The following is a 45,314-nucleotide window of genomic DNA, read 5'->3' on the forward strand; positions in this document are numbered from 1 at the left end:
CGACATCCGCGCATGGATCGAGACCTGGAACAACGAACCACGGCCCTACGTCTGGACCAAGACCGCCGACCAGATCCTTGACTCCATCGCACGCTACTGCACGCGAATTAATAACTCAGGACACTAGGGAGGAACCGAAGGTGCCGGAGCCCCGCCAGGAGCGCAGCCGGACCACCCGCCGCAAGCTCATCGAGGCAGCCGTGGACTGCATCGGCGAGGTCGGGTGGGCCGGCACCACGGTCGCGCTGATCGCGCAGCGCGCCGGGGTCTCGCGCGGGGCCGCCCAGCACCACTTCCCGACGCGGGAGGACCTGGTCACGGCCGCGGTCGAGTACGTCGGCGAGGTGCAGATCGCGGAGATGCGCCGCGGCGCCGAGGGGCTGCCGTCCGGGCGGTCCCGCATCGAACCGGTGGTCGACATGCTGCTCAACCTCTACACCGGCCCCATGTTCCGCGCCGCGCTGCACCTGTGGGTGGCGGCCTCCAGCGACGAGTCGTTGCGCACCGTGCTGGTGCCGCTGCAGGCGAAGGTCGGGCGGGAGGCGCACCGGCTGGCGGTCGACCTGCTCGGGGTGGACGAGACGCGGCCCGGGGTGCGGGAGCTGGTCCAGTCGACCCTCGACCTCGCGCGCGGGCTCGGCCTGGCGAACCTGCTGGCCGACGACACCACCCGGCGGCGCCGGATCATCCGCCAGTGGGCCCGGGTGCTGGGCCCCGCGCTGCCCGAGCCCGAGGTCACCTCGGTGGGTGGCTGACGGCGTGTCGGGGGACCGGTCGTTAACACTAATGGACCAGTGTGCGATAACAGAGGCAACAGCAGGTGACGAGGCAAGGGGGTAGATCCCGGTGTCCGGTACAGGTGAAGAGCTGTCCCATCGTGCGATGGCGATGTTGCGAGCGGTGGCCCAGGGCCGCGCCGTGATGTCGTCGAGCGTCGAGCCGGACCTTTTCATCGACGGAGTCGCCTGCTGCGACCAGATGGCCGCGCACGCCCTCGCGCACGGCGGCTACATCCGCCCGGCGCGCACCGGGGAGCGCCTGGTGCCCGCGGTCCTGACCGAGGCCGGGCAGGCCGTGCTGGCGCCCGCGGTCGGCCACGTGGCCTGACGCACCGCCGGCTCACCTCGGCCCGGCGCCGGTGCCGGGCCCGATGCCTGGGCCACACGACGGCCCTGCCTGGCTGCGGGCCCGTGGCGGAAGGTCCGCGCTCACGCGGGATTCTCGGCGTGCTCGAGCAGGCCCGGATCTCACGGGCCGACCGTTGTCCGGCCCGGCTTGCCCGGGCTGATCGGTCCCGTGATCAATCTGCCGACGAAATCCTGTCCACCACCCGCGCCGTGCGCAAGCGCCTCGACGTCACCCGGTCCGTCCCGCGGCGCCTCATCGAGGAGTGCGCCGACCTCGCCACCCAGGTCCCGACCGGTCGCAACCGCGGCCTCGGCACGGTCTGGACCACCGCGCACGCGCCGCTGGAGAAGGAACTCGCCGCCACCCTCGGCGTGCCGCACGACGAGATCATGCTGGCCGCGCTGATCCCGCTCGCCTTCACGCTCGGCACCGACTTCCGCCCCGCGCCCCGCATCGGCCGCGGCGAGGTCCTGCACTGGGACCGCTGGTGAGCCTCAGCCACGCACCCAGCGGCGGCCCAGCACCGCGTAGAGCCCGGCCGCCAAGCCGAAGCCGGCGAAACACGTCACGTCGCCCACCGCCGGCACCGCCCGCGGCACCGGCCCCGCGTACAGCGTCTGGTTCGCGAACAACACGATCGACACCACCGCCGCGACCAGGAACGCCACCAGCCCCGGCCACCCCCACCGCCCGGTGTCGGACAGCAGGCGGTCCAGCCCCGCCTGCCCGCGCCGCATCAGCTGGTCGGCGAACACCACGCCCAGCCACGGGCTCACCCAGTACGCGATCACCAGCAGGAAGTGCTCGTACGCCGTCCCCGCGTCGGCGAGCCCCAGCCACGCCAGCACGAACCCGACGACGCCGAACGCGAGCGCCACCAGCGCCCGCCGCCACGCCAGCGGCAGCTGCACGCCCAGCGTGAGGAACGCCAGCGCTCCCGAGTAGACGTTGAGCGCGTTCGCGGCCACCGCCCCGAGCGCGATCGCCAGCAGCGTCAGCGCGGCCAGCCAGCCCGGCATGTGCCCGGTGAACGCCGCGGTCGGACTGCCCTCCCCACCGCCCAGGGTCGCCGACGCCGCGCCCGTCGCCATCAGCACCGTCGTCGCCACGAACAGGCCACCGCCCGCGGCCCAGCCGACCGCCCGGCCGCTCACCGACTCCGGCAGGTATCGCGTGTAATCCGCGGCGTAAGGGTTCCAGCCCGCCGTGTACCCGAACGCCGCGCCGACGGTCAGCAGGAACCCGCCCACTCCACCGGTTCCGGCGACCGCACCCGGCGACGCCCGCGCGAACGTGACCACCGCCCCGGCCGCGAACACCACCGCCAGCACCCCGAAGATCCAGCGCTCGTAAGCCTGCACCAGGTTGTGCCCGAAGAACGCGATCCCGATCTGCAGCACCACCACGATCACCAGGCACAGCAGCACCGGCATCCCGGTCAGCGTGCCGAGCGCGAACGCCCCGCTGACGCTGTTGACCGCGAACCAGCCGATCCCCGCCGTCACCGACATCAGCGCCGCCGGCACCGTGTTGCCGCGGTAGCCGAACGCCAGGCGGCTCAACACCATCTGCGGCACCCCGAACCGCGGCGCGCGCGCGGACAGCACGCCGTGCGACACCGCGCCCAGCCCGTTGCCGATCGCCACCGCGATCACGGCCTGCGCGAAACTCAGCCCGAACGCCGACACCGCCAGCACCCCGACGAAGATCGTGGCGAACTCCAGGTTCGGCGAGGCCCACGTCCAGAACAGCTGACGCGGCCTGCCGTGCCGGTCGGCCGCCGCCACCGGCTCGATACCGCCCGGTTCGACCGCGACGACCTGTTCGCCGTATCCGCCCGTTTTCCGCCCCGCCGTGGTCGCCATGGCAGCACCGTAGGCACCCGATGTTGCGTCCGTGTTGCACCATCGGGTGAACCGCGGAACTTTCCCGCACCGCCCCGCGACCCGGACTGCGAACCCCATCCGAGGAAAGGGACGCCATGGAGAAACCGGGCAACTGCAACTGTGGCAACTGCTGTGACTGCGGCGGGGAGTACGGCCGCAACTGACGCCGTCGCGCCCCCTGGTCCCAGTGGGGTCAGGGGGCCACGGTGATCGCGTCGAGTTTCCCGCGCAGGTACTCCGACGCCACGACCTCCGGGTACGCCCTGCGGCCCAGCGGCGGCGCCAGCGAGGTGATCCGCGCGTCGTGGTCGGTTTCGTAGAAGAAGATGAGCGACACCAGGTCCTCCTCCGGCGCGTCGGCCGAGGGCGGCAGCACCCGGTGCCGCGTCGAGCGCCAGCGGTCGCCCGTCCAGCGTGCCATCAGATCCCCGATGTTGACCGTGAACGCCGCCGGGTCGTACGGCGCGTCCACCCACTCGCCGTCACTGGTGCAGACCTGCAGCCCGCCCACCCCGGCCTGCCGGTCCAGCACCGTCACCGTGCCGAAGTCGGTGTGCGGCCCGATCCGGAACTGCCCCGGCGCCGGCGCGCCGACCCGGTTCAGCGCCGGGTACCAGTTGATGTTGAACGTGTACGTCGGGTGCCCGGTGTGCCGGGTGAAGTGGTCGGACGGCAGGCCGAGCGCGGCCGCGAACACCGTCAGCAGCTCGTCCGACAGCTCCCGCATCCGCCGCAGGTACTCGCGCGACGCGGTGGCGAACTCCGGGACCTCCGCCGGCCACACGTTGGGCTGGAACCAGAACTCGTCGACCTCGGCGATCCCGGTCGCGGTGTCCGCGCCTGCCGAGTAGGACTCCTTGAGGTCCGGCGGGGTTTCGGTGCCCTCGGCGTAGCCGTTGGCCTCCACACCCGGCGGCAGCCACCCGCGCCCGCCGACCGTCACCGCGTACCGCCGCTTGACCTCGGCCGGCAGGGCGAAGAACTCCCGCGCCCGCGACCGCACCCGCGCGCGCAGCTCGTCCGGCACGCCGTGCCCGGTGATCAGCAGGAAACCGGACTCGCGCAGCGCGCGGTCCACCTCGGCGGCCACCCGGCCGCGGCCGGAACCGTCGAACCAGGACGTCAGGTCGATCAGCGGAACGGACGGCGGCATGGCTGCTCCTTCAGGAAGTCTCGACCCCGATGTCCTCGAACCACAGGTCCGGGCGCTCTTCGATGAACTCCGTCATCAGCGTGACGCACGCGGGGTCGTCCAGGATCGTGATGCCGACCCCCAGCCCGGCCAGCCAGTCGTGGCCACCGGAGAAGGTGCGGGCCTCGCCGATCACCACGTGGGAGATCTGAAATTGTCGGATCAAACCGCTGCAATACCAACAGGGTGACAGTGTGGTGACCATCACCGTGTCGCGGTAGTGCGGCCGCCTGCCCGCGTTGCGGAAGGCCGCGGTCTCGGCGTGCATCGACGGGTCGCCGTCCTGCACGCGCCGGTTGTGACCCCGGCCCAGCAGCTCACCGTCCACAGTGAACAGCGCCGCGCCGATGGGCACGCCGCCCTCGGACTTGCCGAGCAGGGCCTCTTCGCGGGCGACGGCGAGCAGCCGGCCGGGATCGGGTTTGAGCATGCGCCCCACTCTAGAGCGAACCGAAGAACTCCAGAACGTCTTCGGCGAACAGATCCGGTTCCTCCATCGCGGCGAAGTGCCCGCCCCGGTCGAATTCCGACCAGTGCACGATGTTGTTGTCGCGCTCGGCCAGGCGGCGCACCGGCAGCACGATGTCGTGCGGGAACACCGCCACCCCCATCGGCACGTCCAGCCCGGGCTGCTTGCCCCGGCTGCGGGCCGATTCGTAGTACAGCCGCGCCGAGGAGCCCGCGGTGCCGGTCAGCCAGTAGATCATCACGTTGGTGAGCATCAGGTCCCGGTCGACCGCGTCCTCCGGGGTCTCGCCCGAATCGGTCCACTCCTGGAACTTCTCCACGATCCAGGCGAGCTGGCCGACGGGGGAGTCGTGCAGGGCGTAGGCCAGGGTCTGCGGGCGCGTCGACTGCTGTTTCATGTAGCCGGACAGCTCGCGCTGGTAGCGCTCGAGCCGGCCGAGCCGCTCCTTGTCGGCCAGGGACAGCTCGTCCAGCTCGGCGGGGTTCCCGGACGGGACGGTGCCGAGCATGTTGACGTGCACCCCGGCGACGTGCTCGGCGTCGTCGATCCCCAGCCGGCGGGAGATCGCCGAGCCCCAGTCGCCGCCCTGCGCGCCGTAGCGGTCGTAGCCCAGGCGGCGCATCAGCTCGGCGAACGCGCGGGCGACGCGTGCCACGTCCCAGCCGGCGCCGGTGGTCGGGCCGGAGAAGCCGTAGCCGGGGATGGCCGGGATGACCAGGTGGTGCCGCGCCGACAGCGCCTCGATCACCGGCAGGAACTCCACCACCGAACCGGGCCAGCCGTGGGTGAGGATCAGCGGCAGGGCGTCCTCGTCGGCGGCCCGGACGTGCAGGAAGTAGATGCGTTGCCCGTCGATCTCGGTGGTGAACTGGCCCAGCTCGTTGAGCCGCCGCTCGTGCGCGCGCCAGTCGTAGGACGTGCGCCAGTACCGGGTCAGCTCCTGAACGTAGCCGAGCGGGATGCCGTAGCTCCAGCCCACGCCCGGCAGCTCGTCCGGCCAGCGGGTCAGGTCGATGCGGGCGTGCAGGTCGTCGAGCTGGGACTGCGGGACGGCGAGGTGGAACGGGCGGATTTCGCTCATGCCGTGACGGTAGCGAGGAACCGCACCCACCGTCCGGTTCGTCGCCGGCGGCCGCACGTGCGCGGCCGGCGCCGGTAGCGCCGCGCGGTACCGCCGTTTCCCGGCCCGCGCGGACCTCCCACTGCCTCTGTGCCGACGAGGCGGCAACCCTCACCGACGCGGCTCGGCCCTTCTCGGTGGCCTTCCCGCTCTTCGTCCGGCTCGTCGAACCGCACGCGTCGGTCGAGGTCACGGCGGCCCATCCGGTCCACCACGCGCTGCCGGCGCACCCTCGCCGCCGACGCCGAGCACGCCTCGCGGGCCGGGCGTGCTGAGACGTGCCGAAGGTGGGGACGGAGGTTACCAACCGCTTAGTATGTGAGGTACGGTGAGCGTCGTGGCACCGTCGCTGTCAGGGTTGCGCGCCGAGCATGCGCAACGCGAGATCCCCGTACTCGCGGCCGAGCGCCTTGGGCGTCTTCCCGGTGCGTTCGGTGTACCAGCGCGCCACGTCGACGCCGAGCGACAGGACCGCTCGCGCGGCGGTCTTGACATCGGCCACCACGAACTGGCCCTGCGCCACGCCCTCCTCGATGACGCCGCGCACCAGGTGCTCGATGCGGCGCCGCAGGTCGGCCACCACCTGGTACTCCTGCTCCGGCAGCGCCTGCAGCTCGTACTGCACGACGCGCGCCACGGTGTGCCGCCGGGCGTGCCAGGCGACGAAGTCGGCGACGATCCGGCGCATCCGCTCCTTCGGGTCGTCGGCGCGCTTCGCGACGTCCTCGACCAGGTCGAGCGTCTGCTGGTGCCCGCTCTTGCTGATGGCGAACAGCAGCGCGGCCTTGGACGGGAAGTGCACATACAGCGCCGCGGGGCTCATCCCGGCCGCGCCGGCGATGTCGCGCGTCGTGGTCGCGTGGTAGCCGCGGCGGGCGAAGGACTCGACTCCGGCCAGCATCAGCCGCCGCGCCGCGTCCGGCTGCACGTCCGGCCAGAGTTCGGCGGACAGCGAGATGGTCATGGCGGAATCCTCCCAGTCGGGAACCGCCTGGCGGGAGACTTGACACGGCGGTCCGGCCGTTCTCATTGTAAGCGAGCGCTTAGTCAAGGTGGACAGGAGACAGGAGCCCGATGGTGAACTCGTTCAAGGACCGCGTCGCGATCGTCACCGGGGCGAGCCGGGGCATCGGCTTCGGCATCGCCCGTGAGCTGGTGCAGCGCGGCGCGCGGGTGTGCATCACCGCCCGCAAGCCCGAGCCGCTGGCCGACGCGGTGAACGAGCTGGGCGGGCCCGGGGTGGCGATCGCGGTGCCCGGCAAGGCCGACGACCCGGCGCACCAGGAGGAGGCCGTCGCCAGGACCGTGGAGACCTTCGGGCGGCTGGACATGCTGGTCAACAACACCGGCATCAACCCGGTGTACGGCCCGATGCTCGACATCGACCGCGACGCCGCGGCGAAGATCCTCGCCGTCAACGTGCTCGCGCCGCTGGCCTGGCTGCGTCAGGCGCGCGACGCGTGGATGGGGGAGCACGGCGGCTCGGTCGTCAACGTCGCCTCGATCGCCGGCCTGCGTGCCTCGCCCGGGATCGGCATGTACGGCGTGAGCAAGGCGGCGGTGATCCGGATGACGCAGGAGCTGGCGGTCGAGCTGGGCCCGAAGATCCGGGTCAACGCGGTCGCGCCGGCCGTGGTGAAGACCAAGTTCGCCACCGCGCTGTACGAAGGCCGCGAGGAGGAGGTGTCCGCGGCGTACCCGATGAAGCGGCTCGGCGTGCCGGAGGACATCGCCGGGGCGGTCGCGTTCCTGCTCTCCGACGAGGCCGGGTGGATCACCGGGCAGACCGTGGTGCTGGACGGCGGCGTGACGCTGGGAGGCGGGCTGTGAGCTTCGAGCTGAGGGGCGCCGGGGTCGTCGTCACCGGCGGCACCGGCGGGATCGGGGCGGCGCTGGCGCGGCGGTTCGCGGCCGAGGGCGCGCGGATCGTGGTGGCCGACCTCGACGGCCCGGCCGCGGAGGCGGTGGCCGCGGAGGTGGGCGGGGTCGCGGTCGCCGGTGACGCGGCCGGGGTGGACGGGGTCGCGTCGCTGATCCAGCGGGCGTCGGACGAGCTGGGCGCGATCGACCTGTTCTGCGCCAACGCGGGCATCGCCCCGCACGGCGGGCCGGAGGCGCCCGAGGAGGTGTGGGCGCGGGCGTGGGACGTCAACGTGATGGCCCACGTGCGGGCGGCTCACCTGCTGTTGCCCGCCTGGCTGGAGCGCGGGCGGGGCCGGTTCCTCGCGACGGTCTCCGCGGCCGGGCTGCTGACCAGCCTCGGGTCGGCGCCGTACTCGGTGACCAAGCACGGGGCGCTGGCGTTCGCGGAGTGGCTCTCGGCGACGTACCGGCACCGGGGCATCACGGTCCAGGCGATCTGCCCGCAGGGCGTCCGGACGAACATGCTCGCCGCGACGGGCGTCGGCGGACAGCTGATCATGGGCGCGTCGGCGATCGAACCGGCCCAGGTGGCGGACGCGGTGATGGAGTCCTTCTCCGACGACCGGTTCTTGATCCTGCCGCACCCGGAGGTCGCCGAGTACTACACCACCCGCGCGACGCAGACGGACCGCTGGCTGGGCGGGATGAACAAGCTGCAGCGCAAGGTGGAGGCCGCGCAGGGCGAGTGACGTGCTCCGGTCGCACATCGCCGGAAGGTGTGCGACCGGGGGCGCGGTTATGCTGTGCCGGTCGAGGAAGGACGTTGCGGATGACCGAGGAGCCGGTGCCGGCGAGGCTGCTGTCGGCGGCGACGCGGTTGTTCGCCGAGCGCGGGTTCGACCGGACGTCGGTGCAGGAGATCGTGGCCGCGGCCGGGGTCACCAAGGGCGCGATGTACCACTACTTCGGCTCGAAGGACGACCTGCTGCACGAGATCTACGGCCGCGTGCTGCGGTTGCAGACCGAGCAGCTGGAGAAGGTGGTGGCCAGCGGCGAGCCGGTGGCCGCGCGCCTCCACGCGGCCGCTTCCGACGTCGTGGTGAGCAGCATCGACAACCTCGACGACACGACGATCTTCTTCCAGTCCATGCACCAGCTCAGCCCGGAAAACCGCAAGGCGGTGCGCGCCGAGCGGCGCCGGTACCACGTGCTGTTCCGGTCGCTGATCGAGGAGGGGCAGCGGGAGGGCGTGTTCCGCACCGACAAGCCCGCGGACATCGTGGTGGACTTCTTCTTCGGCTCGGTGCACCACCTGGCGGTCTGGTACCGCAGCGACGGGCGGCTGAGCGCGCCGGAGGTTGGTGCGCACTACGCCGATCTGCTGGTGGGCTCGCTGCGGCCCTGAGGTTGTTGCGCTGCCTTTCTGGTGGCGGGGCGCGGTTGGTCCAGTGGTGCCGGCACGAGGTGACGCATTCGTGTGGGTACCAGGCGACCATTCGTGTGGGTACGAGATGGCCATTTGTGTGGGTGGCTACGAGATGCCCTCTCGCGGGGCCGTGAGGCGGCCACTCGTGGGGCTACGAGGTGCCCGCTCGTGGGCGTGCGAGATGCCCTCTCGTGCGAGGTGACCGTTCGTGCGGCCACACGAGGTGTCCACTCGTGCCCGCGCGAGATGTCCGCTCGTGGGCGTGCGAGATGCCCGCTCGTGGGCGTGCGAGATGCCCGCTCGTGGGCGTGCGAGATGCCCTCTCGTGCGAGGTGACCGTTCGTGCGAGGTGACCGTTCGTGCGGCGGCGAGGTGACTGTTCGTGCGGCGGCGAGGTGACTGTTCGTGCGGCGGCGAGGTGACCATTCGTGCGGTCGCATGAGGGGGCCACTCGTGCGAGTGCGAAGTGTCCGCTCATGGGGCGTTGGGTGTCCACCCGCGGGGGTGCGAGATGTCCTCTCGTGGGGGTGCGAGGTGCCCTCTCGTGGGGGTGCGAGATGTCCTCTCGTGGGGGTGCGAGGTGCCCTCTCGTGCGGGTGCGAGATGTCCTCTCGTGCGGGTGCGAGATGCCTGCTCGTGCGGGTGCGAGGTGCCCGCTCGTGCGGGGGCGACATGCCCGCCCGTGCGGGTGCGACGCGACCACCTGCCTCGCCTGGTGTGGCTGGTCCCTTCGTACACCTACGACTGGGGACACGACCACTGGGTGCTTTCGTGCGCCGAAGTCCGTGGCTGGGCCTTCGTGCGCCTGCGAAGTGTCCACTCACGCGGGAGCCACGCGCCGACGACACAAGACAAGGGAGGCCGGCGCCACAGCACCGGCCTCCCGAAAAACCACGCTCCAGCAATCCGCCTCAGGCCGGCGGCAGGTTCACCAACCCCGCCAGCGCCGCACGGTGCCGCCCCGGCGTGCCGAGCGCCAGCTCGTCGCTCTTGGCGCGCTTCAGGTACAGGTGCGCCGGGTGCTCCCACGTCATCCCGATCCCGCCGTGCAACTGCACCGCCTCCTCCGCGGCGTGCAGCGCCACCGCCGAGCACGTCGACTGCGCCACCGCCACCGCGACGGGCACATCCGAGTCACCGGTAGCGAGCGTGTCCGCCGCATAGCGGGCCGTCGCGCGGGCGGACACGATCTCCAGGTACAGATCCGCCAGCCGGTGCTTCAGCGCCTGGAACGAACCCACCGGCCGCCCGAACTGGTAGCGCTGCTTCAGATACGCCACCGTCTCATCGAGACACCACTGCGCGACCCCGACCTGCGGCGACGCCAGCAACCCGGCGCCCACCAGCAACGCCTGCCGCAGCGCCGCCTCCGCCCCGGGACCCGACACCAGCAACCGCGACGACGCGTTGTCCAACGACACGTCCGCCAGCCGGCGCGTCAGATCGAGCGACACCACCTCGGTCACCGTCGCCGCGGTCTTCTCCACCGCGTACAGCCCCGGGCCGTCCGGGCCCACCGCCGGCACGGTCAGCACGTCCGCCACCGACGCATCGGCCACCGTCCGCACCGCGCCGCTCAGCGCGCCCTCCGTGTTCGCCGACACGCCACCCGGGAAACCCGCGTCCGGCGCCGACGTCAGCGGCACCGCCAGCGCGCCGACGACCTCACCGGCGGCCAAGCGCGGCAGCAACTCCGTGTCACCCGCGGCCTGCAAAGCCGCCGTCGCCAGCACCGCGCTGCCCAGGAACGGCACCGGCGCCACCGACCGGCCCAGCTCCTCCAGCACGACCGCCACCTCGCGGTACGACGCGCCCTGCCCGCCCAGCGATTCCGGCACCGCGAGCCCGGCCAGGCCCAGATCGGTCGCCAGCGTCCGCCACAGCTTCAGGTCGTACGGCTCGGCGCTCTCCGTCCGTGCCAGCACGGCCGAAAACCCGGCCTGGTCGCCGAGCAGGTCCCGGACACTGGCGCGCAGGTCCTCCTCGACCTCGGAGTACAGCAGATCGCTCACCGCGGCAGGTCCTTCCACGCGACGTCCTTGTCCACCCGTGGCTCGGACGGCAGCCCGAGCACGCGTTCGGAGATGATGTTGCGCAGCACCTCGGAGGTGCCGCCCTCGATCGAATTGCCCTTCGCCCGCAGGTAGCGGTACCCGGGCCCGCGGCCGAGCATGTCGACCTTCTCCGGCCGGCGCAACGTCCAGTCGTCGTAACGCAGACCGTCCTCACCGGACAGTTCGATCTCCAGCCCGGTCAGCGCTTGCTGCAGCTTCGCGAACGCCAGCTTCATCGCCGAACCCTCCGGCCCCGGCGCCCCGACCGCCAGCTGCTGGCGCAACCGCGTCCCGGCCAGGCGCGCCGCTTCCGCCTCGACCCAGAGGCGGAGCAACCGGTCGTGCAGCTCCGGCGTGCGCAGCTCCGGCCGGTCCCGCCAGGTCCGCGACACCATCCCGATCAGGCCGCCCTCGCGCGGGATCGCGTTGCCGCCGATCGCCACCCGCTCGTTCATCAGCGTGGTCTGCGCGACCTTCCAGCCCTCGCCGACCGCGCCGAGCCGGTTCGCGTCCGGGATCCGCACCCCGGACAGGAACACCTCGTTGAACTCGGCCTCGCCGGTCAGCTGCCGCAGCGGCCGCACCTCGACACCGGGATCGGTCATGTCGCAGATGAAGTACGTCATGCCCTGGTGCTTGGGCACGTCCGGATCCGTGCGGGTGACCAGGATCGCGAACCGGGCGATGTGCGCGACCGACGTCCACACCTTCTGCCCGTCGACCACCCACGTGTCACCGTCGCGCACCGCGCGGGTGCCCAGCGCGGCGAGGTCCGATCCGGCGCCCGGCTCGCTGAACAGCTGGCACCACACCTCCTCGCCGGTCCACAGTGGACGCAGATAGCGCTTCTTCTGCTCCTCCGTGCCGAACCGCAGGATGGTCGGCGCCGCCATGCCCAGCCCGATGCCGATCCGGCGCGGGTTGTTGTCCGGCGCGCCGGCCTTCGCCAGCTCGGCTTCGACGACGTTCTGCAGCTCGCGCGGCGCGCCCAGCCCGCCCAGGCCCTCCGGGTAGTGCACCCAGGCCAGGCCGGAGTCGAACCGGGCTCGCAGGAACTCCAGCCGCTCCGTGCTCGCCGGCGGGTGGGCGGCGAGCAGGTCGCCCACCCGCGCGCGCAGGTCGTCGGCGGTCAGCGTGCTCATCGGGCCTCCGATCGGTACTTCTTCAGCTCGCGGTGGGCCAGCGAGCGCTTGTGAACCTCGTCCGGTCCGTCGGCGAACCGCAGCGTGCGGATCCCCGCCCACATCTCCGCCAGCGGGAAGTCCTGGGACAGCCCGCCCGCGCCGTGCGCCTGGATCGCCTTGTCCAGGATCCACTCGACGGTCTTCGGGGTGGCGATCTTGATCGCCTGGATCTCGGTGTGCGCGCCGCGGTTGCCGACGGTGTCCATCAGCCACGCGGTCTTGAGCACCAGCAGCCGCAGCTGCTCGACCTTCACCCGCGCCTCGGCGATCCAGTCCTGCACCACGCCCTGCTCGGCGATCGGCTTGCCGAAGGTCGAGCGGCTCAGCGTGCGGCGGCACATCATCTCGATGGCGCGCTCGGCGATGCCGATCGAGCGCATGCAGTGGTGGATCCGGCCCGGCCCCAGCCGCGCCTGGGCGATGGCGAACCCGTCGCCCTCCTCGCCGATCAGGTTGTCCGCGGGCACCCGCGCCTCGTCGAAGACCACCTCGGCGTGCCCGCCGTGCGAGCCGTCGGTGTAGCCGAAGACGTGCATCCCGCGCGTGACGTGCACGCCGGGCGTGTCCCGCGGCACCAGGATCTGGCTCTGCTGGCGGTGCGGTTCGGCGTCCGGGTCGGTCTTGCCCATGACGATGAAGATCTTGCAGTTCGGGTTCATCGCGCCGGTGATGTACCACTTGCGCCCGGTGATCACGTACGAGTCGCCGTCGCGGCGGATGCTGGTGGCGATGTTGCGGGCGTCGGAGGAGGCCACGTCCGGCTCGGTCATCGCGAACGCCGAGCGGATCTCGCCGTCCAGCAGCGGCTGCAGCCACTGCTTGCGCTGCTGCTCGGTGCCGAACATCGCGAGCACCTCCATGTTCCCGGTGTCCGGCGCCGAGCAGTTCAGCGCGACCGGGGCCAGGTGCGGGCTGCGGCCGGTGATCTCGGCCAGCGGCGCGTACTGCAGGTTCGTCAACCCGGCGCCGTGCTCACCGGGGAGGAAGAAGTTCCACAGGCCGCGTTTGCGTGCCTCGGCCTTGAGGTCCTCCACGACCGGCGGGAAGGTCCACTCGTTGTCCCGCTGCGCCAGCTGCTCCTCGTAGACCGGCTCGGCGGGGTAGATGTGGGAGTCCATGAACTCCAGGAGCCGCTCCCGCAGCTCCTCGGTCTTGGCGTCGAACGCGAAATCCATGATCAGTCCTTGAGGGTGTCGAGTCCGAGGGTGACGAGCGGGACCACCGCGGCGCCGATCTGGTCGAAGCCGGCGCCGACGGTCTGGCCCTGGCTGAACCGGTAGTAGATGCCTTCCAGGATCACCGCGAGCTTGAAGAACGCGAACCCGACGTACCAGTCCAGCGCCGAGACGTCCCGGCCGGACCGCGCCGCGTACCGCGCGATCATCTCGTCCGTGCCCGGGTAACCGGGCGCGGTGCTGACGTTGGAGACGATCTCCAGGTCGACCTTGCCGCGCTCGGCGTAGGCGATGAGCAGGGCCAGGTCGGTCAGCGGGTCGCCGAGGGTGGACATCTCCCAGTCCAGCACCGCGGTGATGCGGTCGGTCTCGTCGACCAGGACGTTGTCCAGCCGGTAGTCGCCGTGCACGACGGCCGCCGGGCCGGACGCCGGGATGGCGCGGGCCAGCTGGTCGTGCAGGTCGTCGACGCCGGGCAGGTCCCGGCTGCGGGAGGCGTCCAGCTGCTTCTTCCAGCGGCGCACCTGCCGTTCCAGGAACCCCTCCGGGCGGCCGAAATCGGCGAGCCCGACCGCGTCCGGGTCGACGGTGTGCAGGTCGACGAGGGTGTCCATCAGCGACTCGGCGATCGCCCGCGTGCGCTCCTCACCGAGCGCCGCCAGCTCGCTCGCCGCGCGGTAGGGGGTGCCCGGCACGAACTCCATCACGTAGAACGGCGCGCCGAGCACCTCGGTGTCCTGGCACAGCGTGATCGTCCGCGGCACCGGCACGGGCGTGTCCGCGAGCGCGCTGATGACGCGGTGCTCGCGGGCCATGTCGTGCGCGGTGGGCAGGACGTGCCCGAGCGGGGGCCGGCGCACCACCCAGCGGCCGGCGCCGTCGCCCACGATGTAGGTCAGGTTCGACCGGCCGCCCTGCACCACCTCACCGGTGAGCGGGCCCTGGACGAGCCCGGGGGAGTGCTCGTCCAGGTAGTCCCGCAGCCGTGCGAGGTCGAGTCCGGGCAGGTCCTGCTGCGTCACTGGGCCTCCTTGTCCAGATAGCTATACCGACCAGTCGGTATGTCCCACCGTAGCGGAAGCCCGCCCGGAGGCGGGCTCACGTCTCAGGCGATCAGGCGCGTCACCCACTCGGCGACGCACGCCGGCTTGGCCTCGCCGTCGATCTCGATCGTCCACCGCGTCACCACCTGCTTGCCGCCCGGCACGTCGGTGACCTCGGCCAGCTCGGCGACCCCGCGGATCTTCGAGCCGACCTTGACCGGCTGCGGGAACCGGACCTTGTTCAGGCCGTAGTTGATCCCCATCTTCAGCCCGTCGACGCGGTAGGTGCCCGCCGACAGCAGCGGCAGCACCGACAGGGTCAGGAAACCGTGCGCGATCGGGGCGCCGAACGGGCCCTGCTTGGCCTTCTCGACGTCCACGTGGATCCACTGGTGGTCGCCGGTGGCGTCGGCGAAGGTGTTGACCTGCTCCTGCGTGACGGTGTGCCAGTCGCTGGTGCCCAGCTGCTCGCCGACCGCGGCGGTGAACTCGTCCAGTCCGTTGAAGACGCGCATGATCTCAGTCCTTCGGTCCGCCGGCGACGTAGACGACCTGGCCGGAGACGAACCCGGCGCCCTCGCTGACCAGGAACGACACGGTGTTGGCGATGTCCTCGGGCTTGCCGACGCGCTGCACCGGGATCTCCTTGGCCGCGAACGCCTTGAAGTCCTCGAACGGCACGCCCAGGCGCTCCGCGGTGGCGGCGGTCATGTCGGTCTCGATGAAGCCCGGCGCGATCGCGTTCGCGGTGACGCCGAACTTGCCCAGCTCGATCGCCAGCGTCTTGGTGAAGCCCTGCAGGCCGGCCTTGGCCGCGGAGTAGTTGACCTGGCCGCGGTTGCCCAGCGCGGAGGTGCTGGACAGGTTCACGATCCGGCCCCAGCGCTGCTCGGTCATGTGCTTCTGGACCGCGCGGGTCATCAGGAACGAGCCCTTGAGGTGCACGTTCATGACCGAGTCCCAGTCCTCGTCGGTCATCTTGAAGAGCAGGTTGTCCCGGGTGATGCCGGCGTTGTTGACCAGCACGGTCGGCGGGCCCAGCTCCTCGGCGACCCGGCCACCGGCGGCCTCGACCTGCTCGGTGTTGCTGACGTCGAGCGCGACCCCGATGGCCTTGCCGCCGGCCGCGGCGATGTCCTCGGCGCCCTGCTTCACGGACTCCTCGTTGAGGTCCAGCAGGGCGACGGCGAAACCGTCCGAGGCCAGCTTGCGCGCGACAGCGGCGCCGATGCCTCGGCCGGCGCCGGTCACGATGGCGACCCGGGAGTGGGACTCGGTCACGGGAACTCCTCCTCGTCGTTGAGCGCGTCGGTAAGCGAGCGCTTAGAAAGCTACTCGCCTCCGGCCCGGAGCGCCTAAGTGACCTGGGTCACCCCGGTTCGGTTCGATCGTAGTAACGGGACGGCCAGCGTGGCGAGCGCGAGCAGTTCGGTGGCCGCGAGCAGGCGCTCCACCAGGCCCAGCGGGATCGTGCGCCACCACGGCCCGCCCCCGGCGAGCATGTAGCCGACCGCACCGAGGATGAGCCCGAACCAGGCGAGCGAGACGATCGCCAGCGCGCGGGCCGCCCAGCGCCAGCCCGGCGAGTCCGGGAAGATGCGGCGCGCGGCGAACAGCAGGCCGACCGGCAGGCACACGAACCCGACGACGCTCGCGTACCGGTGCACCACCCCGCCCAGGCTCGGCCCGACGGACCAGTCGGTCTTGGGGAACGCGACCACCACCAGCAGGCTGACCGTCCACAGTGCACCGAGCACGACCGCGGCCGAGCGGACCGGCAGGGCCCGCATCAGCACGTGCGCGGCGAACAGCACCGCCGAGCCGAGGGCGATCAGCAGGACCGCGATGTCGAAGATCCACTTGTTGGCGCTCAGGGCGTACTCGCTGATCGTGCGGCGCACCGGGCTGATCTGGTCGGTGGGCGGGAGGAACTGCAGCAGGAGCACGAGCGCGGCGCCCCCGGCGATCGCGGTGAGGCAGCCCAGGGCGAGGAGCCGCGGCGCGCGGGTGGGGGCCGGAGTGGTGGTCACCCGGCCCAGTTTATGCGCGCACGTGTGGGGGTTTTGTGATCTCGTGGGCGGTTTCGGCGCGTGCCCGGGATTGTCGGTGGGGGCCCTTAGGATCGTCGGCATGGAGCAACGGGTTCTCGGCCGGACCGGCCGTGCGGTGTCGGTGGTCGGGCTCGGCACGTGGCAGCTGGGCGCGGACTGGGGCGAGGTGGGCGAGGCCGAGGCGTTCGCGGTGCTGGAGGCCGCGGTGTCGGCCGGTGTCACGTTCTTCGACACCGCCGACGTCTACGGTGACGGCCGCAGCGAGCAGATCATCGGGCGGTTTCTGCGCGACCACCCGGACGTGTTCGTGGCGACCAAGATGGGCCGTCGCGCGCCGCTGGACCCGGGTGAGTACACGCTGGAGAACTTCCGGGCGTGGACCGACCGGTCGCGGGCCAACCTCGGGGTCGAGGTGCTGGACCTGGTGCAGCTGCACTGCCCGCCGGCGGCGGTGTACTCCAGTGACGCCGTGTTCGACGCGCTGGACACGCTGGTGGCGGAGGAGCGGATCGCCGCGTACGGGGTGAGCGTCGAGACGTGCGCGGAGGCGCTGACCGCGGCCGGCCGCCCGGGCACGGCGAGCGTGCAGATCATCCTGAACCCGTTCCGGCTCAAGCCACTCGACCGGGTGCTGCCGGCCGCCGCCGAGGCGGGGGTGGGGATCATCGCGCGGGTGCCGCTGGCGTCCGGCCTGCTGTCCGGCCGCTACACGAAGGAGACGGTGTTCGCCACGGACGACCACCGGACGTTCAACCGGCACGGCGAGGCGTTCGACCAGGGGGAGACGTTCAGCGGGGTGGACTTCGCGACGGGCGTCGAGGCGGCCGCGGAGTTCAGTTCGCTGGCCCCGGCCGGCGTGACGCCCGCCCAGACGGCGTTGCGGTGGATCATCCAGCAGCCGGGCGTCACGTCGGTGATCCCGGGGGCGCGATCGGCGGAGCAGGCGCGAGCGAACGCGGCGGCGGCTGGGGCCGAGGCACTGCCGGAGCCGACGCTGGAGGCGGTGCGGGAGCTGTACGACCGGCGGATCCGGGCGCAGGTGCACGAGCGCTGGTAGGGCTCGTGCGTTCCGGCCGGGTGACCGCGCCAATGGCCGGCGCCCGACCTGGCCGCGCTGCCCGGAGCCGGCCAGGCGTCATCACCGGCCCCGGCAGGGGTGCGCGTCCGCCGTGGCGGGAATACCGCGGGCGGCGGCCGCCTTGTGGCAGGCGTGAGTGATCACTTCGAAGGCGAGTACGCGCCGAGCCCGACGGACTGGGTCCGCGAAGCGGTGGAGCAGTTCGAGTCGTCCGGCGGGGAGGTCAGCCTCAACGAGCCCGGCGGGGCCCCGATCGTCGTGCTCACCACGGTCGGCGCCAAGACCGGCAAGATCCGCAAGTCGCCGATCATGCGGATCGAGAAGGACGGCAAGTACCTCGCGGTGGCGTCCAACGGCGGCCGCCGCGAGAACCCGGGCTGGGTCGCCAACCTCCGTGCCCACCCGACGGTGGAGCTGCAGGACGGCCCGGTCAGGAAGACCTACGTCGCCCGCCGGCTCGACGGCGAGGAGCGTCGCCAGTGGTGGGAGTACGCTGTCGCGCTCTGGCCGACGTACACCGAGTGGCAGGAGAAGACGGACCGCCAGATCCCGCTCTTCCTGCTGGAGGAATGAGGCGGCACCCGGATCGACCGGCCGCGCACCGCGGCGGCCAGCGGGTTCCGCGGTCAGCCGGTCGCGCTGAACGCTGGCGGCGGGGTGGTCCGGCCGCGCGCCGTCGCGGCGAGCGGGTTCCGCGGTCAGCCGGTCGCGCCGAGGGTGCGGATGATGAGCTCCCGCGTGCCGGCCGGGTCGATCACGTCGTCGATCTCGAAGACCGTCGCCGTGTTCAGGGCCTTGCCGCGCTCGTAGTACTCGGCCACCAGCTCGGCGTAGCGGGCGTGCCGGGCCTCCGGGTCGGCGATCGCCTCCAGGTCCGCGCGGAACCCCAGCCGCACCGCGCCCTCCAGCCCCATGCCGCCGAACTCGCCCGTCGGCCACGCCACCGTCAGCGCGGGCGCGTGCAGCGAGCCGCCGGTCATCGCCATCGCGCCCAGGCCGTAGGCCTTGCGCAGCACCACCGCGACCAGCGGCGAGGTCAGCCGCGCCCCGGCGACGAACAGGTCACCGAACCGCCGCACCGTCGCGGTCTTCTCCGCCTCCGGGCCCACCATGAACCCCGGAGTGTCCACGAAGGACACCACCGGCAGGCCGTGCGCGCGGCACAGGTCCAGGAAACGTGCCGCCTTGTCGGCGGCGTCGCCGTCGATCGCGCCGCCGAGGCGGGCCGGGCTGTTCGCCAGCACCCCCACGGGGATCCCGCCGATCCGGGCCAGCGCGGTGATCACCCCGATCCCGAACCCGGCGCGCAGTTCGAGCAGGCTGCCGGGATCGGCCACTGTGGACAGCACCGGCCGCACGTCGTAGACGCGGACCCGGTTCTCCGGCACCAGGTGCCGCAACCGGCGCTGGTCGTGCGGCTCTCCGGCCTCGGCCGGGCCGGCGAAGTAGGACAGGTAACGCTTGGCCACGTCGACCGCCTCGGCCTCGTCGGCGACCAGCACGTCCACGACCCCGTTGGTGTACTGCACCGGCGTCGGCCCGACGTCGTCGGGCGCGACGACACCGAGCCCGCCGCCTTCGATCATCGCCGGCCCGCCCATGCCCAGTGAACTGCCCTCGGTCGCGATGACCACGTCGCACACCCCGGCCAGCGCCGCGTTGCCGGCGAAGCAGTAGCCGGACACGATCGCGACCGTCGGCACCTCGCCGGCCAGCTGGGCGGCCATGCGGAACGTCGGCACGTCCAGCTGGGCGACCGCGGAGGTGTCGGTGTCGCCCGGCCGCCCGCCGCCGCGCCCGGCGAACAGCACCACCGGCAGGCCGCGGTCCCGGGCCAGCCGCAGCATCCGGTCGGTCTTGCGGTGGTTGTGCACGCCCTGCGTCCCGGCCAGCACGGTGTAGTCGTAGGCCAGCACGACGACCGGCCGCCCGCCGACGGTCGCGGTGCCGGTGACCAGGCCGTCGGCGGGGGTGCGGCGGATCAGGTCGCCGAGGTCCCGGCGGCGGCGCTGCGCGGCGATCGCGAGGGCGCCGTACTCGGTGAAGCTGCCGGGATCGCACAGGTCCTCGACGTTCTCCCGCGCGGTCCGCTGCCCGGCGGAGTGCCGCTTGCGCACCGCGTCCGGGCGCGCGGCGTCCAGGCCGATCTCGTGCCGCGCCACGGTTTCCGCGAGGTCCGGCCGGATGTGGTCGAGGTCGGCTTCGGTCGCTTGGGCGGCTCCGGTCGCCTCGCCGTTCTCCCGCAGGGTGACCAGGACCGCCCCGGCCGTGACGGTGTCACCGGGCTTGACCGCGACCCCGAGCACCGCGCCGCCCCGCTCGGCGGTGATCACGTGTTCCATCTTCATCGCCTCGATCACGACGAGTTCCGCGCCCGCCGGCACCGTCTCGCCCTCGGCCACGCACACCTGCGCCACCACGCCCTGCTGTGGCGCGGTGACCGTGCCCGGCGCGGCCGCGGGCTCGATGATCTCGTCCACCAGGTCCGGCAGGCGGCGGTCCACGAACGTGGTGTCGGCCGTGCCGAGCGGCTCGGCCAGCAGCGCCCGGAGCAGGGCGAGGTTCGTCGGCGGCCCGGTGATGGCGAATTCGCCCAGCGCGCGACACAACCGGGCGGCGGCCGAGGCGAGGTCGTGTCCGGTGACGATCACCTTGGCCAGCAGCGAGTCGTAACGCGGGTTGCCGGGATAGCCCGGGTAGCCGTGGGTGTCCACGCGGACGCCGCGGCCGGTGGGCGGCTGGAACGTGGTGAGCGTGCCGCCGCCGGGCAGCACGGTGCCGTCCGGCCGGACCGTTTCGGTGTTGACCCTGGCCTGGATCGCCACGCCCCGCGGCTGCGGGACGGTGCGGTCCAGTGGTTCGCCCGCGGCCAGCCGGAGCCCGATCTCGACCAGGTCGAGCCCGGTGACCTCCTCGGTCACGGTGTGCTCGACCTGCAACCGCGGATTCACCTCCAGGAACACGAATTCGCCGCCGTCGACCAGGAATTCCACAGTGGCCAGACCAAGGTACACAGTGGACCCGACCAACCGCGTGGCGCACTCGTGCAAGCGCTTTCGGAGCTCCGCCGGGAGGGTCGCGGGCGCGATCTCGATGAGCTTCTGGCGGCGGCGCTGCAGGCTGCAGTCCCGGTCGCCGAGCGCGAGCGTCGTCTCGCCGTCGGCGGCGATCTGCACCTCGATGTGGCGGGCGTGGGGGAGGAGCCGTTCCAGGTAGACCGAGCCGTCGCCGAACGCGGCCCGGGCTTCGGAGGCGCAGCGGCGCAGTGCGGCGGGCAGGCCGGCCGCGTCGGTCACCGGTCGCATGCCGCGTCCGCCGCCCCCGGCCAGCGCCTTGACCATCACCGCGCCGTGCTCGGCGAAGAACGCCTCGGCGGTGGCCGGATCGGTCGGGCCGTCGGTGCCCGCGAGGACCGGAATGCCCAGCTCCCGGGCTCGTGCCCGGGCGCGGGTCTTGTCGCCGAACAGTTCCAGGGCGTCCGGGGACGGTCCGGCGAAGCGAATCCCGGCGTCCGCGCAGCGGCGGGCGAGGTCCGCGCTCTCGGACAGGAACCCGTAACCGGGGTGCAGGAACTCGCATCCGGTGCGCTGCGCGGCGGCGACGATCGCGGCGGCGTCGAGGTAGGTGCCGTCGAGGCGTTCGGCGTGGTCGGCGCGGGTGACGTGGGCGCAGTCGGCGTCGTCCCCGGGATACACGGCGACCGTGCGGAAGCCCAGCGCGGCGGCGGTGCCGAGGATCCGGACGGCGATCTCGCCCCGGTTCGCGACGAGCAGGGACGGCACCGTCTCACCTCACCGTGTCGATCACGTCCTCGGTCTCCCCGGACGCTACCGGGCGGGCGGTGCCGCTACCAGGGCCGCCGGTGTCGCCAGATCGGGACGGGCGAAACCGGCGGCCGAGTTGTTCAACGATCCGCGGGGATGGCGAATTCCCGGCCACGATCACCAGGGCGGCCACCGAGACCAGCACGTAGGAGGACCCGAGCAGGTGCTGCCACCAGGTCCAGTGCATCTCCAGGTCGTGGGTCTGCGGCAGCCACGAGTGCGGCCCGACGGCGAAGACGAGCAGCACCGGGCTCCAGCGCGGGGCGCGGACCAGCACCACCACCGCGGCGGGCAGCACCCAGACCCAGTGGTGCGACCAGCTCACCGGCGAGGCGAGCAACCCGCCGGCGGCGATGGCGAGCAGGGCGGTGACGTCGTCGCGGGCCCGGCGGGCGGCGACCGCGGCCAGGGCCATGACCGCGGCCGCGAGCACGGCCCAGAGCAGGGTGTTCTCCGGGAACAGCCGGACCAGGATCGCCTGGACGTTCTGGTTGAACGCGTAGGCGAGGCCGCCGATGCGCCCCGGGTCGAACAGGGTGTGCAGCCAGTACTGCGCGGAGTCGGCCGGCGCCAGCAGCAGGGCGGCGAGCCCGCAGGCGGCGAACGAGGCGACCGCGGCGGCGGCGGCGCGGTATTGGCGGCGGAGGAGGAACAGCAGCACGAAGACGGCCGGGGTGAGCTTGATCGCCGCGGCCACGCCGACCAGCAGGCCGCGGGGCCAGCGGGTGCGGGGGAGCAGGCAGTCCGCGGTGACCAGGGCCATCAGGATCAGGTTGATCTGGCCGAACCCGATGGTCTGCCGGGCGGGCTCGAACAGCGCCCACAGGGCGGCGACGCTCATGCCGAGGGCGTTCGCCGCGGCGCGGTTGGCGAGGACGCGGCGGGCGGTGAGCGTGGTGGTGAGCGCGAGGGCGGCCGCGGAGGCGAGGCTGACCGCGAACTTCGCCACGTGCCAGGGCAGGAGCTCGACGGGCGCGAACAGGATCGCGGCGAACGGGGGATAGGTGAAGGGCAGCGGCATGCCCGGCACCATGGCCGCGAAGGCCGGCGTGTACAGCCCGGCGCCGGTCCGCCAGGCGAGGCCGCCGGTGCGGTAGACGTGCAGGTCGAGAAACCCCTGGAAGAGCAGCACCCAGCCGACGACGGTGAGGAGGAGCAGCGCGGCCGCGCTGCTCCTCCTCACCGTCGTCGGCTGGGTGCTGCTCTTCCAGGGGTTTCTCGACCTGCACGTCTACCGCACCGGCGGCCTCGCCTGGCGGACCGGCGCCGGGCTGTACACGCCGGCCTTCGCGGCCATGGTGCCGGGCATGCCGCTGCCCTTCACCTATCCCCCGTTCGCCGCGATCCTGTTCGCGCCCGTCGAGCTCCTGCCCTGGCACGTGGCGAAGTTCGCGGTCAGCCTCGCCTCCGCGGCCGCCCTCGCGCTCACCACCACGCTCACCGCCCGCCGCGTCCTCGCCAACCGCGCCGCGGCGAACGCCCTCGGCATGAGCGTCGCCGCCCTGTGGGCGCTGTTCGAGCCCGCCCGGCAGACCATCGGGTTCGGCCAGATCAACCTGATCCTGATGGCCCTGGTCACCGCGGACTGCCTGCTCCCCCGCACCCGCTGGCCCCGCGGCCTGCTGGTCGGCGTGGCCGCGGCGATCAAGCTCACCCCGGCCGTCTTCGTGCTGCTGTTCCTCCTCCGCCGCCAATACCGCGCCGCCGCCGCCGCGGTCGCCTCGTTCGCCGCCTGCGGGCTCGCCGCCCTGCTGCTGGCGCCGGCCGACTCCGCGCAGTACTGGCTGCACACCCTGTTCGACCCGGGGCGCATCGGCGGCCTCGCCTACGCGTTCAACCAGAACGTCCAGGCGATCCTGGTCCGGCTGTTCCCGGAGAACACCCTGCTCTGGGCCGTGCTCGCGGCCGCGGTCATGGCCCTGGCCGCGGTCGCCGCCCGCCGGGCCCGCGACGACGTCACCGCCCTGCTCGCCATCGCCGCCGGCGGGTTGCTCGCCTCGCCGGTGAGCTGGTCGCACCACTGGGTCTGGGTGCTGCCCGCCGCGGTGGTGGTGCTGGTCCGCGCCCCGCGCTGGAGCCCGGTGCTGCTCGTCTTCGCCGTCGGGCCGCACTCGTGGCTGCCGCAGACCCACGACCTGGAGATGCACTGGACCTGGTGGCAGCACCTGCTCGGGTCCTCCTACGTGCTGGTCTCGGTGGCCGCCCTGGTGATCGTGGCCGGGAATTCGCCATCCCCGCGGATCGTTGAACAACTCGGCCGCCGGTTTCGCCCGTCCCGATCTGGCGACACCGGCGGCCCTGGTAGCGGCACCGCCCGCCCGGTAGCGTCCGGGGAGACCGAGGACGTGATCGACACGGTGAGGTGAGACGGTGCCGTCCCTGCTCGTCGCGAACCGGGGCGAGATCGCCGTCCGGATCCTCGGCACCGCCGCCGCGCTGGGCTTCCGCACGGTCGCCGTGTATCCCGGGGACGACGCCGACTGCGCCCACGTCACCCGCGCCGACCACGCCGAACGCCTCGACGGCACCTACCTCGACGCCGCCGCGATCGTCGCCGCCGCGCAGCGCACCGGATGCGAGTTCCTGCACCCCGGTTACGGGTTCCTGTCCGAGAGCGCGGACCTCGCCCGCCGCTGCGCGGACGCCGGGATTCGCTTCGCCGGACCGTCCCCGGACGCCCTGGAACTGTTCGGCGACAAGACCCGCGCCCGGGCACGAGCCCGGGAGCTGGGCATTCCGGTCCTCGCGGGCACCGACGGCCCGACCGATCCGGCCACCGCCGAGGCGTTCTTCGCCGAGCACGGCGCGGTGATGGTCAAGGCGCTGGCCGGGGGCGGCGGACGCGGCATGCGACCGGTGACCGACGCGGCCGGCCTGCCCGCCGCACTGCGCCGCTGCGCCTCCGAAGCCCGGGCCGCGTTCGGCGACGGCTCGGTCTACCTGGAACGGCTCCTCCCCCACGCCCGCCACATCGAGGTGCAGATCGCCGCCGACGGCGAGACGACGCTCGCGCTCGGCGACCGGGACTGCAGCCTGCAGCGCCGCCGCCAGAAGCTCATCGAGATCGCGCCCGCGACCCTCCCGGCGGAGCTCCGAAAGCGCTTGCACGAGTGCGCCACGCGGTTGGTCGGGTCCACTGTGTACCTTGGTCTGGCCACTGTGGAATTCCTGGTCGACGGCGGCGAATTCGTGTTCCTGGAGGTGAATCCGCGGTTGCAGGTCGAGCACACCGTGACCGAGGAGGTCACCGGGCTCGACCTGGTCGAGATCGGGCTCCGGCTGGCCGCGGGCGAACCACTGGACCGCACCGTCCCGCAGCCGCGGGGCGTGGCGATCCAGGCCAGGGTCAACACCGAAACGGTCCGGCCGGACGGCACCGTGCTGCCCGGCGGCGGCACGCTCACCACGTTCCAGCCGCCCACCGGCCGCGGCGTCCGCGTGGACACCCACGGCTACCCGGGCTATCCCGGCAACCCGCGTTACGACTCGCTGCTGGCCAAGGTGATCGTCACCGGACACGACCTCGCCTCGGCCGCCGCCCGGTTGTGTCGCGCGCTGGGCGAATTCGCCATCACCGGGCCGCCGACGAACCTCGCCCTGCTCCGGGCGCTGCTGGCCGAGCCGCTCGGCACGGCCGACACCACGTTCGTGGACCGCCGCCTGCCGGACCTGGTGGACGAGATCATCGAGCCCGCGGCCGCGCCGGGCACGGTCACCGCGCCACAGCAGGGCGTGGTGGCGCAGGTGTGCGTGGCCGAGGGCGAGACGGTGCCGGCGGGCGCGGAACTCGTCGTGATCGAGGCGATGAAGATGGAACACGTGATCACCGCCGAGCGGGGCGGCGCGGTGCTCGGGGTCGCGGTCAAGCCCGGTGACACCGTCACGGCCGGGGCGGTCCTGGTCACCCTGCGGGAGAACGGCGAGGCGACCGGAGCCGCCCAAGCGACCGAAGCCGACCTCGACCACATCCGGCCGGACCTCGCGGAAACCGTGGCGCGGCACGAGATCGGCCTGGACGCCGCGCGCCCGGACGCGGTGCGCAAGCGGCACTCCGCCGGGCAGCGGACCGCGCGGGAGAACGTCGAGGACCTGTGCGATCCCGGCAGCTTCACCGAGTACGGCGCCCTCGCGATCGCCGCGCAGCGCCGCCGCCGGGACCTCGGCGACCTGATCCGCCGCACCCCCGCCGACGGCCTGGTCACCGGCACCGCGACCGTCGGCGGGCGGCCGGTCGTCGTGCTGGCCTACGACTACACCGTGCTGGCCGGGACGCAGGGCGTGCACAACCACCGCAAGACCGACCGGATGCTGCGGCTGGCCCGGGACCGCGGCCTGCCGGTGGTGCTGTTCGCCGGGCGCGGCGGCGGGCGGCCGGGCGACACCGACACCTCCGCGGTCGCCCAGCTGGACGTGCCGACGTTCCGCATGGCCGCCCAGCTGGCCGGCGAGGTGCCGACGGTCGCGATCGTGTCCGGCTACTGCTTCGCCGGCAACGCGGCGCTGGCCGGGGTGTGCGACGTGGTCATCGCGACCGAGGGCAGTTCACTGGGCATGGGCGGGCCGGCGATGATCGAAGGCGGCGGGCTCGGTGTCGTCGCGCCCGACGACGTCGGGCCGACGCCGGTGCAGTACACCAACGGGGTCGTGGACGTGCTGGTCGCCGACGAGGCCGAGGCGGTCGACGTGGCCAAGCGTTACCTGTCCTACTTCGCCGGCCCGGCCGAGGCCGGAGAGCCGCACGACCAGCGCCGGTTGCGGCACCTGGTGCCGGAGAACCGGGTCCGCGTCTACGACGTGCGGCCGGTGCTGTCCACAGTGGCCGATCCCGGCAGCCTGCTCGAACTGCGCGCCGGGTTCGGGATCGGGGTGATCACCGCGCTGGCCCGGATCGGCGGGATCCCCGTGGGGGTGCTGGCGAACAGCCCGGCCCGCCTCGGCGGCGCGATCGACGGCGACGCCGCCGACAAGGCGGCACGTTTCCTGGACCTGTGCCGCGCGCACGGCCTGCCGGTGGTGTCCTTCGTGGACACTCCGGGGTTCATGGTGGGCCCGGAGGCGGAGAAGACCGCGACGGTGCGGCGGTTCGGTGACCTGTTCGTCGCCGGGGCGCGGCTGACCTCGCCGCTGGTCGCGGTGGTGCTGCGCAAGGCCTACGGCCTGGGCGCGATGGCGATGACCGGCGGCTCGCTGCACGCGCCCGCGCTGACGGTGGCGTGGCCGACGGGCGAGTTCGGCGGCATGGGGCTGGAGGGCGCGGTGCGGCTGGGGTTCCGCGCGGACCTGGAGGCGATCGCCGACCCGGAGGCCCGGCACGCCCGCTACGCCGAGCTGGTGGCCGAGTACTACGAGCGCGGCAAGGCCCTGAACACGGCGACGGTCTTCGAGATCGACGACGTGATCGACCCGGCCGGCACGCGGGAGCTCATCATCCGCACCCTCGGCGCGACCGGCTGACCGCGGAACCCGCTCGCCGCGACGGCGCGCGGCCGGACCACCCCGCCGCCAGCGTTCAGCGCGACCGGCTGACCGCGGAACCCGCTGGCCGCCGCGGTGCGCGGCCGGTCGATCCGGGTGCCGCCTCATTCCTCCAGCAGGAAGAGCGGGATCTGGCGGTCCGTCTTCTCCTGCCACTCGGTGTACGTCGGCCAGAGCGCGACAGCGTACTCCCACCACTGGCGACGCTCCTCGCCGTCGAGCCGGCGGGCGACGTAGGTCTTCCTGACCGGGCCGTCCTGCAGCTCCACCGTCGGGTGGGCACGGAGGTTGGCGACCCAGCCCGGGTTCTCGCGGCGGCCGCCGTTGGACGCCACCGCGAGGTACTTGCCGTCCTTCTCGATCCGCATGATCGGCGACTTGCGGATCTTGCCGGTCTTGGCGCCGACCGTGGTGAGCACGACGATCGGGGCCCCGCCGGGCTCGTTGAGGCTGACCTCCCCGCCGGACGACTCGAACTGCTCCACCGCTTCGCGGACCCAGTCCGTCGGGCTCGGCGCGTACTCGCCTTCGAAGTGATCACTCACGCCTGCCACAAGGCGGCCGCCGCCCGCGGTATTCCCGCCACGGCGGACGCGCACCCCTGCCGGGGCCGGTGATGACGCCTGGCCGGCTCCGGGCAGCGCGGCCAGGTCGGGCGCCGGCCATTGGCGCGGTCACCCGGCCGGAACGCACGAGCCCTACCAGCGCTCGTGCACCTGCGCCCGGATCCGCCGGTCGTACAGCTCCCGCACCGCCTCCAGCGTCGGCTCCGGCAGTGCCTCGGCCCCAGCCGCCGCCGCGTTCGCTCGCGCCTGCTCCGCCGATCGCGCCCCCGGGATCACCGACGTGACGCCCGGCTGCTGGATGATCCACCGCAACGCCGTCTGGGCGGGCGTCACGCCGGCCGGGGCCAGCGAACTGAACTCCGCGGCCGCCTCGACGCCCGTCGCGAAGTCCACCCCGCTGAACGTCTCCCCCTGGTCGAACGCCTCGCCGTGCCGGTTGAACGTCCGGTGGTCGTCCGTGGCGAACACCGTCTCCTTCGTGTAGCGGCCGGACAGCAGGCCGGACGCCAGCGGCACCCGCGCGATGATCCCCACCCCCGCCTCGGCGGCGGCCGGCAGCACCCGGTCGAGTGGCTTGAGCCGGAACGGGTTCAGGATGATCTGCACGCTCGCCGTGCCCGGGCGGCCGGCCGCGGTCAGCGCCTCCGCGCACGTCTCGACGCTCACCCCGTACGCGGCGATCCGCTCCTCCGCCACCAGCGTGTCCAGCGCGTCGAACACGGCGTCACTGGAGTACACCGCCGCCGGCGGGCAGTGCAGCTGCACCAGGTCCAGCACCTCGACCCCGAGGTTGGCCCGCGACCGGTCGGTCCACGCCCGGAAGTTCTCCAGCGTGTACTCACCCGGGTCCAGCGGCGCGCGACGGCCCATCTTGGTCGCCACGAACACGTCCGGGTGGTCGCGCAGAAACCGCCCGATGATCTGCTCGCTGCGGCCGTCACCGTAGACGTCGGCGGTGTCGAAGAACGTGACACCGGCCGACACCGCGGCCTCCAGCACCGCGAACGCCTCGGCCTCGCCCACCTCGCCCCAGTCCGCGCCCAGCTGCCACGTGCCGAGCCCGACCACCGACACCGCACGGCCGGTCCGGCCGAGAACCCGTTGCTCCATGCCGACGATCCTAAGGGCCCCCACCGACAATCCCGGGCACGCGCCGAAACCGCCCACGAGATCACAAAACCCCCACACGTGCGCGCATAAACTGGGCCGGGTGACCACCACTCCGGCCCCCACCCGCGCGCCGCGGCTCCTCGCCCTGGGCTGCCTCACCGCGATCGCCGGGGGCGCCGCGCTCGTGCTCCTGCTGCAGTTCCTCCCGCCCACCGACCAGATCAGCCCGGTGCGCCGCACGATCAGCGAGTACGCCCTGAGCGCCAACAAGTGGATCTTCGACATCGCGGTCCTGCTGATCGCCCTCGGCTCGGCGGTGCTGTTCGCCGCGCACGTGCTGATGCGGGCCCTGCCGGTCCGCTCGGCCGCGGTCGTGCTCGGTGCACTGTGGACGGTCAGCCTGCTGGTGGTGGTCGCGTTCCCCAAGACCGACTGGTCCGTCGGGCCGAGCCTGGGCGGGGTGGTGCACCGGTACGCGAGCGTCGTCGGGTTCGTGTGCCTGCCGGTCGGCCTGCTGTTCGCCGCGCGCCGCATCTTCCCGGACTCGCCGGGCTGGCGCTGGGCGGCCCGCGCGCTGGCGATCGTCTCGCTCGCCTGGTTCGGGCTCATCCTCGGTGCGGTCGGCTACATGCTCGCCGGGGGCGGGCCGTGGTGGCGCACGATCCCGCTGGGCCTGGTGGAGCGCCTGCTCGCGGCCACCGAACTGCTCGCGCTCGCCACGCTGGCCGTCCCGTTACTACGATCGAACCGAACCGGGGTGACCCAGGTCACTTAGGCGCTCCGGGCCGGAGGCGAGTAGCTTTCTAAGCGCTCGCTTACCGACGCGCTCAACGACGAGGAGGAGTTCCCGTGACCGAGTCCCACTCCCGGGTCGCCATCGTGACCGGCGCCGGCCGAGGCATCGGCGCCGCTGTCGCGCGCAAGCTGGCCTCGGACGGTTTCGCCGTCGCCCTGCTGGACCTCAACGAGGAGTCCGTGAAGCAGGGCGCCGAGGACATCGCCGCGGCCGGCGGCAAGGCCATCGGGGTCGCGCTCGACGTCAGCAACACCGAGCAGGTCGAGGCCGCCGGTGGCCGGGTCGCCGAGGAGCTGGGCCCGCCGACCGTGCTGGTCAACAACGCCGGCATCACCCGGGACAACCTGCTCTTCAAGATGACCGACGAGGACTGGGACTCGGTCATGAACGTGCACCTCAAGGGCTCGTTCCTGATGACCCGCGCGGTCCAGAAGCACATGACCGAGCAGCGCTGGGGCCGGATCGTGAACCTGTCCAGCACCTCCGCGCTGGGCAACCGCGGCCAGGTCAACTACTCCGCGGCCAAGGCCGGCCTGCAGGGCTTCACCAAGACGCTGGCGATCGAGCTGGGCAAGTTCGGCGTCACCGCGAACGCGATCGCGCCGGGCTTCATCGAGACCGACATGACCGCCGCCACCGCGGAGCGCCTGGGCGTGCCGTTCGAGGACTTCAAGGCGTTCGCGGCCAAGGAGATCCCGGTGCAGCGCGTCGGCAAGCCCGAGGACATCGCCAACACCGTGTCGTTCCTGGTCAGCGAGGGCGCCGGGTTCGTCTCCGGCCAGGTCGTCTACGTCGCCGGCGGACCGAAGGACTGAGATCATGCGCGTCTTCAACGGACTGGACGAGTTCACCGCCGCGGTCGGCGAGCAGCTGGGCACCAGCGACTGGCACACCGTCACGCAGGAGCAGGTCAACACCTTCGCCGACGCCACCGGCGACCACCAGTGGATCCACGTGGACGTCGAGAAGGCCAAGCAGGGCCCGTTCGGCGCCCCGATCGCGCACGGTTTCCTGACCCTGTCGGTGCTGCCGCTGCTGTCGGCGGGCACCTACCGCGTCGACGGGCTGAAGATGGGGATCAACTACGGCCTGAACAAGGTCCGGTTCCCGCAGCCGGTCAAGGTCGGCTCGAAGATCCGCGGGGTCGCCGAGCTGGCCGAGGTCACCGACGTGCCGGGCGGCAAGCAGGTGGTGACGCGGTGGACGATCGAGATCGACGGCGAGGCCAAGCCGGCGTGCGTCGCCGAGTGGGTGACGCGCCTGATCGCCTGAGACGTGAGCCCGCCTCCGGGCGGGCTTCCGCTACGGTGGGACATACCGACTGGTCGGTATAGCTATCTGGACAAGGAGGCCCAGTGACGCAGCAGGACCTGCCCGGACTCGACCTCGCACGGCTGCGGGACTACCTGGACGAGCACTCCCCCGGGCTCGTCCAGGGCCCGCTCACCGGTGAGGTGGTGCAGGGCGGCCGGTCGAACCTGACCTACATCGTGGGCGACGGCGCCGGCCGCTGGGTGGTGCGCCGGCCCCCGCTCGGGCACGTCCTGCCCACCGCGCACGACATGGCCCGCGAGCACCGCGTCATCAGCGCGCTCGCGGACACGCCCGTGCCGGTGCCGCGGACGATCACGCTGTGCCAGGACACCGAGGTGCTCGGCGCGCCGTTCTACGTGATGGAGTTCGTGCCGGGCACCCCCTACCGCGCGGCGAGCGAGCTGGCGGCGCTCGGTGAGGAGCGCACGCGGGCGATCGCCGAGTCGCTGATGGACACCCTCGTCGACCTGCACACCGTCGACCCGGACGCGGTCGGGCTCGCCGATTTCGGCCGCCCGGAGGGGTTCCTGGAACGGCAGGTGCGCCGCTGGAAGAAGCAGCTGGACGCCTCCCGCAGCCGGGACCTGCCCGGCGTCGACGACCTGCACGACCAGCTGGCCCGCGCCATCCCGGCGTCCGGCCCGGCGGCCGTCGTGCACGGCGACTACCGGCTGGACAACGTCCTGGTCGACGAGACCGACCGCATCACCGCGGTGCTGGACTGGGAGATGTCCACCCTCGGCGACCCGCTGACCGACCTGGCCCTGCTCATCGCCTACGCCGAGCGCGGCAAGGTCGACCTGGAGATCGTCTCCAACGTCAGCACCGCGCCCGGTTACCCGGGCACGGACGAGATGATCGCGCGGTACGCGGCGCGGTCCGGCCGGGACGTCTCGGCGCTGGACTGGTACGTCGGGTTCGCGTTCTTCAAGCTCGCGGTGATCCTGGAAGGCATCTACTACCGGTTCAGCCAGGGCCAGACCGTCGGCGCCGGCTTCGACCAGATCGGCGCCGCGGTGGTCCCGCTCGTCACCCTCGGACTCGACACCCTCAAGGACTGATCATGGATTTCGCGTTCGACGCCAAGACCGAGGAGCTGCGGGAGCGGCTCCTGGAGTTCATGGACTCCCACATCTACCCCGCCGAGCCGGTCTACGAGGAGCAGCTGGCGCAGCGGGACAACGAGTGGACCTTCCCGCCGGTCGTGGAGGACCTCAAGGCCGAGGCACGCAAACGCGGCCTGTGGAACTTCTTCCTCCCCGGTGAGCACGGCGCCGGGTTGACGAACCTGCAGTACGCGCCGCTGGCCGAGATCACCGGCCGCAGCCCGCACCTGGCCCCGGTCGCGCTGAACTGCTCGGCGCCGGACACCGGGAACATGGAGGTGCTCGCGATGTTCGGCACCGAGCAGCAGCGCAAGCAGTGGCTGCAGCCGCTGCTGGACGGCGAGATCCGCTCGGCGTTCGCGATGACCGAGCCGGACGTGGCCTCCTCCGACGCCCGCAACATCGCCACCAGCATCCGCCGCGACGGCGACTCGTACGTGATCACCGGGCGCAAGTGGTACATCACCGGCGCGATGAACCCGAACTGCAAGATCTTCATCGTCATGGGCAAGACCGACCCGGACGCCGAACCGCACCGCCAGCAGAGCCAGATCCTGGTGCCGCGGGACACGCCCGGCGTGCACGTCACGCGCGGGATGCACGTCTTCGGCTACACCGACGGCTCGCACGGCGGGCACGCCGAGGTGGTCTTCGACGAGGCGCGGGTGCCCGCGGACAACCTGATCGGCGAGGAGGGCGACGGGTTCGCCATCGCCCAGGCGCGGCTGGGGCCGGGCCGGATCCACCACTGCATGCGCTCGATCGGCATCGCCGAGCGCGCCATCGAGATGATGTGCCGCCGCACGCTGAGCCGCTCGACCTTCGGCAAGCCGATCGCCGAGCAGGGCGTGGTGCAGGACTGGATCGCCGAGGCGCGGGTGAAGGTCGAGCAGCTGCGGCTGCTGGTGCTCAAGACCGCGTGGCTGATGGACACCGTCGGCAACCGCGGCGCGCACACCGAGATCCAGGCGATCAAGATCGCCACCCCGAAGACCGTCGAGTGGATCCTGGACAAGGCGATCCAGGCGCACGGCGCGGGCGGGCTGTCCCAGGACTTCCCGCTGGCGGAGATGTGGGCGGGGATCCGCACGCTGCGGTTCGCCGACGGACCGGACGAGGTTCACAAGCGCTCGCTGGCCCACCGCGAGCTGAAGAAGTACCGATCGGAGGCCCGATGAGCACGCTGACCGCCGACGACCTGCGCGCGCGGGTGGGCGACCTGCTCGCCGCCCACCCGCCGGCGAGCACGGAGCGGCTGGAGTTCCTGCGAGCCCGGTTCGACTCCGGCCTGGCCTGGGTGCACTACCCGGAGGGCCTGGGCGGGCTGGGCGCGCCGCGCGAGCTGCAGAACGTCGTCGAAGCCGAGCTGGCGAAGGCCGGCGCGCCGGACAACAACCCGCGCCGGATCGGCATCGGGCTGGGCATGGCGGCGCCGACCATCCTGCGGTTCGGCACGGAGGAGCAGAAGAAGCGCTATCTGCGTCCACTGTGGACCGGCGAGGAGGTGTGGTGCCAGCTGTTCAGCGAGCCGGGCGCCGGATCGGACCTCGCCGCGCTGGGCACCCGCGCGGTGCGCGACGGTGACACGTGGGTGGTCGACGGGCAGAAGGTGTGGACGTCGGTCGCGCACATCGCCCGGTTCGCGATCCTGGTCACCCGCACGGATCCGGACGTGCCCAAGCACCAGGGCATGACGTACTTCATCTGCGACATGACCGATCCCGGTGTCGAGGTGCGGCCGCTGCGGCAGCTGACCGGCGAGGCCGAGTTCAACGAGGTGTTCCTGTCCGGGGTGCGGATCCCGGACGCGAACCGGCTCGGCGCGGTCGGCGAGGGCTGGAAGGTCGCGCAGACCACGCTGATGAACGAGCGGGTGGCGATCGGCGGCAACGCGATCCCGCGCGAGGGCGGCCTGATCGGGATGGTGTCGCGGACCTGGCGGGACCGGCCGGAGCTGCGCACGCCGGAGCTGCACGACCGGTTGCTCCGCCTCTGGGTCGAGGCGGAAGCGGCGCGCCTGGCCGGGACGCGGTTGCGCCAGCAGCTGGCGGTCGGGGCGCCGGGGCCGGAGGGTTCGGCGATGAAGCTGGCGTTCGCGAAGCTGCAGCAAGCGCTGACCGGGCTGGAGATCGAACTGTCCGGTGAGGACGGTCTGCGTTACGACGACTGGACGTTGCGCCGGCCGGAGAAGGTCGACATGCTCGGCCGCGGGCCCGGGTACCGCTACCTGCGGGCGAAGGGCAATTCGATCGAGGGCGGCACCTCCGAGGTGCTGCGCAACATCATCTCCGAACGCGTGCTCGGGCTGCCGTCCGAGCCACGGGTGGACAAGGACGTCGCGTGGAAGGACCTGCCGCGGTGAGCGATCTGCTGTACTCCGAGGTCGAGGAGGACCTGCGCGCCAGTGTCCGGGACCTGCTCGGCGACCAGGCCGGGTTTTCGGCCGTGCTGGCACGGACGGAGAGCGCCGAGCCGTACGACCTGAAGCTGTGGCGGACGCTGGCGACCGATCTGGGCCTGGCCGGGCTCGCGGTGCCGGAATCGCTGGGCGGGCAGGGCGCGTCGTACCGCGAGGTGGCGGTCGTGCTGGAGGAGCTGGGCCGGTCGGTGGCGCCGGTGCCGTTCCTGGGCAGCGCGGTGCTGGCGACGGCGGCTTTGCAGGCCGCGGGTGACACGGAGTTGCTGCCGCGCTTGGCCGCCGGTGAGGTCGTCGGCGCGCTGGCGGTGCCGCTGACGTCGGCGCCGGACGCGGGTTTCCCGGGTGGCGTGTCGGCGAACACGGAGGGCGCGCTGAGCGGCGCGGTGCGGACGGTGGCCGATGCGTCGGTGGCGGACGTGCTGACCGTGCCGGCGGTGGGCCCGGACGGCCCGGGGCTGTACGCGGTGGAGAAGACCGCGGCGACGGTGACCGAGGTGGTGTCGCTCGATCTGACGCGCCGGCTGGCGGACGTGTCGTTGGACAACGCGTCGTCGCGGTTGCTGGTGTCGGGTCCCGGGGCGGAGGCGGCGCTGCGGCAGGCGTTGCTGGTGGGCGCCGGGTTGCTGGCGTCGCCGCAGGTCGGGGTCGCGCAGTGGTGTCTCGATGAGACGGTGGCGTATCTGAAGCAGCGCTACCAGTTCGGGCGGCCGGTGGGTTCGTTCCAGGCGCTGAAGCACCGGCTGGCGGATCTGTACCTGGAGATCGTGTCCGCCCGCGCGACGGCCCGCTATGCGGCGGACACGCTCGCTACCGGTGACTCGGATGTGCCCGTCGCGGTGGCGGTGGCGCAGTCGACGTGCTCGGCGGTGGCGCTGCACGCCGCGGAGGAGGCGGTGCAGTTGCACGGCGGGATCGGGATGACGTGGGAGCACCCGGCGCACCTGTACCTGAAGCGCGCCAAGAGCGACGAGCTGGCGCTCGGCACGCCGGGGCGGCACCGTGCGGCGCTGGCGGGGTTGGTGAACCTGCCGCCGGCCTGAGGCGGATTGCTGGAGCGTGGTTTTTCGGGAGGCCGGTGCTGTGGCGCCGGCCTCCCTTGTCTTGTGTCGTCGGCGCGTGGCTCCCGCGTGAGTGGACACTTCGCAGGCGCACGAAGGCCCAGCCACGGACTTCGGCGCACGAAAGCACCCAGTGGTCGTGTCCCCAGTCGTAGGTGTACGAAGGGACCAGCCACACCAGGCGAGGCAGGTGGTCGCGTCGCACCCGCACGGGCGGGCATGTCGCCCCCGCACGAGCGGGCACCTCGCACCCGCACGAGCAGGCATCTCGCACCCGCACGAGAGGACATCTCGCACCCGCACGAGAGGGCACCTCGCACCCCCACGAGAGGACATCTCGCACCCCCACGAGAGGGCACCTCGCACCCCCACGAGAGGACATCTCGCACCCCCGCGGGTGGACACCCAACGCCCCATGAGCGGACACTTCGCACTCGCACGAGTGGCCCCCTCATGCGACCGCACGAATGGTCACCTCGCCGCCGCACGAACAGTCACCTCGCCGCCGCACGAACAGTCACCTCGCCGCCGCACGAACGGTCACCTCGCACGAACGGTCACCTCGCACGAGAGGGCATCTCGCACGCCCACGAGCGGGCATCTCGCACGCCCACGAGCGGGCATCTCGCACGCCCACGAGCGGACATCTCGCGCGGGCACGAGTGGACACCTCGTGTGGCCGCACGAACGGTCACCTCGCACGAGAGGGCATCTCGCACGCCCACGAGCGGGCACCTCGTAGCCCCACGAGTGGCCGCCTCACGGCCCCGCGAGAGGGCATCTCGTAGCCACCCACACAAATGGCCATCTCGTACCCACACGAATGGTCGCCTGGTACCCACACGAATGCGTCACCTCGTGCCGGCACCACTGGACCAACCGCGCCCCGCCACCAGAAAGGCAGCGCAACAACCTCAGGGCCGCAGCGAGCCCACCAGCAGATCGGCGTAGTGCGCACCAACCTCCGGCGCGCTCAGCCGCCCGTCGCTGCGGTACCAGACCGCCAGGTGGTGCACCGAGCCGAAGAAGAAGTCCACCACGATGTCCGCGGGCTTGTCGGTGCGGAACACGCCCTCCCGCTGCCCCTCCTCGATCAGCGACCGGAACAGCACGTGGTACCGGCGCCGCTCGGCGCGCACCGCCTTGCGGTTTTCCGGGCTGAGCTGGTGCATGGACTGGAAGAAGATCGTCGTGTCGTCGAGGTTGTCGATGCTGCTCACCACGACGTCGGAAGCGGCCGCGTGGAGGCGCGCGGCCACCGGCTCGCCGCTGGCCACCACCTTCTCCAGCTGCTCGGTCTGCAACCGCAGCACGCGGCCGTAGATCTCGTGCAGCAGGTCGTCCTTCGAGCCGAAGTAGTGGTACATCGCGCCCTTGGTGACCCCGGCCGCGGCCACGATCTCCTGCACCGACGTCCGGTCGAACCCGCGCTCGGCGAACAACCGCGTCGCCGCCGACAGCAGCCTCGCCGGCACCGGCTCCTCGGTCATCCGCAACGTCCTTCCTCGACCGGCACAGCATAACCGCGCCCCCGGTCGCACACCTTCCGGCGATGTGCGACCGGAGCACGTCACTCGCCCTGCGCGGCCTCCACCTTGCGCTGCAGCTTGTTCATCCCGCCCAGCCAGCGGTCCGTCTGCGTCGCGCGGGTGGTGTAGTACTCGGCGACCTCCGGGTGCGGCAGGATCAAGAACCGGTCGTCGGAGAAGGACTCCATCACCGCGTCCGCCACCTGGGCCGGTTCGATCGCCGACGCGCCCATGATCAGCTGTCCGCCGACGCCCGTCGCGGCGAGCATGTTCGTCCGGACGCCCTGCGGGCAGATCGCCTGGACCGTGATGCCCCGGTGCCGGTACGTCGCCGAGAGCCACTCCGCGAACGCCAGCGCCCCGTGCTTGGTCACCGAGTACGGCGCCGACCCGAGGCTGGTCAGCAGCCCGGCCGCGGAGACCGTCGCGAGGAACCGGCCCCGCCCGCGCTCCAGCCAGGCGGGCAACAGCAGGTGAGCCGCCCGCACGTGGGCCATCACGTTGACGTCCCACGCCCGCGCCCACACCTCCTCGGGCGCCTCCGGCCCGCCGTGCGGGGCGATGCCCGCGTTGGCGCAGAACAGGTCGATCGCGCCCAGCTCGTCCGACGCCCGCTGGATCAGCGACGCGACCCCGTCCACCCCGGCCGCGTCACCGGCGACCGCGACCCCGCCCACCTCCGCGGCCACCGCCTCCGCGGCCGGGCCGTCGAGGTCGGCCACCACGATCCGCGCGCCCTCGGCCGCGAACCGCCGCGCCAGCGCCGCCCCGATCCCGCCGGTGCCGCCGGTGACGACGACCCCGGCGCCCCTCAGCTCGAAGCTCACAGCCCGCCTCCCAGCGTCACGCCGCCGTCCAGCACCACGGTCTGCCCGGTGATCCACCCGGCCTCGTCGGAGAGCAGGAACGCGACCGCCCCGGCGATGTCCTCCGGCACGCCGAGCCGCTTCATCGGGTACGCCGCGGACACCTCCTCCTCGCGGCCTTCGTACAGCGCGGTGGCGAACTTGGTCTTCACCACGGCCGGCGCGACCGCGTTGACCCGGATCTTCGGGCCCAGCTCGACCGCCAGCTCCTGCGTCATCCGGATCACCGCCGCCTTGCTCACGCCGTACATGCCGATCCCGGGCGAGGCACGCAGGCCGGCGATCGAGGCGACGTTGACGACCGAGCCGCCGTGCTCCCCCATCCACGCGTCGCGCGCCTGACGCAGCCAGGCCAGCGGCGCGAGCACGTTGACGGCGAGGATCTTCGCCGCGGCGTCGCGGTCGATGTCGAGCATCGGGCCGTACACCGGGTTGATGCCGGTGTTGTTGACCAGCATGTCCAGCCGCCCGAAGGTCTCCACGGTCCTGGCGACGGCCTCCTCCTGGTGCGCCGGGTCGTCGGCCTTGCCGGGCACCGCGATCGCCACCCCGGGCCCGCCCAGCTCGTTCACCGCGTCGGCCAGCGGCTCGGGCTTGCGGGCGGTGATGCACACCCGCGCGCCGCGCTGCACCAGCTCACGGGCGATGCCGAAGCCGATGCCCCGGCTCGCCCCGGTGACGATCGCGACGCGGTCCTTGAACGAGTTCACCATCGGGCTCCTGTCTCCTGTCCACCTTGACTAAGCGCTCGCTTACAATGAGAACGGCCGGACCGCCGTGTCAAGTCTCCCGCCAGGCGGTTCCCGACTGGGAGGATTCCGCCATGACCATCTCGCTGTCCGCCGAACTCTGGCCGGACGTGCAGCCGGACGCGGCGCGGCGGCTGATGCTGGCCGGAGTCGAGTCCTTCGCCCGCCGCGGCTACCACGCGACCACGACGCGCGACATCGCCGGCGCGGCCGGGATGAGCCCCGCGGCGCTGTATGTGCACTTCCCGTCCAAGGCCGCGCTGCTGTTCGCCATCAGCAAGAGCGGGCACCAGCAGACGCTCGACCTGGTCGAGGACGTCGCGAAGCGCGCCGACGACCCGAAGGAGCGGATGCGCCGGATCGTCGCCGACTTCGTCGCCTGGCACGCCCGGCGGCACACCGTGGCGCGCGTCGTGCAGTACGAGCTGCAGGCGCTGCCGGAGCAGGAGTACCAGGTGGTGGCCGACCTGCGGCGCCGCATCGAGCACCTGGTGCGCGGCGTCATCGAGGAGGGCGTGGCGCAGGGCCAGTTCGTGGTGGCCGATGTCAAGACCGCCGCGCGAGCGGTCCTGTCGCTCGGCGTCGACGTGGCGCGCTGGTACACCGAACGCACCGGGAAGACGCCCAAGGCGCTCGGCCGCGAGTACGGGGATCTCGCGTTGCGCATGCTCGGCGCGCAACCCTGACAGCGACGGTGCCACGACGCTCACCGTACCTCACATACTAAGCGGTTGGTAACCTCCGTCCCCACCTTCGGCACGTCTCAGCACGCCCGGCCCGCGAGGCGTGCTCGGCGTCGGCGGCGAGGGTGCGCCGGCAGCGCGTGGTGGACCGGATGGGCCGCCGTGACCTCGACCGACGCGTGCGGTTCGACGAGCCGGACGAAGAGCGGGAAGGCCACCGAGAAGGGCCGAGCCGCGTCGGTGAGGGTTGCCGCCTCGTCGGCACAGAGGCAGTGGGAGGTCCGCGCGGGCCGGGAAACGGCGGTACCGCGCGGCGCTACCGGCGCCGGCCGCGCACGTGCGGCCGCCGGCGACGAACCGGACGGTGGGTGCGGTTCCTCGCTACCGTCACGGCATGAGCGAAATCCGCCCGTTCCACCTCGCCGTCCCGCAGTCCCAGCTCGACGACCTGCACGCCCGCATCGACCTGACCCGCTGGCCGGACGAGCTGCCGGGCGTGGGCTGGAGCTACGGCATCCCGCTCGGCTACGTTCAGGAGCTGACCCGGTACTGGCGCACGTCCTACGACTGGCGCGCGCACGAGCGGCGGCTCAACGAGCTGGGCCAGTTCACCACCGAGATCGACGGGCAACGCATCTACTTCCTGCACGTCCGGGCCGCCGACGAGGACGCCCTGCCGCTGATCCTCACCCACGGCTGGCCCGGTTCGGTGGTGGAGTTCCTGCCGGTGATCGAGGCGCTGTCGGCGCGGCACCACCTGGTCATCCCGGCCATCCCCGGCTACGGCTTCTCCGGCCCGACCACCGGCGCCGGCTGGGACGTGGCACGCGTCGCCCGCGCGTTCGCCGAGCTGATGCGCCGCCTGGGCTACGACCGCTACGGCGCGCAGGGCGGCGACTGGGGCTCGGCGATCTCCCGCCGGCTGGGGATCGACGACGCCGAGCACGTCGCCGGGGTGCACGTCAACATGCTCGGCACCGTCCCGTCCGGGAACCCCGCCGAGCTGGACGAGCTGTCCCTGGCCGACAAGGAGCGGCTCGGCCGGCTCGAGCGCTACCAGCGCGAGCTGTCCGGCTACATGAAACAGCAGTCGACGCGCCCGCAGACCCTGGCCTACGCCCTGCACGACTCCCCCGTCGGCCAGCTCGCCTGGATCGTGGAGAAGTTCCAGGAGTGGACCGATTCGGGCGAGACCCCGGAGGACGCGGTCGACCGGGACCTGATGCTCACCAACGTGATGATCTACTGGCTGACCGGCACCGCGGGCTCCTCGGCGCGGCTGTACTACGAATCGGCCCGCAGCCGGGGCAAGCAGCCCGGGCTGGACGTGCCGATGGGGGTGGCGGTGTTCCCGCACGACATCGTGCTGCCGGTGCGCCGCCTGGCCGAGCGCGACAACAACATCGTGCACTGGTCGGAATTCGACCGGGGCGGGCACTTCGCCGCGATGGAGGAACCGGATCTGTTCGCCGAAGACGTTCTGGAGTTCTTCGGTTCGCTCTAGAGTGGGGCGCATGCTCAAACCCGATCCCGGCCGGCTGCTCGCCGTCGCCCGCGAAGAGGCCCTGCTCGGCAAGTCCGAGGGCGGCGTGCCCATCGGCGCGGCGCTGTTCACTGTGGACGGTGAGCTGCTGGGCCGGGGTCACAACCGGCGCGTGCAGGACGGCGACCCGTCGATGCACGCCGAGACCGCGGCCTTCCGCAACGCGGGCAGGCGGCCGCACTACCGCGACACGGTGATGGTCACCACACTGTCACCCTGTTGGTATTGCAGCGGTTTGATCCGACAATTTCAGATCTCCCACGTGGTGATCGGCGAGGCCCGCACCTTCTCCGGTGGCCACGACTGGCTGGCCGGGCTGGGGGTCGGCATCACGATCCTGGACGACCCCGCGTGCGTCACGCTGATGACGGAGTTCATCGAAGAGCGCCCGGACCTGTGGTTCGAGGACATCGGGGTCGAGACTTCCTGAAGGAGCAGCCATGCCGCCGTCCGTTCCGCTGATCGACCTGACGTCCTGGTTCGACGGTTCCGGCCGCGGCCGGGTGGCCGCCGAGGTGGACCGCGCGCTGCGCGAGTCCGGTTTCCTGCTGATCACCGGGCACGGCGTGCCGGACGAGCTGCGCGCGCGGGTGCGGTCGCGGGCGCGGGAGTTCTTCGCCCTGCCGGCCGAGGTCAAGCGGCGGTACGCGGTGACGGTCGGCGGGCGCGGGTGGCTGCCGCCGGGTGTGGAGGCCAACGGCTACGCCGAGGGCACCGAAACCCCGCCGGACCTCAAGGAGTCCTACTCGGCAGGCGCGGACACCGCGACCGGGATCGCCGAGGTCGACGAGTTCTGGTTCCAGCCCAACGTGTGGCCGGCGGAGGTCCCGGAGTTCGCCACCGCGTCGCGCGAGTACCTGCGGCGGATGCGGGAGCTGTCGGACGAGCTGCTGACGGTGTTCGCGGCCGCGCTCGGCCTGCCGTCCGACCACTTCACCCGGCACACCGGGCACCCGACGTACACGTTCAACATCAACTGGTACCCGGCGCTGAACCGGGTCGGCGCGCCGGCGCCGGGGCAGTTCCGGATCGGGCCGCACACCGACTTCGGCACGGTGACGGTGCTGGACCGGCAGGCCGGGGTGGGCGGGCTGCAGGTCTGCACCAGTGACGGCGAGTGGGTGGACGCGCCGTACGACCCGGCGGCGTTCACGGTCAACATCGGGGATCTGATGGCACGCTGGACGGGCGACCGCTGGCGCTCGACGCGGCACCGGGTGCTGCCGCCCTCGGCCGACGCGCCGGAGGAGGACCTGGTGTCGCTCATCTTCTTCTACGAAACCGACCACGACGCGCGGATCACCTCGCTGGCGCCGCCGCTGGGCCGCAGGGCGTACCCGGAGGTCGTGGCGTCGGAGTACCTGCGCGGGAAACTCGACGCGATCACCGTGGCCCCCTGACCCCACTGGGACCAGGGGGCGCGACGGCGTCAGTTGCGGCCGTACTCCCCGCCGCAGTCACAGCAGTTGCCACAGTTGCAGTTGCCCGGTTTCTCCATGGCGTCCCTTTCCTCGGATGGGGTTCGCAGTCCGGGTCGCGGGGCGGTGCGGGAAAGTTCCGCGGTTCACCCGATGGTGCAACACGGACGCAACATCGGGTGCCTACGGTGCTGCCATGGCGACCACGGCGGGGCGGAAAACGGGCGGATACGGCGAACAGGTCGTCGCGGTCGAACCGGGCGGTATCGAGCCGGTGGCGGCGGCCGACCGGCACGGCAGGCCGCGTCAGCTGTTCTGGACGTGGGCCTCGCCGAACCTGGAGTTCGCCACGATCTTCGTCGGGGTGCTGGCGGTGTCGGCGTTCGGGCTGAGTTTCGCGCAGGCCGTGATCGCGGTGGCGATCGGCAACGGGCTGGGCGCGGTGTCGCACGGCGTGCTGTCCGCGCGCGCGCCGCGGTTCGGGGTGCCGCAGATGGTGTTGAGCCGCCTGGCGTTCGGCTACCGCGGCAACACGGTGCCGGCGGCGCTGATGTCGGTGACGGCGGGGATCGGCTGGTTCGCGGTCAACAGCGTCAGCGGGGCGTTCGCGCTCGGCACGCTGACCGGGATGCCGGTGCTGCTGTGCCTGGTGATCGTGGTGGTGCTGCAGATCGGGATCGCGTTCTTCGGGCACAACCTGGTGCAGGCTTACGAGCGCTGGATCTTCGGGGTGCTGGCGGTGGTGTTCGCGGCCGGGGCGGTGGTCACGTTCGCGCGGGCGTCGCCGGGTGCGGTCGCCGGAACCGGTGGAGTGGGCGGGTTCCTGCTGACCGTCGGCGCGGCGTTCGGGTACACGGCGGGCTGGAACCCTTACGCCGCGGATTACACGCGATACCTGCCGGAGTCGGTGAGCGGCCGGGCGGTCGGCTGGGCCGCGGGCGGTGGCCTGTTCGTGGCGACGACGGTGCTGATGGCGACGGGCGCGGCGTCGGCGACCCTGGGCGGTGGGGAGGGCAGTCCGACCGCGGCGTTCACCGGGCACATGCCGGGCTGGCTGGCCGCGCTGACGCTGCTGGCGATCGCGCTCGGGGCGGTGGCCGCGAACGCGCTCAACGTCTACTCGGGAGCGCTGGCGTTCCTCACGCTGGGCGTGCAGCTGCCGCTGGCGTGGCGGCGGGCGCTGGTGGCGCTCGCGTTCGGCGTCGTCGGGTTCGTGCTGGCGTGGCTGGGGCTCGCCGACGCGGGGACGGCGTACGAGCACTTCCTGCTGGTGATCGCGTACTGGGTGAGCCCGTGGCTGGGCGTGGTGTTCGCCGACCAGCTGATGCGGCGCGGGCAGGCGGGGCTGGACCGCCTGCTGTCCGACACCGGGCGGTGGGGGTGGCCGGGGCTGGTGGCGTTCCTGGTCGCGGCGGTGGTGTCGATCGTGTTGTTCGCGAACCAGACGCTGTACGCGGGGCCGGTGCCGCGGGCGGTGCCGGCGGTGGGCGACGTGACGTGTTTCGCCGGCTTCGGCTTGGCGGCCGGGCTCTACGCGGTGCTGGGCCGCCGCTGGGTGCGTGGCTGAGGCTCACCAGCGGTCCCAGTGCAGGACCTCGCCGCGGCCGATGCGGGGCGCGGGGCGGAAGTCGGTGCCGAGCGTGAAGGCGAGCGGGATCAGCGCGGCCAGCATGATCTCGTCGTGCGGCACGCCGAGGGTGGCGGCGAGTTCCTTCTCCAGCGGCGCGTGCGCGGTGGTCCAGACCGTGCCGAGGCCGCGGTTGCGACCGGTCGGGACCTGGGTGGCGAGGTCGGCGCACTCCTCGATGAGGCGCCGCGGGACGGACCGGGTGACGTCGAGGCGCTTGCGCACGGCGCGGGTGGTGGACAGGATTTCGTCGGCAGATTGATCACGGGACCGATCAGCCCGGGCAAGCCGGGCCGGACAACGGTCGGCCCGTGAGATCCGGGCCTGCTCGAGCACGCCGAGAATCCCGCGTGAGCGCGGACCTTCCGCCACGGGCCCGCAGCCAGGCAGGGCCGTCGTGTGGCCCAGGCATCGGGCCCGGCACCGGCGCCGGGCCGAGGTGAGCCGGCGGTGCGTCAGGCCACGTGGCCGACCGCGGGCGCCAGCACGGCCTGCCCGGCCTCGGTCAGGACCGCGGGCACCAGGCGCTCCCCGGTGCGCGCCGGGCGGATGTAGCCGCCGTGCGCGAGGGCGTGCGCGGCCATCTGGTCGCAGCAGGCGACTCCGTCGATGAAAAGGTCCGGCTCGACGCTCGACGACATCACGGCGCGGCCCTGGGCCACCGCTCGCAACATCGCCATCGCACGATGGGACAGCTCTTCACCTGTACCGGACACCGGGATCTACCCCCTTGCCTCGTCACCTGCTGTTGCCTCTGTTATCGCACACTGGTCCATTAGTGTTAACGACCGGTCCCCCGACACGCCGTCAGCCACCCACCGAGGTGACCTCGGGCTCGGGCAGCGCGGGGCCCAGCACCCGGGCCCACTGGCGGATGATCCGGCGCCGCCGGGTGGTGTCGTCGGCCAGCAGGTTCGCCAGGCCGAGCCCGCGCGCGAGGTCGAGGGTCGACTGGACCAGCTCCCGCACCCCGGGCCGCGTCTCGTCCACCCCGAGCAGGTCGACCGCCAGCCGGTGCGCCTCCCGCCCGACCTTCGCCTGCAGCGGCACCAGCACGGTGCGCAACGACTCGTCGCTGGAGGCCGCCACCCACAGGTGCAGCGCGGCGCGGAACATGGGGCCGGTGTAGAGGTTGAGCAGCATGTCGACCACCGGTTCGATGCGGGACCGCCCGGACGGCAGCCCCTCGGCGCCGCGGCGCATCTCCGCGATCTGCACCTCGCCGACGTACTCGACCGCGGCCGTGACCAGGTCCTCCCGCGTCGGGAAGTGGTGCTGGGCGGCCCCGCGCGAGACCCCGGCGCGCTGCGCGATCAGCGCGACCGTGGTGCCGGCCCACCCGACCTCGCCGATGCAGTCCACGGCTGCCTCGATGAGCTTGCGGCGGGTGGTCCGGCTGCGCTCCTGGCGGGGCTCCGGCACCTTCGGTTCCTCCCTAGTGTCCTGAGTTATTAATTCGCGTGCAGTAGCGTGCGATGGAGTCAAGGATCTGGTCGGCGGTCTTGGTCCAGACGTAGGGCCGTGGTTCGTTGTTCCAGGTCTCGATCCATGCGCGGATGTCG

General features: G+C 72.3%; 44 protein-coding genes and 2 pseudogenes. 23 read left to right on the forward strand and 23 right to left on the reverse strand.

Features of this window, described 5'->3' with window-relative positions; genetic code table 11:
- The 4 genes and pseudogenes from D0D28_RS26245 to D0D28_RS26260 form a co-directional block, all read left to right on the forward strand.
- Nucleotides 1-127, forward strand: a pseudogene (locus D0D28_RS26245) (IS630 family transposase); the annotation flags it as partial.
- A gap of 13 nt (nt 128-140) precedes the next feature.
- Nucleotides 141-755 carry a TetR/AcrR family transcriptional regulator gene (locus tag D0D28_RS26250; protein ID WP_116113317.1) on the forward strand — a complete coding sequence of 205 codons (615 nt, stop codon included), beginning with the start codon at nt 141-143 and terminating at the stop codon, nt 753-755.
- 127 nt (nt 756-882) lie between these two features.
- The gene (locus tag D0D28_RS26255; protein ID WP_094007671.1) at nt 883-1,107 is read left to right on the forward strand and encodes a hypothetical protein; all 225 of its coding nucleotides are present in this window, start codon (nt 883-885) and stop codon (nt 1,105-1,107) included.
- A gap of 230 nt (nt 1,108-1,337) precedes the next feature.
- Entirely contained in the window at nt 1,338-1,619 is a 282-nt protein-coding gene (locus D0D28_RS26260) for a hypothetical protein (protein ID WP_240323360.1), read from the forward strand.
- 3 nt (nt 1,620-1,622) lie between these two features.
- Here D0D28_RS26260 and D0D28_RS26265 read toward each other — a convergent pair whose 3' ends face one another.
- The 5 genes from D0D28_RS26265 to D0D28_RS26285 all read right to left on the reverse strand — a co-directional run bounded on the left by D0D28_RS26265 (nt 1,623) and on the right by D0D28_RS26285 (nt 6,759).
- Nucleotides 1,623-2,993: a purine-cytosine permease family protein gene (locus D0D28_RS26265; protein ID WP_116113320.1), complete on the reverse strand. Its 1,371-nt coding sequence runs from the start codon at nt 2,991-2,993 to the stop codon at nt 1,623-1,625.
- Nucleotides 2,994-3,207: 214 nt separating this feature from the next.
- Nucleotides 3,208-4,167 (reverse strand): isopenicillin N synthase family dioxygenase, encoded by a 960-nt coding sequence (locus tag D0D28_RS26270; RefSeq protein WP_116113323.1) that lies wholly within the window; start codon nt 4,165-4,167, stop codon nt 3,208-3,210.
- Between the two features lie 10 nt (nt 4,168-4,177).
- Nucleotides 4,178-4,636: a nucleoside deaminase gene (locus tag D0D28_RS26275; protein ID WP_116113350.1), complete on the reverse strand. Its 459-nt coding sequence runs from the start codon at nt 4,634-4,636 to the stop codon at nt 4,178-4,180.
- Between the two features lie 10 nt (nt 4,637-4,646).
- Complete coding sequence (locus D0D28_RS26280) at nt 4,647-5,756, reverse strand: epoxide hydrolase family protein (protein WP_094007668.1); 1,110 nt, start codon at nt 5,754-5,756, stop codon at nt 4,647-4,649.
- A 391-nt stretch (nt 5,757-6,147) separates the two neighbouring features.
- Nucleotides 6,148-6,759, reverse strand: a complete 612-nt coding sequence (locus D0D28_RS26285; RefSeq protein WP_094007667.1) for a TetR/AcrR family transcriptional regulator — start codon at nt 6,757-6,759, stop codon at nt 6,148-6,150.
- Between the two features lie 110 nt (nt 6,760-6,869).
- Here D0D28_RS26285 and D0D28_RS26290 point away from each other — a divergent pair, with 110 nt between their 5' ends.
- The 3 genes from D0D28_RS26290 to D0D28_RS26300 all read left to right on the forward strand — a co-directional run bounded on the left by D0D28_RS26290 (nt 6,870) and on the right by D0D28_RS26300 (nt 9,063).
- Entirely contained in the window at nt 6,870-7,625 is a 756-nt protein-coding gene (locus D0D28_RS26290) for an SDR family oxidoreductase (protein ID WP_162830625.1), read from the forward strand.
- The gene (locus tag D0D28_RS26295; protein WP_116113325.1) at nt 7,622-8,407 is read left to right on the forward strand and encodes an SDR family NAD(P)-dependent oxidoreductase; all 786 of its coding nucleotides are present in this window, start codon (nt 7,622-7,624) and stop codon (nt 8,405-8,407) included. Before D0D28_RS26290 ends, D0D28_RS26295 begins: the two co-directional genes overlap by 4 nt.
- 80 nt (nt 8,408-8,487) lie before the next feature.
- Nucleotides 8,488-9,063 carry a TetR/AcrR family transcriptional regulator gene (locus D0D28_RS26300; RefSeq protein ID WP_094007665.1) on the forward strand — a complete coding sequence of 192 codons (576 nt, stop codon included), beginning with the start codon at nt 8,488-8,490 and terminating at the stop codon, nt 9,061-9,063.
- A 932-nt stretch (nt 9,064-9,995) separates the two neighbouring features.
- Here D0D28_RS26300 and D0D28_RS26305 read toward each other — a convergent pair.
- The 7 genes from D0D28_RS26305 to D0D28_RS26335 all read right to left on the reverse strand — a co-directional run bounded on the left by D0D28_RS26305 (nt 9,996) and on the right by D0D28_RS26335 (nt 16,570).
- The gene (locus tag D0D28_RS26305; protein ID WP_116113327.1) at nt 9,996-11,096 is read right to left on the reverse strand and encodes an acyl-CoA dehydrogenase family protein; all 1,101 of its coding nucleotides are present in this window, start codon (nt 11,094-11,096) and stop codon (nt 9,996-9,998) included.
- Nucleotides 11,093-12,280: an acyl-CoA dehydrogenase family protein gene (locus D0D28_RS26310; protein WP_116113330.1), complete on the reverse strand. Its 1,188-nt coding sequence runs from the start codon at nt 12,278-12,280 to the stop codon at nt 11,093-11,095. The genes D0D28_RS26305 and D0D28_RS26310 overlap by 4 nt, the downstream gene beginning before the upstream one ends.
- Complete coding sequence (locus D0D28_RS26315; RefSeq protein WP_116113332.1) at nt 12,277-13,497, reverse strand: acyl-CoA dehydrogenase family protein; 1,221 nt, start codon at nt 13,495-13,497, stop codon at nt 12,277-12,279. The genes D0D28_RS26310 and D0D28_RS26315 overlap by 4 nt, the downstream gene beginning before the upstream one ends.
- A 2-nt stretch (nt 13,498-13,499) precedes the next feature.
- Complete coding sequence (locus D0D28_RS26320) at nt 13,500-14,519, reverse strand: phosphotransferase family protein (protein WP_116113335.1); 1,020 nt, start codon at nt 14,517-14,519, stop codon at nt 13,500-13,502.
- Nucleotides 14,520-14,602: 83 nt separating this feature from the next.
- Entirely contained in the window at nt 14,603-15,055 is a 453-nt protein-coding gene (locus tag D0D28_RS26325; RefSeq protein ID WP_094007660.1) for a MaoC family dehydratase, read from the reverse strand.
- Between the two features lie 4 nt (nt 15,056-15,059).
- Complete coding sequence (locus tag D0D28_RS26330) at nt 15,060-15,821, reverse strand: beta-ketoacyl-ACP reductase (RefSeq protein ID WP_116113337.1); 762 nt, start codon at nt 15,819-15,821, stop codon at nt 15,060-15,062.
- A gap of 74 nt (nt 15,822-15,895) precedes the next feature.
- The gene (locus tag D0D28_RS26335) at nt 15,896-16,570 is read right to left on the reverse strand and encodes a DUF998 domain-containing protein (protein WP_094007658.1); all 675 of its coding nucleotides are present in this window, start codon (nt 16,568-16,570) and stop codon (nt 15,896-15,898) included.
- Between the two features lie 100 nt (nt 16,571-16,670).
- On the opposite strand from D0D28_RS26335, the gene D0D28_RS26340 reads away from it, so the two are divergent.
- Entirely contained in the window at nt 16,671-17,648 is a 978-nt protein-coding gene (locus tag D0D28_RS26340) for an aldo/keto reductase (protein ID WP_116113340.1), read from the forward strand.
- A 153-nt stretch (nt 17,649-17,801) separates the two neighbouring features.
- Complete coding sequence (locus D0D28_RS26345) at nt 17,802-18,242, forward strand: nitroreductase family deazaflavin-dependent oxidoreductase (protein WP_205413363.1); 441 nt, start codon at nt 17,802-17,804, stop codon at nt 18,240-18,242.
- Between the two features lie 125 nt (nt 18,243-18,367).
- Here D0D28_RS26345 and D0D28_RS26350 read toward each other — a convergent pair whose 3' ends face one another.
- The gene (locus D0D28_RS26350) at nt 18,368-21,451 is read right to left on the reverse strand and encodes an acetyl-CoA carboxylase family protein (protein WP_116113343.1); all 3,084 of its coding nucleotides are present in this window, start codon (nt 21,449-21,451) and stop codon (nt 18,368-18,370) included.
- Between the two features lie 4 nt (nt 21,452-21,455).
- Nucleotides 21,456-22,676, reverse strand: a complete 1,221-nt coding sequence (locus D0D28_RS26355) for a glycosyltransferase 87 family protein (protein WP_116113345.1) — start codon at nt 22,674-22,676, stop codon at nt 21,456-21,458.
- Here D0D28_RS26355 and D0D28_RS26360 point away from each other — a divergent pair.
- Entirely contained in the window at nt 22,639-23,859 is a 1,221-nt protein-coding gene (locus D0D28_RS26360) for a glycosyltransferase 87 family protein (RefSeq protein ID WP_116113345.1), read from the forward strand. The two genes, D0D28_RS26355 and D0D28_RS26360, sit on opposite strands and share 38 nt — an antisense overlap.
- A gap of 4 nt (nt 23,860-23,863) precedes the next feature.
- A complete protein-coding gene (locus D0D28_RS26365; protein WP_116113343.1) occupies nt 23,864-26,947 on the forward strand; it encodes an acetyl-CoA carboxylase family protein in 3,084 nt (1,027 codons plus the stop codon).
- Between the two features lie 125 nt (nt 26,948-27,072).
- Here the strand turns inward: D0D28_RS26365 and D0D28_RS26370 are convergent, their stop codons facing one another.
- Together D0D28_RS26370 and D0D28_RS26375 are read right to left on the reverse strand one after the other, a co-directional pair.
- The gene (locus tag D0D28_RS26370) at nt 27,073-27,513 is read right to left on the reverse strand and encodes a nitroreductase family deazaflavin-dependent oxidoreductase (RefSeq protein ID WP_205413363.1); all 441 of its coding nucleotides are present in this window, start codon (nt 27,511-27,513) and stop codon (nt 27,073-27,075) included.
- 153 nt (nt 27,514-27,666) lie between these two features.
- Nucleotides 27,667-28,644 (reverse strand): aldo/keto reductase, encoded by a 978-nt coding sequence (locus D0D28_RS26375; RefSeq protein ID WP_116113340.1) that lies wholly within the window; start codon nt 28,642-28,644, stop codon nt 27,667-27,669.
- Between the two features lie 100 nt (nt 28,645-28,744).
- On the opposite strand from D0D28_RS26375, the gene D0D28_RS26380 reads away from it, so the two are divergent.
- The 7 genes from D0D28_RS26380 to D0D28_RS26410 all read left to right on the forward strand — a co-directional run bounded on the left by D0D28_RS26380 (nt 28,745) and on the right by D0D28_RS26410 (nt 35,319).
- Nucleotides 28,745-29,419: a DUF998 domain-containing protein gene (locus D0D28_RS26380; RefSeq protein ID WP_094007658.1), complete on the forward strand. Its 675-nt coding sequence runs from the start codon at nt 28,745-28,747 to the stop codon at nt 29,417-29,419.
- Nucleotides 29,420-29,493: 74 nt separating this feature from the next.
- Nucleotides 29,494-30,255, forward strand: a complete 762-nt coding sequence (locus tag D0D28_RS26385) for a beta-ketoacyl-ACP reductase (protein WP_116113337.1) — start codon at nt 29,494-29,496, stop codon at nt 30,253-30,255.
- Between the two features lie 4 nt (nt 30,256-30,259).
- Entirely contained in the window at nt 30,260-30,712 is a 453-nt protein-coding gene (locus D0D28_RS26390) for a MaoC family dehydratase (protein WP_094007660.1), read from the forward strand.
- 83 nt (nt 30,713-30,795) lie between these two features.
- Nucleotides 30,796-31,815 carry a phosphotransferase family protein gene (locus D0D28_RS26395; RefSeq protein WP_116113335.1) on the forward strand — a complete coding sequence of 340 codons (1,020 nt, stop codon included), beginning with the start codon at nt 30,796-30,798 and terminating at the stop codon, nt 31,813-31,815.
- A 2-nt stretch (nt 31,816-31,817) separates the two neighbouring features.
- Complete coding sequence (locus tag D0D28_RS26400; protein WP_116113332.1) at nt 31,818-33,038, forward strand: acyl-CoA dehydrogenase family protein; 1,221 nt, start codon at nt 31,818-31,820, stop codon at nt 33,036-33,038.
- Nucleotides 33,035-34,222 carry an acyl-CoA dehydrogenase family protein gene (locus D0D28_RS26405; RefSeq protein WP_116113330.1) on the forward strand — a complete coding sequence of 396 codons (1,188 nt, stop codon included), beginning with the start codon at nt 33,035-33,037 and terminating at the stop codon, nt 34,220-34,222. The genes D0D28_RS26400 and D0D28_RS26405 overlap by 4 nt, the downstream gene beginning before the upstream one ends.
- Nucleotides 34,219-35,319: an acyl-CoA dehydrogenase family protein gene (locus D0D28_RS26410; protein WP_116113327.1), complete on the forward strand. Its 1,101-nt coding sequence runs from the start codon at nt 34,219-34,221 to the stop codon at nt 35,317-35,319. Before D0D28_RS26405 ends, D0D28_RS26410 begins: the two co-directional genes overlap by 4 nt.
- A gap of 932 nt (nt 35,320-36,251) precedes the next feature.
- Here D0D28_RS26410 and D0D28_RS26415 read toward each other — a convergent pair.
- The 3 genes from D0D28_RS26415 to D0D28_RS26425 all read right to left on the reverse strand — a co-directional run bounded on the left by D0D28_RS26415 (nt 36,252) and on the right by D0D28_RS26425 (nt 38,445).
- Nucleotides 36,252-36,827, reverse strand: a complete 576-nt coding sequence (locus D0D28_RS26415; protein ID WP_094007665.1) for a TetR/AcrR family transcriptional regulator — start codon at nt 36,825-36,827, stop codon at nt 36,252-36,254.
- An 80-nt stretch (nt 36,828-36,907) separates the two neighbouring features.
- The gene (locus tag D0D28_RS26420; RefSeq protein ID WP_116113325.1) at nt 36,908-37,693 is read right to left on the reverse strand and encodes an SDR family NAD(P)-dependent oxidoreductase; all 786 of its coding nucleotides are present in this window, start codon (nt 37,691-37,693) and stop codon (nt 36,908-36,910) included.
- Nucleotides 37,690-38,445 carry an SDR family oxidoreductase gene (locus tag D0D28_RS26425; RefSeq protein ID WP_162830625.1) on the reverse strand — a complete coding sequence of 252 codons (756 nt, stop codon included), beginning with the start codon at nt 38,443-38,445 and terminating at the stop codon, nt 37,690-37,692. The genes D0D28_RS26420 and D0D28_RS26425 overlap by 4 nt, the downstream gene beginning before the upstream one ends.
- Nucleotides 38,446-38,555: 110 nt before the next feature.
- On the opposite strand from D0D28_RS26425, the gene D0D28_RS26430 reads away from it, so the two are divergent.
- The 5 genes from D0D28_RS26430 (at nt 38,556) to D0D28_RS26450 (ending at nt 43,692) form a co-directional block, all read left to right on the forward strand.
- Entirely contained in the window at nt 38,556-39,167 is a 612-nt protein-coding gene (locus D0D28_RS26430; protein WP_094007667.1) for a TetR/AcrR family transcriptional regulator, read from the forward strand.
- A gap of 391 nt (nt 39,168-39,558) precedes the next feature.
- Nucleotides 39,559-40,668 (forward strand): epoxide hydrolase family protein, encoded by a 1,110-nt coding sequence (locus D0D28_RS26435; protein ID WP_094007668.1) that lies wholly within the window; start codon nt 39,559-39,561, stop codon nt 40,666-40,668.
- Between the two features lie 10 nt (nt 40,669-40,678).
- Nucleotides 40,679-41,137: a nucleoside deaminase gene (locus tag D0D28_RS26440; protein WP_116113350.1), complete on the forward strand. Its 459-nt coding sequence runs from the start codon at nt 40,679-40,681 to the stop codon at nt 41,135-41,137.
- Between the two features lie 10 nt (nt 41,138-41,147).
- Complete coding sequence (locus tag D0D28_RS26445) at nt 41,148-42,107, forward strand: isopenicillin N synthase family dioxygenase (protein WP_116113323.1); 960 nt, start codon at nt 41,148-41,150, stop codon at nt 42,105-42,107.
- Nucleotides 42,108-42,321: 214 nt separating this feature from the next.
- Nucleotides 42,322-43,692, forward strand: coding sequence for a purine-cytosine permease family protein (locus D0D28_RS26450; protein ID WP_116113320.1), 1,371 nt, complete (start codon nt 42,322-42,324; stop codon nt 43,690-43,692).
- A 3-nt stretch (nt 43,693-43,695) separates the two neighbouring features.
- On the opposite strand, the gene D0D28_RS26455 is transcribed toward D0D28_RS26450, so the two are convergent.
- The 4 genes and pseudogenes from D0D28_RS26455 to D0D28_RS26470 all read right to left on the reverse strand — a co-directional run.
- The gene (locus D0D28_RS26455) at nt 43,696-43,977 is read right to left on the reverse strand and encodes a hypothetical protein (protein WP_240323360.1); all 282 of its coding nucleotides are present in this window, start codon (nt 43,975-43,977) and stop codon (nt 43,696-43,698) included.
- Between the two features lie 230 nt (nt 43,978-44,207).
- Nucleotides 44,208-44,432 carry a hypothetical protein gene (locus tag D0D28_RS26460; RefSeq protein ID WP_094007671.1) on the reverse strand — a complete coding sequence of 75 codons (225 nt, stop codon included), beginning with the start codon at nt 44,430-44,432 and terminating at the stop codon, nt 44,208-44,210.
- Between the two features lie 127 nt (nt 44,433-44,559).
- Nucleotides 44,560-45,174 carry a TetR/AcrR family transcriptional regulator gene (locus D0D28_RS26465; protein ID WP_116113317.1) on the reverse strand — a complete coding sequence of 205 codons (615 nt, stop codon included), beginning with the start codon at nt 45,172-45,174 and terminating at the stop codon, nt 44,560-44,562.
- A gap of 13 nt (nt 45,175-45,187) precedes the next feature.
- Nucleotides 45,188-45,314 (reverse strand): annotated as a pseudogene (locus D0D28_RS26470) (IS630 family transposase); the annotation flags it as partial.

It is taken from the genome of Amycolatopsis ruanii, from assembly GCF_003385175.1.
Lineage (GTDB): Bacteria > Actinomycetota > Actinomycetes > Mycobacteriales > Pseudonocardiaceae > Amycolatopsis_E > Amycolatopsis_E thermalba.

Excerpts from the sequence above, each read along its gene's own strand:
- D0D28_RS26255 (WP_094007671.1), top strand. The coding sequence starts at position 883 with ATGGCGATGTTGCGAGCGGTGGCCCAGGGCCGCGCCGTGATGTCGTCG.
- D0D28_RS26265 (WP_116113320.1), bottom strand. The coding sequence starts at position 2,993 with ATGGCGACCACGGCGGGGCGGAAAACGGGCGGATACGGCGAACAGGTC.
- D0D28_RS26270 (WP_116113323.1), bottom strand. The coding sequence starts at position 4,167 with ATGCCGCCGTCCGTTCCGCTGATCGACCTGACGTCCTGGTTCGACGGT.
- D0D28_RS26275 (WP_116113350.1), bottom strand. The coding sequence starts at position 4,636 with ATGCTCAAACCCGATCCCGGCCGGCTGCTCGCCGTCGCCCGCGAAGAG.
- D0D28_RS26280 (WP_094007668.1), bottom strand. The coding sequence starts at position 5,756 with ATGAGCGAAATCCGCCCGTTCCACCTCGCCGTCCCGCAGTCCCAGCTC.
- D0D28_RS26285 (WP_094007667.1), bottom strand. The coding sequence starts at position 6,759 with ATGACCATCTCGCTGTCCGCCGAACTCTGGCCGGACGTGCAGCCGGAC.
- D0D28_RS26290 (WP_162830625.1), top strand. The coding sequence starts at position 6,870 with ATGGTGAACTCGTTCAAGGACCGCGTCGCGATCGTCACCGGGGCGAGC.
- D0D28_RS26300 (WP_094007665.1), top strand. The coding sequence starts at position 8,488 with ATGACCGAGGAGCCGGTGCCGGCGAGGCTGCTGTCGGCGGCGACGCGG.
- D0D28_RS26310 (WP_116113330.1), bottom strand. The coding sequence starts at position 12,280 with ATGAGCACGCTGACCGCCGACGACCTGCGCGCGCGGGTGGGCGACCTG.
- D0D28_RS26315 (WP_116113332.1), bottom strand. The coding sequence starts at position 13,497 with ATGGATTTCGCGTTCGACGCCAAGACCGAGGAGCTGCGGGAGCGGCTC.
- D0D28_RS26325 (WP_094007660.1), bottom strand. The coding sequence starts at position 15,055 with ATGCGCGTCTTCAACGGACTGGACGAGTTCACCGCCGCGGTCGGCGAG.
- D0D28_RS26340 (WP_116113340.1), top strand. The coding sequence starts at position 16,671 with ATGGAGCAACGGGTTCTCGGCCGGACCGGCCGTGCGGTGTCGGTGGTC.
- D0D28_RS26375 (WP_116113340.1), bottom strand. The coding sequence starts at position 28,644 with ATGGAGCAACGGGTTCTCGGCCGGACCGGCCGTGCGGTGTCGGTGGTC.
- D0D28_RS26390 (WP_094007660.1), top strand. The coding sequence starts at position 30,260 with ATGCGCGTCTTCAACGGACTGGACGAGTTCACCGCCGCGGTCGGCGAG.
- D0D28_RS26400 (WP_116113332.1), top strand. The coding sequence starts at position 31,818 with ATGGATTTCGCGTTCGACGCCAAGACCGAGGAGCTGCGGGAGCGGCTC.
- D0D28_RS26405 (WP_116113330.1), top strand. The coding sequence starts at position 33,035 with ATGAGCACGCTGACCGCCGACGACCTGCGCGCGCGGGTGGGCGACCTG.
- D0D28_RS26415 (WP_094007665.1), bottom strand. The coding sequence starts at position 36,827 with ATGACCGAGGAGCCGGTGCCGGCGAGGCTGCTGTCGGCGGCGACGCGG.
- D0D28_RS26425 (WP_162830625.1), bottom strand. The coding sequence starts at position 38,445 with ATGGTGAACTCGTTCAAGGACCGCGTCGCGATCGTCACCGGGGCGAGC.
- D0D28_RS26430 (WP_094007667.1), top strand. The coding sequence starts at position 38,556 with ATGACCATCTCGCTGTCCGCCGAACTCTGGCCGGACGTGCAGCCGGAC.
- D0D28_RS26435 (WP_094007668.1), top strand. The coding sequence starts at position 39,559 with ATGAGCGAAATCCGCCCGTTCCACCTCGCCGTCCCGCAGTCCCAGCTC.
- D0D28_RS26440 (WP_116113350.1), top strand. The coding sequence starts at position 40,679 with ATGCTCAAACCCGATCCCGGCCGGCTGCTCGCCGTCGCCCGCGAAGAG.
- D0D28_RS26445 (WP_116113323.1), top strand. The coding sequence starts at position 41,148 with ATGCCGCCGTCCGTTCCGCTGATCGACCTGACGTCCTGGTTCGACGGT.
- D0D28_RS26450 (WP_116113320.1), top strand. The coding sequence starts at position 42,322 with ATGGCGACCACGGCGGGGCGGAAAACGGGCGGATACGGCGAACAGGTC.
- D0D28_RS26460 (WP_094007671.1), bottom strand. The coding sequence starts at position 44,432 with ATGGCGATGTTGCGAGCGGTGGCCCAGGGCCGCGCCGTGATGTCGTCG.